Here is a 57,671-nt window from a genome sequence, read left to right on the forward strand (position 1 = left end):
GCCCTTTCCCCCTTACCCCTTCTTTCCCATGCCCCATGCCCAATTTTTTTATGCTGGTTTACTTTCGTCTTTTAATGCTAAACGAGCTAGTCCATAACAAAGTAGGGCATTGACAATTAGGAATAATCTGGCTAAGTTACCATTTCCTAAGCCCCAAACTTCTGGGTCATATACTGCACTTACTGCTAAACATGCTGCAATACCTAGGGTGGAACCAATTGCGAACCATTTCCAACGAGGATGACCTAAAAGTAATGCTACTAAAGCAATAGGAATCAAGACACTGGCAAATAGGGGATTAAAAGCATCAGTTCCCTGCAAAGTGTTGCCTAATTCGGGAATGGAACTACCCAAAACTCGGAAAGGCCACTGGGGAAGATCAAAGATATAAATTCCTTTGAGAAAGAATAACCCAGAACTACCAGCAATTAAGCCACTGGCTAAAGACCAACTCCAAGTGAAGGGGAAGTAAACCCGCAAAAACCAAGCTAGTAAGTAAGAACCCAATACCATTAAAACTTTGGGCAAGAGTGCCACGACACCGCCATCAATCCAAAAGCCGGGGTTAATATAACCGTTATCGCGTAACCAGCGGAAGAAATCTTGGAAGCTGATTTGTCCTGTGATGGCAAGTTTGACGGCTGCTTCAGCATTGAGGTGTCCAGCGCCGTAATAGTTTAAACCATCATCTTGAATAACTCGTGCTGACTGCTTGAGGACTTTTAAAATTTCATCTGGTTCTTTGACACCAGATGCTTTAATCAAAGCTGCCACACCTGCTACATGGGGTGCAGCCATGCTGGTACCCTGGAGTCCCAAAAATGCTGCTTGGCCGTTTTCGTCAATGGTTTCTTGCAGAATCGAACCGGCTTCACTGCCACCAGGGGCAGAGATATCCACACCAGCACCAAAGTTAGAATAGGGTGCTTTTTCTCCGTCTGGGCCGACTGCTGAAACGCCAATAACATAGGGGTAACGAGCAGGATAACTTGCACCATTAGCATTTTCGTTCCCAGCGGCAGCAATTATTGCAACGCCTTTTTTGTGGGCATACTCAATTGCTTGCTTCATCAACTGGCTTTCACCACCACCACCCAAGCTCATATTAATAACATCTGCGCCATTATCAGCAGCAAATTTAATTGCTTCGGCAATATCGGCAACGGTACCACCGCCATAAGAACTAAGTACCTTCAACGGCATGAGATTGGCTTCGTAAGCAATTCCCGCTACGCCATAGTTGTTATTAGTAGATTGGGCAATGGTACCGGCGACATGAGTACCGTGTCCGTTGTCATCGGTGGCTGTTTCACGGTCATTAACGAAATCATAGCCTTTAACAAATTTTGTCTCTTGCAAATCGCGCACTTTGGTAACACCAGTGTCAATGACAGCAACCGTTACGCCACTACCTTTGGTTTGACTCCATGCGCCTTCAACGCCGATTTTGTGGAGGTTCCACTGTTTGCTGTAATATTGGTCATTAGGGCCAATTAATGAGGGAGTTGGGTTATCTCTATTTGGAGATTGCAAAATTGTGCCCAGCCCTACAACTTCACTCTGTTGGGGAATAATCTTGTAGATGTAATTTGGTTCGATTAATTCTGTCGCTTGGGCAAATGGAGATTTTTTCAGTTCTTTGAGTCGCTGGCGATCGCCTTTGATAATATATACATTGTCCAACGCTGAAAATTTATTGTCTAATTGAGGTGTAACGTTGTATTGTTGAGCGATCGCTTGTAAATCCCGCTTCACTAACTCTGTAGGAATATCTTCCCAAAAATCAAGCAGAATTGTCTCAAAATCACCTTTAGCTGCTAGTCCCTGAAAATTCAAGAAGCCAAACACGGCAGCTATTAACCCGATGACAAACAAGCACAATAATATAAGTCTTCTCATATCAATTCATTACCGCTTTTTGCCAGTTTGCTCACTACCATAACTTATCTGTGTCTTTGGTTGATGGATTTTGCACTTTTAGTTACACAAGTTTCATACAGGATTCAGGACTTTTTAAACAATGGAACGTGGTCTTTTGTGGTTGCCCCTGTTAGCAGCGTTTTTCTGGTTGGCTTGGCAAGGCTCGAAAGAGTATCAAAAAGTTGAAGCTTACCGCACTTGGGCAGAACAATTTGAGAGAGCTAAATATGATATTTATGCTGTATTGGGTCAAAAAGATCACAATATCACTTGGGGTAAACCCACACCAAAAGGCCCAATTAAATTAGAAACCTTTTCTTTAATTGATATCCAACAAATCCGACTTTTGATAGATGGCAACCCAGTAGAAACAGAAACGCCTCCAGAAAAAGGTCGGACGATTGAGTTAGAATTTCTTTTTACTGAACCCCCGAACTCAGTACGTGTTCCATTTACAGAAATTCCATTAGCAGCCCAATGGGGTAAGTATTTGCAAAATGCCTTGCTAAACTTACACTCGGAACAAGATTAATAACTGATAGTCAATAATGTTAATGAACTAGATATTTTTTTCACGCAGAGGCGCGGAGAGAAATATTAAGAGTGTTGTCTAAATATATCAGGACTTATGCAAAATAACTCTTAAACTCTTATTACTCGGTGTTCTCTGTCTTGAAAAGTTTGTTACGGAGGGAAACCCTCCTGACAACTTTTCGCTGTGCCTCTGTGGTAGCCTGCGGCAAGCCCTTCGGTCTACGATTTTCTGTTATCTGTGCGTAAGTCCTATACATAAAAACTATTGTAGTAAAAAAAGTTAAGTCTCTTTTTTTAAGAGCATATTTGACTATGAAAAAAATTATTCCTATTTTCGGTATTGCTTTACTACTAAATGCTTGTGTCTCTAGCGTCAACACTGCTTCGCAGGTAAATAATGCTGTCAAGCCTCAAGTAGTCAATTGTCCAAAGGCTACAGTAGTCTCTTTACCTGTTCCCAACCAAAATGAAAGCTTTTATGACAGATTTAATTTCCACATCCTCAATATTGCAGCAGATGCCGATACAGTTAGGTTTCAAACTTTAAAACAGGATTTTGTTTTCTGTCGAAGTAATAATAACTGGACGGTACAATCAGGAAATCTACCCCAGGAGTTACAACCGCCAAATGACTATGCAGAGGTCGCACAAGAATTAGTAAACCCTAAATTCAAAAATATTGATTTACAGGGCAAAAATTATCAATATCGTGTTGTGAGAAAACCACAGTTTTCATTAGGAGAAAATAATAATATTTCCAGACCGAATGAGCCAGAACCAGCTAAGGATCAAATTGTGTTTGAGCTAATTACTCCTAATAGCAAAGAAACACAACAAAAAACATTATACAGTCTCAAAGACTTACAAACAGCAGCAGTAAAAGCTGGGTTTTCTGCAACCGGAAATCAACTAGGTTTTCCTCGCATCACATCTGCTATGGTTTATGGCGATTCTCTTTGGTGGTCAATTGCTTTTGAGCAAGGTGAAGGCAATACTGGCATTGCTACTATTGTCAGATATGACCTCCAAAATAACAAATTTACCCTAATTCAGCCGCCGGAACTGGGGTTTACACAAATTACTGATTTGGCCATAGCTGGAGATGTCAAAAACCCTACTTTTTGGATGGGTACTCAAATTAGTGGAGAAGGCAATCTTTATATTCCAGCCAAGGGATTAGTTGCTTATCGTCCCGATTCCCAAAATCCTAATTCTGGTTCTTTGACTACATACACTGTTCATAATAGTCCGCTGGTGGGGGCAATTCCTGACAAACTCAGGCTAGAAAACGATAAGCTGTGGATTAGTACAGCTAATGGCGTTTGTCAAGTTCAGTGGCAAAAAGCTGACAATCCTGATAGTTGGTCTTGTTGGCGATTCACAGCAATGGCTAAACGACCAGAGAAACTAACGCTTCACAGTGAATTAACTAACAAAACTCCTGCTGTATCTTTGTCTGGTGATAACAATGGGGAAACTGTAGAAGTGTTGTGGTGGAGTCCTATTGACTTCCAGACACGTAAAGGACGCTATGAAGTGAGATATCCTCAAGGCTTCACAGTGAAACTGGATGAAGGTGCAAGTATTTATGAACTTCAGCGTTTTTTACCGCCAGGAAAACCACCTGTAGATTGGCCTGGTTTTGAGTGGCATTGGAATGGAGAACGCTTTGTGCGAGGATTGGATGAAGTGTCTCTTAATTTAGTTGGCGGTGGGCCGCAAGGCATTGGTTCTGGTCAACTTTCTCCTAACATTCCCATCAATTGGAATACTATGCGTGGCGATTTAGAGTTACTCAACCTTTCTCCTAAATCAACCAGCGTTAAATATTACTCTGGTTGGGTTGATGAAGCTCAAATTCAACCTTATCTAACGGTTGTACCACAAGAAAAACCGCAGAACCCACAACCGAATCCTTTGGCAGTACTAGCCAAGCAACTACAATCTCGTTAGTAATCTTTTTATCTATGAACGCTGAAACAATATCCAGGGTGGCTGTTGCTTTAACTATTGCTGGGTCAGATAGTGGCGGTGGTGCAGGGATTCAAGCTGATTTACGCACCTTTGCTTTTCATTGTGTCCACGGTACTAGTGCCATAACCTGTGTTACGGCACAAAACACTCTGGGGGTAACGCGGGTTGATGCTATACCCCCAGAGGCAGTTGTGGCACAAATTCAAGCTGTAGTTGAAGATATCGGTGTACAAGCTGCCAAAACCGGAATGTTGCTCAACCAAGAAATTATCTCTGCTGTTGCTCAACAAGTGAAAGCTTTGCAAATCAGTAATTTAGTGGTTGATCCAGTGATGGTATCACGCACAGGAGCGCAATTAATAGATGATGACGCTGTGAAGACTCTCCGCGATGCCTTAATTCCCCAAGCGACTATCGTCACGCCTAATCGCTATGAAGCACAGATTTTAAGCGGTTTACCAATTAATTCTCTAGATGATATGGGTGCAGCAGCTCAAATTATTTACGAGACTTTAGGGGCAAAAGCTGTTTTAGTTAAGGGTGGGGGAATGCAGGGGAATTTACGTGGTGTTGATATTTGGTTTGATGGAGAAAAACTGGAAGTCTTGACAACAAAGTTAGTAGAGACAAAAAATACCCACGGTACTGGTTGTACACTATCATCTGCGATCGCTGCTAATCTGGCGATGGGAAAAGACTTGTGGCCAGCAGTACAACAGGCAAAGGAATATGTTACAAATGCACTCACCTGTTCAATAAATATTGGCAAAGGTCAAGGGCCTGTGGGGCATTTCTTCCCCTTGTTACATAATTAACAATAAAAAATCTTTGCTCTCTGAGCATTTTTCTATTATTCTTGGGCTAGTTTCCGGGATAACTATCTTTAATAGCATCTCTGAATGATTGCATACCTTAATTTTTGATACCAAGCCACCGATGCGAACAACCACAGGTTCTGTTCACCACAATCCATCAAAAACAAGCTCTCCAACCTACCCTCCCTCTGTACCCATTTCCGTATATCGGGAATTGGCAGCCGAATTGCAAGCAACACAAGCGAGGCTAGATGCACTTACGGGTAAAAATCAACAACTAGTGCAGGAAAATCAACTGCTCCGTGATGAAATCACTAAAGTTGTTCAGTCTTTTTTACACTTACAAAATTTGGTGGATTCCCCTGCAACATTTAGCTATCAGCAAACTCCCCGTTCTTCTCCTAACCATCAAGCAACTGAAACACGTCCACGTCAGCAGGTTTCTCGTTCGCGTCAACCTGTTGTTCCCGTACCCCTACGGGGAAGCAAGCTACGCGTAGCGTCTCCGACAGCAGAAGTAGCGAGCCACAAAAACCGTGCTTCAGATTTTTCTGTACCTGTAGTGGAAATAAATCCTCCAATGTCCGAAACAGTCTATATAGAAGAACAAGAAGTCAGTTATTACCCTCTCAAGCAGACAAAAACTAAAGAATTTAGTGGCTGGTGGTTAGCTATTACTATCTTGTTAATTATGCTTACTGCTTTTGGTGCTGGGTACTTGATTGTGCGTCCTCTATTTCAACACCAGAGTCGTTAGGGAACATTCCCAAGGTTGATTTGGGTTTCCAACTTCTGTGTAAATATCCAAAATTACTTTGTAAATATCGGACTAGATTTACTCAATAATAGAATTTGTCTATGATTTTGAGTCATGAAAACCACATACAAAAACGCTCGTTAGAAAATAACTGTCACACGTTACAACCTCAAGGATTAATCAATTAATCAATCCTTACCACTACTAACTAACGTCAAAACTGCTTATGTAGAGCGCATACAGTTTAAAAAAAGTTGTAATTTTTACATATCTTTTTGAAATAGTGCGAATGGTGAAACTGTCAGACAGCATATCTGGTTAGATAGATAAACGAACCTATTAGAAGTCAGGAGTCGAGAAGATGAAAAAAGTAGAAGCCATTATCCGTCCATTTAAGCTTGACGAAGTAAAAATTGCCTTGGTTAACGCTGGTATTGTCGGCATGACCGTTTCTGAAGTCCGGGGGTTTGGGCGGCAAAAAGGTCAAACTGAACGCTATCGCGGCTCTGAGTACACGGTTGAGTTTCTGCAAAAACTGAAGGTGGAAATTGTTGTAGAGGAAAGCCAGGTTGATATGGTGGTAGATAAAATTATCGCTGCTGCTCGTACAGGGGAAATCGGCGACGGTAAAATTTTCATCTCACCTGTTGAGCAAGTTGTGCGGATTCGCACAGGAGAAAAGAACACAGAGGCAGTTTAAGTACTAAGTACTATTAACGTAGCCCTTGCTCAGTGATGAGTTTGGCGTTGCTGAATAGGAGGATAAAGTATACCGAACATGCTAACGCTCAGGTAATTTTTCATCTTTGAAATCAGTAACGCCTTCCATTGAGTTACGAACTCAAAATAATATGCCAGTTGCGTAAGTCATGATTTGTATATTATTAACAACAACATACAGCAAACAACTGGGTGATTAGAGTTTTTCTTATCAAATACATCTATTGTTCTTTTGTATCTTTTCATATTATTAATGAATATAAAATAAGGTTTCTAGTTTGGATGTTCTACGTAAGAGCATGTTATATGTACCTTACAGGTTTTGAGAGCATTACATACTATGAAACCTAAAAAGAACCCTACTCCTGGTGTGGTGAGGGTATTGTATGTCTTTAAAACTAAGATTGTCCTATTAATCTGCGTTTTTATCATCAGCATTTTTGGAATCTTGTTATCAAATTGGTTGATGACAAGTCAGATGGCTTTTGCGAGGGTTAATTTTTTGCAACCTGCTCCTAGTCAACCACTAGGATATTACGACTATTTTGGCAAACTACTTAACCCTCAAGAAGCAGCAGCATTAGTTGAACAACGAGGATTTGACTCGAATGACCCTATTTCTTATCAAAGAATAGGAGCAGTTAAAATCACTCAAGAATTAATTACCAAAGGTCAAGATATATTTTTCAACCGCAAAATTGGCGACACATTTGGACTGCAAGGAGTATTTGGTTTTGGAATTGGTATTGCTACGATTTTACCAGAATTAAAAACAGCAATAGGTAAGTTGCAAGGTCAACCGACGACGAACTTACAAATTATTCTCGAAAAAGATATCACTTTAGGTAGTCGAACTTTTCCTCAAGGAACTGTCATCAATACAGGTTTAAAAATGGAAAAGGGAGGGACTTTTCCTATTGGATTGGGAGTCACGCCTAATCTTGACATTAGCTGTGCTGCTTGCCATGTATCTCTTTCAAAGCAAGGTGAACGTCTTGTGGGAGTACCAAATGGTGAAATTGCTACGCCCTTGTTAGTGGCTTTGGCACCCAATTCAGCTGCGGGATTTTCGCGGTTAAAGTTTAACCCCCTCAATCCAGAATACCGAGGTAAAGGCAAAATTATTCTGGACAGTAAAGGTAATAAAGTAGAATTACCTGATCCTGAAAAGTTTGAAAAGGCCTTCGATGATGCAGTATTAGATGTACCTTTTGGCAATTTTGAAAGTTCTTCAGATAGCATCAACAATACTACCCAAATTCCCAGCATCTTCACATTTAAAAATCATCCTTATTTCTTTGATGGACAATTTTCTGTAGGGCCGTTTGCGGGATTAAGCGCTAATAACAACGGCGTTCATTCTTCGGAAATTAATTTATTAGCAGCTGCTCAACTCAGTGCAGAAACGCTGAAGATTGACCCAGAAGTTTATATTGGTACGTTTTTGCAAAATGCAGCCAATCTACAGCTACGTTTACCTGAAGGAGTTATAGTCAAACCCTCAGAATGGTTGCGTCAAATTTTACCTAACCCTGTGACAGCAGAATTAGAAGATCAAGTTGCGGCTCCTGGTACGGGAACTTATCCTAATTTGCGGCCTAACTTGTTTACCTATAACGGTTTGATTTTCAGTCCCAATAGTGAAAACCCGAACGATATTGCTAGCGGCTCTTTTTTGTTTGCTAACAATGCCATGTCTGCTTTCCAAAATAGCTTAGTACCACCTGCTAACAAAACTTCGGAAAACTGGCAAGCATTAAGCAAAAATTCAGTTAAACGTGGGGCAAAAGTGTTTGAAAAAGCCAATTGTGCAACTTGTCATATTCCACCTTTCTTTACTGACAATCAAATTCATCCAATTGATGAAATTCAAACTAACCCAGCTCGTGCTGAGTCACGCCTAGCAATCAATAACTTGTTAGTGCCACCGAAGTTGTACACTTTTAATACTCCAGTTCCCATACCTGCAAATGCTGAAGTGCTAGATATACCAACGCGTGGTGTATCCGATAATTCCACAACCCTACCTAAAGGTATATTGCCAAAAGGAGGTTACAAAACTACTTCGTTACGTGGTCTTTATTTAAGCGCACCATATTTGCATGATGGTGGAGTAGCAGTCCGCGCTGGCAGTTTAAAAGTTAATTCCAATGGTAGTTTTGAGGTTATTGACAAAAGCGGTTTAGGGCTCACTGGTACTCTTAGCCAAAGTATACCTGCGGACGCTGCCAGCAGTTTACGTGCTTTAGTTGATCGTGAACTTCGTGCCTTAGTTGTCAAAGCCAACAAAGCAAATCCTAGTTTAGTGCGTAGTAACCTTGACGGCACAGGTCATCACTTTTATGTAGATAGACAAGCTGGGTTTAATTTCAATCAGCAGACAGACCTGATTAATTTCTTACTAGCACTCGATGATGATCCTAGTAGTTTCTAACTAAAGCTACCTTTATATGGCTTCTTCTGGGATACTATTGCTTGCTTTTGTTTTGTCCACCAACCAAAACCAAAAGCAAGCAATAAGCCACCTATCGTATAGGGTTCGGGAACAGAACGCGGAGTGACACTAAAGTTGCCGAAATCTACATCACTGGAAAACTCGGAATAACCTTCATTAAAACTACTGTAAAATACGTTAACGTTGCCCATTCCGTCTTCCCCATTTCCAGAAACCAGATAAGAAAAACCGTTTTTGGTTAATAGCGGTGGGTTTGCATTCAACAAATTATCATTAATACCGTATTCACCCGGTGAAAGTAGCCCGATGATTTTCTCTGTAATTCCTTGGGCTGTTCTTGTTCCATTGATATCAGTAATAGTGTAGTTATTATTGATAGGATCTAAATCAGTGGTGGTGAAAATACCGCTAGCTGAAATCGCTGTACCATTTTCTTCATAACTGGGAAAAGAGTACTGAAAATCAAATAACTGTATAGCTTGTGCCGTGGAAGATGCACCGACTATAGTTAAGCATACAACAGTACTAACAGTAGTAAAACCAAGCTTGTTAGCTAATTTCATTAGATAATTCTCCAAAAAAAGTTAATAAATTCTAGTATTATAATTATCTTTCAAACAAGCGATCGCTCATGAGTCTATTATGCATTATTAGGCAAAATATTTAATAAAACTTATAGTATTAATACTAAAAACTTAAGGTTTAAAAAAGTGCAATTATTTAAAGTAAATTGCTATGAGGATTAAATAGAATATTATTTATGGTAACTTCTCAAATAAGCGCTGGTAAAGCACCTAAAGGTGTGAAAAAAAGTTATCTGAAGGATCTATGACTCAAGCTTTGCCTAAACTAGTAACCTTTGAAGAATTTGCAAGTTGGAAACCAAATAATGGACGTTATGAATTACACAACGGGTTAATTGTTGAGATGTCACAACCATTAGGCGACCATGAAGAGATTGTTGGTTTTCTGGTTGAGAAATTAGTTACAGAATATACCCGTTTGAACTTGCCTTATCGAATACCCAAAACAGCTTTAGTCAAACCACCTGAAAGTGAAACAGGTTACTCACCAGATGTGTTACTGCTAAACCGTCCTAATTTAGCAAGAGAATCGAGATGGAAAAATCAATCAACAGTTAGTAATGGTGAATCAATTCCATTAGTTGTAGAAGTTGTCAGTACCAACTGGCGTGACGATTATCTTTATAAAGCTGGCGATTATGAAAAAATTGGTATTCTTGAATATTGGATTATCGATTATCTTGGCTTACGTGGAAGACGGTTTATTGGTAGCCCAAAACAACCAACTATTTCGATTTATCAACTAGTGGAAAGCGAATACCAAGTTAGCCTATTTATTTAGGAATGGAGAACGCATTGTGTCACCAACATTTCCGCAATTGAATTTAACTGCACAAGAAATTTTTGACGCTGGCTTACAAAGTTAGTTTTTCTCACTATTTAAAAGAAACGCATTACTCATTACTCAGCAACGTTTTTAGTTGAGGAATTAAAGCGTTTAAAGCCTGACCCCGATGACTAATTGACCCTTTCAACTCCCGCGCCATTTCCGCAAAGGTCAATTGCTTTTCTGGAACATAAAAAATTGGATCATAGCCGAAACCACCATCACCACGGGGTGCATGAAGAATTTCACCGCGACAAATACCTTCAGATTGTAAGATGATCGCACCATCAGGACGAGCGATCGCAACTGCACAGACAAATTGTGCCTGGCGATTGACTTCGTTACCTAATTCCTTCAGTAACCTAGCAATACGTTCTGAGTCATTGTTACCGTAGCGTGCAGAATATACTCCGGGTACACCATTTAAAGCAGCTACTTCTAAACCAGAATCATCGGCAATTGCCCATTGTCCTGTTGCTTGAGCAACTTGAGAGGCTTTGAGACAAGCATTAGCAGCAAAGGTGTCGCCTGTTTCTTCAACTTCTAATTCTTGAGGTTTGAGGGTCAATTCCCAATCGGAATTTGCTAGATAAGCCTGCATTTCCCGCAACTTACCTGGATTGCTTGTAGCTACTACGAGTAGTTTTGTCATGTGTCAGTTGTTAGTTGTCAGTTGTTAGTGGTTAGTTGTTAGTTGTCAGTTGTTAGTTGTCAGTTGTTAGTGGTTAGTTGTGAGCTATTTCTTAGGGGTTTCCCTCATAAGTAACTGGCATTAGCGCAGCGTAAAGCCTGCGGCATGGCAACTCTACGAGACGCTACGCCTAGCTTGCTTAAGCGCAGGGGTACGCTTAGAGCAAGGAACGAACGTTGCCACTAACCACTGACCACTGACCACTAACCACTGACCACTGACCACTGACCACTAACCACTAACCACTAACCACTGACCACTGACCACTGACCACTAACCACTGACTAATTCTACTCTGCCCAGTGTTTTGCCCAAGCAAGAGTTTTATGCACTTGCTCAATTGTGGGGGCTTCGCAGTATAGGCGTAAGACTGGTTCAGTTCCACTAAAGCGGATCATTAACCAGCTTTGATCGGCTAGACGGAATTTGTAACCATCAATTGTTTGACAATCAATTACTGCTAATCCGGCAATTTCTTTTAGTGGTTGAGTTTGCAGTTGTTGCAAAAGACGTGATCGCACTTCCATACTTGCTAAGGGCAAATCAATGCGATCGTATGCTGATGTAAAATTTGTTTTTTCTTGCAACTGGCGATAATAATCACCTAAATCTAGCCCCGAATCGACGATCGCTTCTAGCACGTACAATGCTGACAACAAAGCATCGCGTTCTGGAATATGGCTACCATAGCCGATTCCTCCTGACTCTTCGCCACCTAATAATACTTTTGCGGCTAACATTCTGTCAGCGATGTATTTATAACCAACTGGTGTTTCAAAAACTGATAGATTATGTAATGCTGCTACACGAGGCATTAAGTCAGAACCACTGACAGTTTTAACTATTTCACCGCTAAAGCCACGTCTTAAGGTCAAGTGGTCAATTAATATCGGGATTAATACTTGAGAACTTAAGAAATTGCCTTCGCCGTCAACTGCGGCAATGCGATCGCAGTCGCCATCAAACACCAACCCCACTGCTAAACCTAATTGATCTGCCTTGCGGTGAGTTTTGATGACTTCAAATAGACGCGATAGGTACTTAGGTAAAGGTTCAGGCGCGCCACCACCAAATAAAGGATCGCGATTGCTGTTGATTTCATTGACGCGATCGCCTAATAATTTCTCTAATCCACCAGCCGCCGCGCCATGCATTACATCAGCAAATACTGTCAGTTTGCCAGAGGCGATCGCTGAGCGAATTTTGGCAATATCAACTTTTTTTTCTAATGCTTCTGTATAACTAGGCCAGGGATTAAAGTTCTCTACCTTGCCAGGAGTGTTTGCTGGTGGTACTCCGTCTAGCAACAGCGTTTCGATCTCTTTTGTTACTTCTGGCGATACCGAGCCACCAAAATATCCCTTGACTTTTAATCCTAAATATGTTCCTGGATTATGACTAGCCGTAATTACTAGTGCCCCTAAAGCATTTAGTTGTTTGGCTGCCCAGCTAAAAGCGGGAGTGGGGGCATAAGTTTCACTAAGTAAAACATCAAATCCGACGGCGGTGACATTATCCGCGACAGCACGGGCAAAATCTTCTGCCATAAATCGGCGATCATAGCCAACAACAATTGTCCGGCTACCCACCGCGGAAAAATATGTATTATATAATACTTGTGCAGCGGCTGGCGCTACTAAGGCTAGGCGTTCAAAGGTGAACTCATCACCAATAACACCGCGCCAACCATCTGTACCAAATTTAATAGAGTTAGCTACAACTGGCATCGAGGTATCCTAACTGTCTACCAGAGGATTTTAGCATTCATGTATGGTGCAAGGTAAAAAAAGAATATGCTAAAAGTGTGTACAGCAATTACTAGGTTGTTTTTAGACTAAGGTTAATTAATTTATTAGTATAGGTGCGTAGATGCACGGTTACTGAACGCTAAATATTGCTTTGATAGCTTTTTTGGTAGTAAGCGATCGCTTATTCGGGAATATTACACTGATATTTTCAGTATAATTAAGCAATTAAACCGCAGTCTGCTTACTGTAGCTAGATTACGTATACCAAGGGTAAGTTTTAAGATGTCCAACAATCCAAGTGGTATTTCACAATCCAACACAGGTCAAATGGCTGGTGGAATGCAAGCAGCGATCGGTAATAATAATCAGCAGCTTATGCAAGCTCAGACTATACCTGCACAAAAAGCACTCACCCAAGAAGACGTACTCAGACTGCTAGGTGAAATTCAACAACTTCTTCAAAGGTCTACTTTACCTGAAGAGATTAAACAAAAAGCTAGTACTCGCTTGGAAGCCGCAGTTGACGAAGTTCAGCAGAAAGAGCCTGATAAAAAATTGGCCGCAGGGAATCTGAAACGGATGGCGGAAACCTTAGAAGATGCGAGTAAAACTCTTAGTGCTGGTAAAGGACTTGTAGAAAAAGTTCAACCTATTTTAGGTCAACTATTGGGTTGGTTAAATGTTGCAAAATCCTTCTTTGGACTTTAGCAGAGTGAAACTGTGAGCCAATTGCCATCACCTGACTCTAATAATTCATACAATTCGCCATCCAGCTCTGAGTCTAATATCCAGCAAAATGCCGAAGACTCAGCAATAAAAGGTGGAATGCAGGCTGCTATTGGTAATGATAACAATCAAAATCAAACAAATAGTAGTTCAACTGGTAATGTTGTCAATGTTAACGTTGGCTTTCATCCTCATACCCAAGCACCAAATACATCACCTCAAGAATTGCCTAATCTGCCTGTAGAAGTTGCACAAACTATTAGAAATAACAACGATATAAATAATAGAGGTGGCATATTTCCACCATTGCGAATGTCTCGCAGAGCTTTTATTCCTACAGTTTTAGGTACATCTTTAGTTACTGCATCTGGCGGTTGGTTGGCTGGTCAAAATCACCCACGTATCACTTGGAAAATGGTTAGTGTTTTGGGTGACAATACCAAAAACCTAATTCTTTATAAAGCTCCCCAAATGATCTGCGATCGCATTGCCCAAATGACAGATGGTTACTTTACTATTGAGCTAGATAGAACTGGGAACACAGAAGAAATATTGAAAAAGGTTAGCGATGGCAATATAGAGTGTGGCTACAGTGGAGTCTACTATAATAGTGAAAAATACAGAGTTCTCTTTTTTGGTTGTGCCATACCTTTTGGTCTAAATCCTCAAGAACAAAATGCTTGGCTTTATTACAAAAAAGATCCTAAGAATCAGTGGACATTCATGCAGGAAATCTATTCAAAATTAGACTTGAATGTGATTCCCTTTCCCGCAGGTGCAACAGGCGCACAAATGGGAGGTTGGTTTAATAAAGAAATTAAATCAATAGCGGACTTTGATGGTATAACCATGCGTATTCCTGGATTGGGAGCAGAGGTATTACAAAAATTCGGTGTCGTATCTGATAAACAGTTAGGCTTTCCAATTCCCATTGATCAAATTGCAGATAAAGTCAGAGACAGCACCCTGAATGCTGCTGAGTGGATTGGGCCTTATGATGATTTTCAATTGGGATTACATAATGTATTGCCATACTATTACTACCCTGGTTGGTGGGAACCCGGTACAACTTATGATGTACAGGTAAATACTGGTGTTTGGAAAAGTTTACCGGAAAAATATCAAGAAATATTTAAGGCTGTTTGTTTAGAAACTCACATTAAAATATTAGCTGAATACGATCAAAAAAACAGTGAAAAGCTGCAACAACTTATTGAATCGAGAAGTATTAAACTAAGACCTTTTAATGATGAAATTTTGCAGGAAGCTAAAAAACAAACAGATATTTTATTGAAATTATATGCAGATAAAAATAAATTATTTGGGGAAGTGTATACTGAATGGTCAAAGTTTAAATTTATGATTAAACAATGGTCGAAACTAAATAATATTTAATTTATTAATTCAGTCTTTAGGTCGATGATTGCAGGTATACACCGTGATTTATTTAGACAGCGATCGCGTTAAATTAGAAAATATAGATAGTTGATAAATCATCTGCGATTGTTAACCTTGAAATGTTAACTTAAAAGCAAAGTTATTTGCCCTAGTTTGAGGAAAATTCTATGACTACAACCCTCACAGAGGCTAATTCCATTGAGTCACTGTTAGGTAAAGAGACAGAATCCCTGCTTACCTATAAAGCCAAAATTTCTCAAGATTTACTACATTTACCAGGCCCAGATTTTGTAGATCGAGTTTGGTTGAATAGCGATCGCAATCCTCAAGTATTACGTAATCTCCAGCAACTTTATGCTACTGGACGTTTAGCGTATACTGGGTATCTCTCGATTTTACCAGTAGACCAAGGCATCGAACATTCAGCAGGTGCATCTTTTGCACCTAATCCGATTTACTTTGATCCAGAAAATATTATCAGATTGGCAATAGCAGCAGGATGCAATGCTGTAGCTACGACATTGGGGGTATTAGGCAGCGTTTCACGTAAATATGCTCATAAAATTCCCTTTATTGCCAAAATAAACCATAACGAACTACTGACTTTCCCCAATCAATATGACCAAGTATTGTTTGCTGATGTCGAGCAAGCTTGGAATTTGGGTGCAGCAGCGGTAGGTGCAACAATATATTTTGGCTCAGAGAATTCGACTCGGCAAATTCAAGAAATCAGCCACGCTTTTAAACGCGCCCATGAACTGGGGATGGTAACTATTCTCTGGTGTTATCTGCGTAATAACGCTTTTAAACAAGATAAAGACTACCATGTTGCCGCTGACCTGACTGGACAAGCAAATCATTTGGGTGTGACAATTGAAGCCGATATCATCAAACAAAAGTTACCTGAATGCAATAATGGTTACGGTGCAGTAGCCAAAGCCACTGGTAAGAGTTACGGTAAAACCGACGAGCGAGTTTATACAGAATTAACAACCGACCATCCAATTGATTTGACTCGTTACCAAGTGCTGAATTGCTACTGTGGACGTGCAGGACTTATTAATTCTGGTGGGGCGACTGGTAAAAATGATTTTGCTGAAGCAGTTCGCACAGCAGTAATTAACAAACGGGCTGGTGGTACAGGATTAATTTCTGGACGCAAGACTTTCCAGCGTCCGTTTGAGGAAGGAGTGAAACTGTTTCACGCAATTCAGGATGTTTACTTATCGCCAGACGTAACCATAGCTTAACCTCGAAAAAACAGTCGGGGCATCGACTGTTAGGTTAGGTGAAAAACATTCGCAATTCGCAATTAAAGACGAAAAATCACTTAATTGTTTAATTGTTAATTAACGGGTTTCAAGCCCCCACTGATTGTAACTGCGAATTGCGAATTGGTAATTGCGAATTGGTTGGGTGGGGGCTTTGACTCCAAGGTTAGGCAATTAATCAATTAACAATCCACAATTCTCATTTTCAATTGCGAATTGCGAATTGCGAATTGCGAATTGTTTGGTCAAAGAACTTCTTCTGCTAAGAGTTGACCTTGAATTCGTTCGTATTCATCCTCAAGCAACCATTCTTGCGCTGCTTGATAATTTGAGTGAGCAACCACAAGCTTGTAATCAGAAGCAGGGTTAAAAATACGACAAGTACCATCTTGATCGCCAACTAGCATTAGGATTTTAGGTGGAAAAAGGACTGGATCGATCCAAAGCTCCAGGAATTTCCAAGTCTTAGTTTGTTCGGCGAGGACTGGTTCATGGGATAACATGATACTTACCTGTGACTTTTACAATTTTAATTTCACCGTAGTAAAGAGGTGTTTGGCTTGCGTCTACTCTAATTATGTAACCGATTGCTTCTGGAAAGTAGAGTCCGTATCGTTCGTAATCATCCTCTTCATCGTCTATTCCGGTTCGCTCTCCGTTTGCGATGATCGCTTGCGTTACTCGTTCCAAGGTTTCACGATCATTAAACACATGTGCCCTACCTTCTTTTTGTAGTAATCTTTGGACTTGAGGAGTATTAGGTAAATGGCGATTAATTAGGCCAAGTCGAGGATCTGGAATAATTTCTCGGTCAATTCCGCTCATGAATTAGGAACTCGCACACTGTATCGAAGTCGCTATTTTAAGCGATTGTGCTTATTAGCAGTAAGCAATTAAGTCGTGTAGCGAATTGGGCAATTGCATCCCCTCAACAAATTTATGGCTGGTTGATTTAGGACTTACAGCAGGGCAGTTCAATCTTCAACGCTGACAGATTGTGCATCAACTCTTAAATTAGGCGCAACCAAAGTAAACACCGTAATTTCAGGACGGGCAAAAAAGCGCAGATGCAATCCGGTCATACCTAAACCTCGATTGGTGTATAAGAGCATCTGTTTTACCCGATAACGCCCTAAATAGTACTCTTTAGCCCAAGGCGGTAGAACCGGCGGCTTGAGAAAAGGTAAACGCACCTGTCCGCCGTGGGAATGCCCTGATAGTTGCAAGTCAAACCGCCCTATAGCAGCGCTAGTATTAGCAAAATCTGGTTCGTGGGCTAATAAAATTGCCGCACCTTCATTGGGTAATTGCTGCATGACTAAATCCAAACGGTCTTTACCCATGCCAACATCATCTACCCCAGCGATATGCAACGTCCCATTACCTCGCTGTAATGTATAAACACCATTACCAAGGTGCAAGATACCGCTTTGTTCTAGTACCTGTATGATTTTGCTGGTGTTGTTTTCGTGGTCATGATTGCCCAATACTGCTACAGTTTGATCTTTTGGTCTAAGTTGCTCTAAAGGTAGTTCAAGAGTAGAGATGAATTGCGGTAAATGACGAGTAACTAAATCACCTGTAATCGCGACTAGGTCTGGTTTTTGTTGATTAACCAACCGAACAATACGCTTTAAACGTCGCGGAGTCATCCACCTATCTCGATGAATATCGCTGATTTGCACAATGCGATAACCATTAAATTCTGATGAAAGGTGGGGTAGGGTCAGTTGTAAAGAATTAATCTCGATCCAATTCGGTTCAATTAACTTGGCGTATAGTAAAGTACAGCATCCTAGTACAACGCACCATATTAAACATCGCCAAGCTAAGCCACTGGCTTGTTTGAGCCACTTACGAATTTTCAAGGCACAATCTCCTTCGATGTGACTGCCAGATTTTCCGTTATGCTATTTCTTTAAATTTGGCGGTAAATCATCATGAAGGTTGAGGAATTAAATAAAGATTTAAAGTAGCTAAAATATAGAGACGTGATATACTAGCTCTCTTACTCACCCTGGTTTTATGGGACTGCCAATCGTTGCAATTATCGGTCGCCCAAATGTGGGCAAATCCACCCTGGTTAATCGTCTCGCCGGGGAGCAAACGGCGATTGTCCATGACGAACCGGGTGTGACACGCGATCGCACTTACATGCCAGCTTATTGGGGCGATCGCGAATTTTTAGTAGTGGATACTGGTGGCTTAGTATTTAACGATGACACCGAATTTCTGCCACTGATTCGCCAACAAGCATTAACAGCCCTTGCAGAAGCAAGTGCCGCTATTTTTGTTGTAGATGGTCAAACTGGCCCCAACTCGGCTGATGAAGAAATCGCCGCATGGTTGCGCCAACAACCAGTACCTGTATTATTGGCTGTAAATAAATGTGAATCTCCAGAGCAAGGCTTAATGCAAGCCACCGAATTTTGGCAATTGGGATTGGGCGAACCTTTCGCGATCTCCGCAATTCATGGTAACGGTACAGGAGAAATACTTGATGAGTTAATTACTCACATCCCCAGCGTTGATGAAATACCGGAAAACAACGAAATTAAAGTCGCAATCATCGGGCGACCTAATGTCGGTAAATCCAGTTTGTTGAATGCTTTTGTTGGAGAAGAAAGGGCGATCGTTAGCCCCATTTCTGGCACCACTCGCGATGCTATTGATACCGTCGTGGAACGGAATGGGCAAACCTACCGCTTAATTGATACTGCGGGTATTCGCAAAAAGAAACACATAGAATACGGCACAGAATTTTTTAGCATTAACCGTGCCTTTAAAGCAATTCGCCGTGCCGATGTGGTTTTATTGATCATAGATGCCCTTGATGGAGTCACCGAGCAAGACCAAAAATTAGCCGGGCGAATTATTGAAGAAGGTCGGGCTTGTATCATCGTCGTGAATAAATGGGATGCAGTCGAAAAAGACTCTTACACCATCTACGACTATGAAAAAACTATGCAATCCCGGCTAGATTTTACCGACTGGGCAGAAACTATCTTTGTGAGTGCCTTAACAGGCCAACGGGTAGAAAAGATTTTAGAATGTGTGAATATAGCAGCCGAGGCACATAAACGCCGTGTCAGTACATCAGTTATTAACGAAGTACTAGAAGATGCTGTTAGCTGGCATTCGCCACCAGCCTCACGCGGAGGCCGTCAAGGCAAAATTTATTATGGTACGCAAGTAACTACGCAACCACCAACAATCGCCCTATTTGTCAACGAAGCCAAACGCTTCAACGACAACTACCGCCGCTATATTGAAAGACAATTCCGAGAACAATTAGGGTTCAAAGGTACTCCCATTCGTTTATTATGGCGGAGTAAAAAAGTCCGGGATATGGAAGTTGGTAGCGTCAACAGAGCAACTCGCGTTAAATAAATAATGATTCAGATCCCCGACTTCTTAAAGAAGTCGGGGATCTTGGTATTTGGCTACAATTTACCGAAATCAGAGATGATGCTTAAGTAGTTATAGTTACTACTTAAAAAGTTGTAGCTGTTAACTATGCCTTTTACCTTCACTTTTGCCCTCAGCCAAAACCAAACCTTTGAACTGCGCTGCAATTACGGTACCCGCCGTCTTGATACTAATCAGTTAGGTAGTCTGATTAATCTGTGTGAGGAAAAATACTATTCTCAACAAAAGGATGACACCGCACAGTTACGGAATATCGGCTGTCAGTTGTATTCGTGGTTGGATGGTAAAGAAGGATGGTTACGCCAAGCTTTAAATGCAGAAAATCAAGGCACAATATATTTAGATTTAATTCAAACCAATGAAGCACAGGGTTTAAACCCCCAAACTCAAAAGGTGGCGTTAGGTTTAGCTCATTTGCCTTGGGAATTATTACACAACGGCACAGTATTTTTACATAAACTTTTACCAGTAAAAGCAGTTCAGCAACAAAATAACCCAGTTATTCCCCAACAAAATCGTCCGTTGCGACTGCTGTTTATGGCGACTTCACCAGAACACCCAGGAATTGCATCTCTACAATTTGAGCAGGAAGAGGCGAATATTCTCAAAGCCACACAAGAGCAGCCTTTGGCGTTGATTGTGGAGGAAAGCGGCTCGGTGGCTGAGTTGGGGAATTTAGTTCAGTCATATCCCGCAGATTATTTTGATGTATTCCATTTGACTGGGCATGGTGTTATTTATACAGTTAGTAAGTTTGGACGTTATCTGCCGCCAGGTAGGAAAATTGAAGATTATACTCCCTGCTTTATTAGTGAAGATGAGGTGGGAGGTGTACAATTTACTACCGTTGATGATTTAGCCAGAGCCTTTCGGGGACGCTTTCCCCGTGTGGTGTTTCTCTCTGGCTGTCACACTGGGCAACTTGCTAATAATGGTACTGTTCCCTCAATGGCGCAGGCTTTGGTAAAAGCGGGTGTGGGTGTGGTTTTAGGCTGGGCGCGTCCGGTGTTTGACACAACAGGTATTATTGCTGCACAAGCGCTTTATCAAGCTTTGGCGACGGGGGCGACAGTGGAAGATGCGTTAAAAACGGCACAGCAAGAAATGATTACGCAGGAATGTTCCGACTGGCATTTATTGCGGATTTATCGAGATACTCGCCAGATTCAGGAGTTAGTTACACCTCTGCTAACCAGAAAGCGCGAAAAGCTGAAATTTACACCACCTGAAAGCGAATTTCTCGATGAAAACAATATTGTCAAAGTTGCCAGTCGGGGGGAATTTGTCGGACGCAGAAAAGCCTTGCAGCGTGGGATGTTGGCTTTGCGGGCAACTAGCGACCATATCGGCGTGTTTTTGGCGGGAATGGGGGGTTTGGGTAAAAGTTCTCTAGCGGCGCGGTTGTGTACGCGGGTGCAGTCGCAACGCCCCAATTTTCAGCGTGTGGTGTTGATTGGGCCTGTGAACGAGGTGGGTTTAATTACCAAGCTGGCGAGTAAGTATGAACGGTTTGAGGGTGTGCCGGCTTTGTTAAATCAGCCGGGAATTTCTTTTAAAGGGCGATTGCAAAACTTTTTTGAGGCCATAGAAGAGACACAGGATCAGCCTTTGTTGTTGGTTTTGGATGACTTTGAGCAGAATATCCCCGAAGGGAATATAGCAGATGGTAGTCTGCGGATGACTGCGGAAGCTTACGAGGTGTTAGCAGCTTTGTGTGCAGCTTTGGCTGAGAATCAAGCGGAAAGTCGGTTAATTGTTACCTGTCGATATTTAAAGGAAGATACTCTTCCACCCCATCGCTTACATTTGGAAAGTTTGCAGGGGATGGGTGAGGCGGATATTAATAAAATATATTGGCAATTGGATCAGGATGTGAGGTTGCAAGTGAGAAAGCAGCGCCTCCTGACAATTGCTGATGGAAATCCGCGCTTGTTGAAGTGGCTGGTGGAAATTGTGCAGTTACCAGATTTGGCTACAGATGAGTTGCTGACAAAGTTGGAGAGTGTGCAACTCAAGTTTCGGGAAAATATTTTAGCGGAAGTTTTGTTAAATGCTTTGGAGGATGAGGAAAAAAAGTTTCTGGCTAGGATGAGTGTGTTTCGTCTCCCGGTGACAATTGATATTCTTAATTCTCTTGCTTCCTCTTCTTCACTCCCCAAATTAATTAGCCTCAGTTTAGTGCAGTCAGCGACAACTTACGCCCAGCAAATTGCTGAATATCGGGTGACGACGATTTTAGAACCGTTGTTGCAACCAATATTAACTGAAGAGGAATGGCAAACTACGCGCCAAGGTGCGACACGTAAAATTTATCAAACTTGGTGGGAGGAAACGGATAAGCGCAACGAAAAACAAGGGCGAGAAATTGTCAGGTTGGCGGTGTTGGGACAGGAAAAAGAAATTGCCGTTAGCGTGGGCTATAACATTGCAAAAAATTGGGTGAGTAATAGCCGATATGTGGAAGCGTGGGAGATATGCCGAGAAATTTTGCAATTGGGTGCAGATTACCGAATTTTGGGAACCATTGCTGGGGCGGAACACACTTTGGGTTTTGTTGTAGAAGCGTTGGCGCATTTTGAACAAGCCTTACAACACTGTCCAAAAGAGGATTTAAAAGAAAAAGCCACCACCCTACACGAAATGGCTCGATTAAAAGCCCAACAGGGAGACATCGCCGGAGCAATCGCTCTTTTCCAGCAATCTTTGGAGATCAAAGAAAGCATCAACGATGTCCGAGGTAAAGCCGCCACCCTACACCAAATGGCTTATTTAAAAGCCCAACAGGGAGACATAGCTGGGGCGATCGCACTTTACCAGCAATCTTTGGAGATCACAGACAGCATCAACGATGTCCGAGGTAAAGCCGCCACCCTAAACCAAATGGCTTATTTAAAAGCCCAACAGGGAGACATAGTCGGGGCAATCGCACTTTACCAGCAATCTTTGGAGATCACAGACAGCATCAACGATGTCCAAGTGAAAGCCGCCACCCTACACGAAATGGCTCGATTAAAAGCCCAACAGAGAGACATCGCTGGGGCGATTGCACTTTTTCAGCAATCTTTGCAAATAAATGAAAGCATCAACGATGTCCGAGTGAAAGCCGCCACCCTACACGAAATGGCTCGATTAAAAGCCCAACAGGAAGACATAGCCGGGGCGATCATACTTTTCCAGCAATCTTTGCAAATAAATGAAAGCATCAACGATGTCCGATTGAAAGCCGCTACCCTACACAACATGGCGGGATTAAAAGCCCAACAGGGAGACATAGTCGGGGCGATCGCACTTTTCCAGCAATCTTTGCAAATAAATGAAAGCATCAACGATGTCCAAGGTAAAGCCACTACGCTGGCAAGTATGGCTTATTGGGAAGGAGAAAGGGGAAATAAAACCAAACCAAGGAGTTAGAACTAAACCTGCAAGCCGCCCAATTACTCGGAGAAGTCCGCGCTTATATAGATTTATGCATAACTTTAAATAACTTAGGCGTTGCTAATGAGACTAGGGGTATTATCTATCTTGCTCAAGCAGTGTGGCTGTGTATGCGAGTTGAAATCCCTTTAATTAATATATTAGACACTCTTCAACTTATGTACAATTACGCAGCTAAGGGGGATGAAATGAAAGCTTTACTGGGTGCAGTGGCTGTGTCTTTATGCCACATTCGCGGCGCTGGACATCCCAAGTTAGAGGATTTACAACAGCGCAGTTTGAATATTTTATCCGGTGCGGCGGCTACCCAAGGAATTGAAACCCAGGAAGTATTTGTTACTTGGTTTGTGCAGCAACGGTTGAATGACCCTGAATATTTTATACCGCAACTCAATCAACGGTTAGAGGCGATCATTGGGGATGAGTGGCTATTTGAGCGATTTTAAGATCCTCCAGATCCCCGACTTCTTAAAGAAGTCGGGGATCTGGAGGATCTATATTATTCATCCAGCACTAGTCTTGTGAAATCAGCACTATCAGGTAGGTTATAATCATTTAAAAATTGCTGATAAGTTGATTCTCCCTCAATCTGCATCTTGATATATTCTGTCTTGGGTAGTGTTCCTGCTCTTAACCCTGCATATTCCAAATAACTGGAAAACTCCCATTCTTCAGGTTGCTTTACCAGTCTCGCTTGCACTGGATTAAGATGAATATAACGACAGAGATTGATGAGATAATCAGTCCGTGAAACGTGGATACTTTGGAACCTACCTTGAAACAAGACTCCAGAACGATTAAAACGTTTATTAATAGCTTTTGTATAGGCGAGTGACAGAGATTTCATGGCATCAGAGAGGGTTTCATCTCTGAGATAAACTAAAAAATGATAATGATTGGGCATTAAACAATAAGCAACGATATCTACTGCTTTACTAATAAGATGTTCTTTAACCAATTTGAGAAAATAAATATAATTCTCTCGCTCAAAGAAAATCCTTTGCCTGTTATTCCCTCGATTGTAGACATGATAAAAGTTTCCAGTTTGCAAGGGGGTTTGTCGTCGCGGCATAGGTGAGAATATGAGGTGTCGCCTTTAGTATTCCCTGGAAAAGCAATCAATCAGATCCCCGACTTCTTTAAGAAGTCGGGGATCTACCCCTTTCCCAAAGCACTCAAACATGGACTTATTGCGATCGCTACCACTTGGACTTTACCTAGAACAACCGCAAACTTGGTTGCATAAACTCGATCCACGAATCAAAATTTTTTGGTTGATGAGCTTTTTAACAAGCTACAGTTTTGCCAATAACCAATGGCGCATACTACTGGTAGCATTGCTAATTATTTTTACCTTAGTTGCCAAAATTCCTCGAAGAGTGTGGCAGCAGCAGATGGGTTGGCTATTGACACTTTCGTTTTTAGTCTTAATTATTGCAGCTGTTAGTCCAGATGGACTAGGTATAGATTATCAACAGCGTCTGCCAGCTAATGAACAAGTTTTGCTCCAGCAACCAAATACAAATAATGCCAAAGTTGCTACAGAGCAAGTTAGTAACAACAAACAGTACAGCTATGTCTTATTTCATAAAGGGCCAGTCAAAGTTACTCGTCGTTCTTTAGATTTAGCAGTACGCCTCAGCACAATTTTATTTACCGTAATTTACAGCACTAACCTGTATCTGCTCACAACCGCACCAGAAGAAATCACCACTGCCATAGAAACTTTAATGCAGCCTCTAAGACGGTTCAAAATACCTGTAACTGAAATTACTCTGACTTTAACTTTGTCTTTGCGATTTATTCCCCTAGTCCTAGAAGAAGTACAAAATTTAGCTCGTTCTGTAATGACAAGGGCAATTAATTGGAAAAAGCTGGGATTGAAAGGAGCATTTAAAGTTTGGATGATAGTCGCAGAGAGACTGTTAGAAAATTTGTTACTCCGGGCAGAACAAATGGCTAGTGCGATGATGGTGCGCGGTTTTACCAGTCCAAATGAACACCGCGTCAAATGGCATGAATTACGGCTCAAAGCGCGAGACTGGCTAGCTATTGGAATGTTGACATTGTTTTGGGGAGTGCGGGTAGTTTTAGGGAATCAATTTTGAAAAGGGGCATTCCTTTGGGAATTAAAAATTAAAAATTAAAAATTAAAAATGAAATCAATTCAATTCTTAATTGAGCGAAGCATGGGGCATGGGAGAGTAACTAATGATATTGACTATTGATAAATTATGACCAAACCTTGGTATTGGCGATCGCTTCCTTTAGAAAATCGTACTGGTTCTGAAGTTTTTGCTGCTCTGTTTCGCTCTCATAATGCATCTGGAATTGCTACTCTTCTCGAAAGTCCCTACCCAACGCCAACCAACCAACCCCAATTAAGTCGATATTCTATCTGTGCAGGCGCTCCTCGGATAATAAATCAAATTCCGCAGATGTGGACACCAACACTAGGAACAGTTCTCCCATTCCTGGAAAACTTGCTGCAAAGTATGAGTTTTCCCCCTGCTCCCTGCTCCCTGCTCCCTGCCTCCCCTACTCCACCTCCCCACCTCCCTTTCACAGGTGGGTGGCTAGGATGGCTAGGCTATGACATTGCTGGGGAAATTGAACAGCTACCTGATGGGAAATCTGATAATCTTCCATTTCCAGTGGCCTTTTGGTACGAACCAGATGCTTTTGCCATTTTGGATCACGCCCAACAAATTTTATGGTTAGCAGCTAGTGAAATTGGTGATATCGATGGCTTAGAAGCTCGGTTAGCAAGAAAAGATGACGAAAATTCCTCTAATCCTCTCACCTTTGCACCTGAGTTTTTGACATCTCAACCAGATTATGAATCAGCCGTCAACCGTGCCAAAAAATATATCCAGGCTGGAGAAATATTTCAGGCAAATCTTTCTTTAAGATTTGCTGCCGCAACATCGGCTTCTGGCTGGTCAATTTATCAAGCTTTGCAAAAAATTAATCCTTCTCCCTTTGCCAGCTATTGGCAAACCCCTTGGGGAGAAGTCATGAGCTGTTCACCAGAACGTCTGGTACTATTACAGAATCGGCAAGCGCAAACCAGACCCATCGCCGGGACGCGATCGCGTGGTGCAACCCCAGAACAAGATAATCAACTGGCACAAGAATTACTCAGCAACACGAAAGAACGTGCAGAACACATCATGCTGGTAGATTTAGAACGCAACGATTTAGGGCGAGTTTGCAAATATGGAACAGTAAATGTCGATGAGTTGCTGACAATTGAGCGATATAGCCATGTTATGCACCTTGTCAGCAACATCCAAGGTATTTTAAGATGCGATCGCACTGCCATTGATTTGATTCGCGCCTTGTTTCCCGGTGGCACAATCACAGGGTGTCCCAAAGTTCGCTGCATGGAAATCATCGAAGAACTAGAACCCATACGACGCAGTTTATTTTACGGTTCCTGTGGCTATTTAGATTGGCGAGGCAACTTAGACTTAAATATCTTAATTCGCACCCTGTTACTAACTTCCTCATCTACTCACTTCCCACTCAACGTTGTTTGGGGACAAGTGGGAGCAGGAATTGTCGCAGACAGCGATCCAGAAAGAGAATGGTATGAATCTCTGCACAAAGCCCAAGCACAACTAGCAGCCCTTAAAATGCTCAATTCCTAAAACTCTCAAGAGAAAACTCCACCCACAAGAGGATAGGTTTTGTCAATTTTCAGTGGTTGGTAGTCAGTAGTAGAGATGTTTTAAGATCACTGACAACTGACAACTGACAACTATAATTCCCTATCTATTTTGCGCCACAAAGCAATAATTATGGCAACATTGAAAGAAGCTAGAGCAAACAGAAGTATCTAGATGCTTCTGCGGCAGCTAAAAGCAGGGTGGGTTGGCTTTTGCCCTTGGGCGCTTAAAGGGGTGTATCCTATTGCCACAGGGAAAATCAAGCAAAATGGTCAAGACTTTTCTGGTTTAGCAATTTCAGCTGAGTATGATTTGTCAAGGCAAAACTGCGATCTCTTTGCGGGTTCAGTTACGCAACTAATCTAAAAGGCTCGACAATACCAGAACTATCGCCTCTGTTGTACTGTTCTGCTTCCCTATGGTTAACTTCGTCCGCCCATGAGGAACTAGATTAAAGTTTTCATAACCGTTGTTCAACGACACAAATTGCTGAGTTTAGCGTAACTCTGCCCAAATATTCTGACGAAAGAGAGTTATTATCGTCTGGATGTTTGTACTTACCTGCGAAAAGAGACATACTCCTACCTTGACTACTAAATGAATCCAGAAAACTCAGAAACTTACATAAATCATCCAACTTGGGGTTTGCTTTATCGGATCTGCATGGTTGACGAGAACCAAGATCTGTTCACTACACTTTATGCCCAACGGTTGTTTTTTTTAGTCGCAAATGACGTTAAAGGTATTAAATTTCAGCCTATAGGGCGTACAGAGGCTAGGATGTTATTGGAAAATCGCTTGCGTACTTTGCGTCGCAATGGTCAATCTCAGGAGTACGATCAGCTTCAGAGTGTTTTCCAACGCACCTTCCAATGACCAGTTCGATTAGCGAACGTATTACCACAATTCGCGCCTCACTTCCACCTTCAGTACGATTGATTGCTATCAGCAAGCAAGTTCCGACTGAGGTCATTAGATCTGCATATAACGCCGGAATCCGTGATTTCGGCGAAAATCGTATCCAAGAAGCTGCCAGGAAACAAGCCGAATTACAAGACTTATCGGATATTACCTGGCACTTTATTGGACATTTGCAAAGCAATAAAGCCAAGAAAGCGATTGAACTATTTCCTTGGATTCATTCTGTAGATAATTTGAAGTTGGCACAGCGCTTAAATCAATTAGCACAAGAGTTAGGAGTTAATCCTCAGATTTGCTTGCAAGTCAAGATTCTTCTCGATCCCAATAAGTCGGGTTGGAGTGTGCCAGAACTATTAGCTGATTTACCCGCACTTAATCAGTGTAAATTTTTACAAATTCAAGGTTTGATGACAATTCCGCCTCTAGGATTAAATGATGCGGAGGTACTTAGTGTATTTAATAGCACCAAACAGTTAGCTAAAAAAATCCAAGAACAAAATTGGTCTGACATTAAAATGGAGCATTTGTCGATGGGGATGTCAGGCGACTATCAACTGGCAGTGCAAGCTGGAGCAACGATGGTAAGATTAGGAACTATATTGTTTGGCGATCGCACTTAGCGTCTGGGTTCTTCTGTCTTGGGTTCAGTATCAATAGCACTAGGGATAGCATACAGAGGCTATTTAAAAAATACTGGTGCGGGATAGTACACAAAAATAAGTTTTAGAAAACGTGACTACTAGCAAAAAAGGAGCTAGACTCAGTTTTATTTCGGACAATCATTAAGATATAATCTTGACTCATTATTGTATCTAGGTTAATCTACAGGCGTTGCCAACAGCGTCAGTTCATCACCTATAGCTGTGATAGAGGCTACAAGCGGCGATAAAATTATGAGGCTGTCCATTTTTTGTAGCGATCAAAGCTGGCTACATTAATTCATAGCCACATAAAATTAAGGGTAATTTTTACCAGGAGCGAGACAATGAACAATATATTTTCCAAACTCCGAGACTTTGTAGGTCTCAACGAACAGGTGGAATACGAATATTACGAAGAAGAGGCAGATACAGATAATTACCAAAACCTGTATCAGCAAGAAAATCCCCAGCCAGCACCAGCAGAAGCCACCGCACAAAATCGACGTTGGCGAGAACCCATGACTACAATGGGTGATGATGTAGCAGCAGGATCAAAGTCTACAATGGGGAATGTGATCGGTATGCCAGGAGCAATTAACGGAATTTCAGAAGTATTAGTGCTTGAACCTCGTACATTTGAAGAAATGCCTCAGGCAATTCAAGCTTTAAGAGAGCGCAAGTCAGTAGTATTAAACTTGACGATCATGGACCCGGATCAAGCACAACGGGCAGTAGATTTTGTTGCAGGTGGAACTTACGCACTAGATGGACATCAAGAGCGCATTGGAGAAAGCATCTTTTTGTTTACACCTAGCTGTGTGCAAGTTAGCACTCAAGGTGGAGTTATTCATGAAGTACCACAACCGCCAGCCCGCCCCGCACGTCCTGCCGCAACTAACGCAACTCCAGCCTGGGGCAACGAAACCAATCGGATGGCACAGTAAAGTTAAATTTGTCAATAGTCTAGAGTCAAAAGTTTTTGATTCTTGTGCGGGCGAGTTTAACTGTATATAGTGTTTTACCATATATTGATGGATTAAGTTCGCCCATACCTAACTATTAACTAATGACTATTGACTATTAAATAATGACTATTAAATTTGGTTTAATTGGTGGCGGGGTAATGGGAGAAGCGCTATTATCCCGCCTTATTGCGCGCGGAATTTATCAACCTTCGGAAGTTATAGTTAGCGAACCCTTATCGGCACGCCAAGGTTTTTTGCAGCAGAAATATGATGTAAATGTAACTACAGATAATGGTTTGGTGTTTACCGAAGCAACCGAAGTAGTATTTTTGGCAGTAAAGCCGCAAGTATTCAGCGCGATCGCCCAAGAATTAGCAGATATCATCACTATAGAAATCTCACCCCTAGTAATTTCTATTTTGGCAGGGGTGTCTTTAAATCAGTTAGAAGCTGCGTTTCCGCAACTACCTGTGATTAGAGCCATGCCCAATACACCAGCAACAGTAGGGGCAGGAATTACCGCTATCTGTTTAGGTGCATACACCAGCGCCAAACACCAGCAAATAGCACAGCAAGTTTTTTCGGCAGTGGGAGAAGTTGTAGAAGTTTCAGAAACATTGATGGATGCAGTTACAGGATTATCTGGTAGTGGCCCTGCTTACGTAGCCTTGATGACGGAAGCACTGGCTGACGGAGGAGTAGCAGCAGGTTTACCCAGAGGCATTGCCAATCAACTAGCCTTGCAAACTGTACTGGGAACAGCGAAACTATTACAAGAAAGCAAAATGCACCCAGCAGAACTTAAAGACCGCGTTACCAGTCCCGGCGGTACTACCATTGCTGGCATTGCCCAGCTAGAACGCTCAGGTTTTCGCTCAGCTTTAATTGAAGCAGTGAAAGTGGCTGCACAACGCTCTCAAGAATTGGGGAAATAGTTAGTGGTTAGTCGTTCACAACTGACCACTAACAACTGACAACTTACATCCGACGAAGTTGACAAAATAGCCGCTAATATAGTAAACAGTCTGGTTGCAAATGTGATTGAGTGAATTATCCCGCGCCGTTTCCAGAACTTGACCTAGGGTTGATATTTCCCTTTGATCTGGATCAATTCCAGAAAGATGCGATCGCGTCCCTGAATGCTGATCGTTCTGTAGTCGTATGTGCGCCCACCGGTTCGGGCAAAACATTAGTAGGGGAATACGCCATTTATCGCGCCCTATCACGAGGGAAACGTGTATTTTATACCACTCCCCTCAAAGCGTTGTCGAATCAAAAATTACGTGACTTCCGAGAGAAATTTGGCTTTGACCAAGTAGGACTGTTAACTGGAGATGCTTCTATTAACAGAGATGCACCGATTTTGGTGATGACCACGGAAATTTTCCGCAACATGCTTTATGGCACACCCATTGGACAAATCGGCATTTCATTAGTAGACGTTGAAGCGGTAGTGCTAGATGAATGCCACTACATGAACGATCGCCAACGAGGGACAGTTTGGGAAGAATCAATCATCTATTGTCCTCGTGAAGTTCAACTAGCAGCCCTATCAGCCACAGTTGCCAACAGCGATCAACTCACCGATTGGCTGAATCGGGTTCATGGCCCAACTGACCTGATTTACTCCGATTTTCGCCCAGTACCCTTGGAATTTCATTATTGCAATCCCAAAGGCTTATTTCCCCTGCTGAATGATAGCAAAACCAAAATTAACCCCCGCTTGGCAAATAGGGGTAAAAGAAAACAAGGAGGAGATAGGGGCAAAGGTGGAAGACCAGAAGCACCTGGGATTATTTATACCCTCAGCCAGCTACAGCAACGAGATATGTTGCCAGCAATATACTTTATCTTCAGTCGCCGGGGATGTGATAAAGCGGTGGCTGAAGTAGGCGATTTATGGCTGGTAAATAATGACGAGTCGCAAATATTGCGACGACAAATTGATGATTTTTTAACTCGCAACCCCGAAGCTGGGCGTTCTGGACAAATTGCTCCCCTTTACCGAGGAATTGCTGCCCACCACGCCGGAATTTTACCTGCTTGGAAAGTGTTGGTAGAAGAACTGTTTCAACAAGGACTGATTAAAGTAGTATTCGCTACCGAAACACTAGCCGCAGGTATTAATATGCCTGCCCGAACAACAGTTATTTCCACCCTTTCTAAGCGCACCGACAGCGGACATCGCCTGTTGAACGCTTCCGAATTTCTGCAAATGGCAGGGCGGGCTGGTCGTCGAGGCATGGATAAACAAGGTCATGTGGTGACAGTACAAACTCCCTTTGAAGGATCGAAAGAAGCAGCATATTTAGCTACATCTAAACCAGATCCTTTGGTCAGCCAGTTTACCCCCAGCTACGGCATGGTGCTGAACTTACTGCAAACTCACACCCTAGATCAAACCAGAGAACTGATAGAACGCAGTTTTGGGCAGTACATGGCGACCTTGCATCTACGACCAGATTATGATGAAATTGCCGACATTCAAACACAATTAGCCCAACTGCAAGAGCAAATTGACGCTGTTGATGAAAATGAATTAGCGGTTTATGAGAAATTGCGCCAACGTTTGAAAGTAGAACGCCAGTTGTTAAAAACTCTGCAAGAACAAGTACAACAAGACCGACAAGAACAATTAGGAATGATGTTGAGCTTTGCAGTATCAGGAACTCTGTTAAGTCTCAAGGGTAAACACATCACAGTACCTTCACCCATAACAGCAGTGTTAGTCGGTAAAACGCCTGATTCTGTGGAACTTCCTTATTTAGTGTGTTTGGGATGCGATAACCGTTGGTATGTGGCAACAACCGAAGATGTAGTTGATTTGTATGCCGAATTACCACGAGTTGAAGTACCACCAGAAGTCTTACCACCATCAGAAATGTCCTTTCAACCAGGGCAATCACGCCGGGGCAACGAATTAACATTGGCGATCGCCCAACGCATTCCCGATCCCGGAGAGTCTCTGTACATGCCACCAGAAGTTGCAGAACAACTCAGTCGGGTAACTGCTGTCCAAGAACAATTAGAGAATCACCCCATACATCAATCAGGCAACGCAGGCACAATTTACAAACGCCGGGCCCGCTATGTTGAACTTGAAGCAGAACTTGAAGAATTGCAAACTCAGGTAGAGCAACAGTCGCAACGTCATTGGGAAGAATTTCTCAACTTAATCACAATTCTGCAACAGTTTGGCTGTTTGGATAACTTAGTACCCACACCATTAGGAGAAGTTGCGGCTGCAATTCGAGGAGAAAATGAATTGTGGCTGGGTTTAGCACTTGCCAGTGGTGAATTAGACCAAATAGACCCGCACCATTTAGCAGCAGTCGCCGCCGCTTTGGTGACAGAGACCCCGCGTCCGGACACTAAAGTTAACTTTGAACTTTCCCCAGAAGCAGATAATGCTTGGTCTAGATTACAACCAATCCGCCGTTCGGTTTTAAAGATCCAATACCGACATGGTGTAGCCCTGCCTGTAGGTTTAGAGCATCGGTTTCTTAACTTAATTGCCATTGTGGAACAATGGGCACTAGGAAAAGAATGGACAGAACTCTGTGATAATACCACCTTAGATGAAGGTGATGTAGTGAGAATTTTACGCCGGACTTTGGATTTATTATCCCAGATTCCCCACGTTCCCAACTTACCAGAACCTCTGCGGCGCAATGCCCATCGAGCTATGCAATTAATTGATCGATTCCCAGTCAATGAGGTTGTAGAGTGATATTAATAGAAATGATTTAAATTGGCGATTAAAAATTGCTAAAAAATAACATTAAGCTCGTCCTCCATACTGAACTATGGAGGAATTTTTGTGTATATATAATATTGCAAATGACATTGGTTGTTTTCCCATCATGCCACTTGTTTTAAAATTAAGCAGTACAAATATATAGTTAAAGTAAATTCACTTTCCAAATTCTTTATCTAGATTATAAGTATTCTTCCGGTGGTGAATTATTCATGCAATTGTTAACTGTTTAAGCTATATACATCAAGATAATATTAGTTAAATTAACAGTTACAAATTAATTTTTTACTTGTTATAAATGATCTGATGCTGAAATCTTGCACCAAGCTCAAATTCACTAAGGAATAATTTTTTTGCTGAACTATTAAGTAAGTTTTAGCTTAATATGCAATGTTTTTAGTCTATTAACATAGACTAAAAATTCGGCTGTAATCTAAGTTTACGGTGAGGTGCAAGATGTAAAATTATCAAAATCAAGGACTCCTTTTATGGAAAAAAGAAGAGAACACAGACGAGTAATTTCAAAGGTTATATCGTTTCTACTACATCGTGTAACCTTAATTTCACTTACAGCTATTCTTATGTTGTTGCTTGGAGGTAGATTTGAGTTAGCAAGTGCTATTCAACCTAACTTTGAGCCAGCAAGCGTAACCCAACCTAACGCGGAATTAGAAATTCAAAAACTAACAACCTGTTATGCGCTTGGAACTGATGCCATTGGTAGAGGAAACCTCCAAGAAGGGAAAAATATTTATCGGGATTGTTTTACTCAAGATGCACGTATCACTGCTATTTTCCCTGATGGTGCAAGTGAAGTACGGATTGGTACAGATGCTTGGGCGGATTTTGTTTATTCTGTATTCCAAGGAAATGGATATCAGGCTACTCAACATCTAATAGGTACGATCAATATCTCAGTTCAAGCTAACCGTGCAAAGATGTCCTCTTATCTCCATGCAACTCACAAACGTTCCGAAACCAGCATTGATGTTGCTAATGGTACTTATGAAGATGAGGTCATTCTCAACAGAAATGGGCGCTGGAAAATTAGTAATCGAACCTTGACACTCATCGATTTCTTAAACCTGAGTTCCCCAACTACCCCAACCGCCAGAACTACTCCAGTAGAACTACGTTTACCACACATGCAGCAGTAATTGCTCAGCAGTACGGGCTTAAAAAGAGCTACTCTCATAGGGTGCGTTAGTTTGTCGCTAACGCACCCTAAAAAATTTGACTACAAAGCGATCGCAGTCAAATTCTACGATAGCAGACAGTAAGTTAATATACTGGATGATATTGATAACAAGAGAATGGGCAAAATAATGCCAGAGATTTACACCACAATACTTTCTCAGCAGCCCAGAACTTAAAATCATGAAGCATGGTGCCAATAATTCCCAAAAGATGCCCTTGCGCCTTATTCTCATCGTTCCCTTTGTCATCCAAATCTTCGCCGCAGTCGGACTGGTAGGTTATCTCTCTTTTCTAAATGGGCAAAAGGCAGTTAACGGCCTTGCTCAACAACTGATGAATAAGGTCAACATACTCGTTGATCAGCACCTTGATACTTATCTAGCAATTCCTCATCAAATTAATCAAATCAATGTAGATGCTAGAGAACTAAGAATGCTGAATTTACAAGATTTTCAGCAAACTGGGCGTTACTTTTGGAAACAAATGCGGGTATTTAATATTGGCTACAATAGCTTTGCCAATCCTCAAGGAGAATTTATTGGAGTTGAACGCTTAGATAATGGCAACCTTTTGATTAACGAAGTTTCTACACCCAAAGGCATCGGTAAACTTTATGTTTATACTACAGACAACCAAGGAAATCGCCACGAGTTAGCAACAGTTAAAAATTATGATCCTCGCTTGGAAGCTTGGTATACAGATGCAATCAAGGCAGGGAAACCTGTGTGGAGTCAAATTTATCAATGGGAAGATAAACCAGAAATATTTTCCATATCTTCCAGCTATCCTATTTACAACGATATTAATAACAAGCTGGCCGGTGTCATTAGTGTCGATTTGATCTTGTCACAAATTAGTAATTTTTTAGCAAGTTTGAAACTTGGTCGCTCAGGTCAAGTATTTATCTTAGAGCGTTCTGGGCTAATAGTAGCTTCTTCAACTAACGAATTGCCATACAAGGTGATTGCTGGTAAAGCCCAACGATTATCAGCATTAAATAGCAAAGATGTTTTAATTCAAGGTACAGCACAATATTTACAGCAGAAATTTGGCAACTTTCAAGAAATTAAGAGTAGCCAACAAGTTGCATTAAAACTTCACGGCGAACGTCAATTTATACAAGTAACGCCTTGGCATGATGAATTTGGCTTGGATTGGCTAGTGATTGTCATTGTTCCTGAAACCGACTTTATGGCTCAAATCAATGCTAATAACCAGACTACTATCTGGCTTTGTCTAGGGGCACTTCTGTTAGCCACAGTTTTAGGAATATATACATCTCGTTGGATTTCTCAGCCTATTTTACGCTTAACCAAAGCTAGTAGTGCGATCGCATCTGGTAATCTTGGCCAAACAGTAGAAGTTTCTGGTATTAGAGAACTCAGTATTCTTGCCCAAGCTTTTAATCAAATGGCAGGACAATTACGAGAATCTTTTACAGCTTTAGAAAAGCGAGTTGAAGAACGAACTATAGAACTAAAAACAGCAAAAGAAGCAGCCGATGCTGCCAATCAAGCAAAAAGCGAATTTCTTGCCAATATGAGTCATGAACTTCGCACTCCCCTTAATGGTATTCTTGGCTACGCCCAAATTTTACAACGCGATCAAAATCCTAGTTCTCAACAAAAAAATGCTATCAGTATTATTTATAAATGCGGCTCTCATCTTTTGACACTAATTAATGATATCTTAGATCTTTCAAAAATCGAAGCTAGAAAATTAGAACTTTATCCAGAAAATTTTAATTTAAAAAACTTTTTTATAGGAGTTGGTGATATTTGCCGCGTGAAAGCGGAACAAAAAGCAATTACTTTTAATTATCAGATATATAACCATATACCAAATTTTATTTATGCTGATGAAAAACGCCTACGACAAGTATTGATTAATCTTGTGGGGAATGCTATTAAATTTACAGATTATGGGACAGTAACATTTACGGTAGGAGTAGTTAATCAAAGAAGATCATCCGAAGACATTAGCCCAAACCAACAATTACCAATTACTACAATCAGATTTCAAGTTGAAGATACAGGATTTGGCATGACTCCAGAGCAATTGGAGAAAATATTTCTGCCTTTTGAGCAGGTTGGAGAAATTTCTTTCAAGACTGAAGGCACAGGTTTAGGGCTAGCCATAAGTCGCCAAATTGTGGAAATGATGGGTGGTGAAATTCAAGTTGAAAGTATTTATGGTCAAGGTAGCAAATTTTGGTTTGATTTAGATTTACCAGCAGTTACAAATTACATATCTCTAGAAGTATCACCATTAGATAAAAATTCTCTGAATATCATTAAATATGAAGGTAAAGAAATAACTATCTTAGTTGTTGACGACCTTGGGGAAAATCGTGCTGTTATTGTCAAGTTACTGGAACCATTAGGGTTTAAATTGATCGAAGCTGTTAATGGTCAAGATGGTTTAGACAAAGCAAAAGCATGCCAACCAAATTTAATTATTACTGATTTGGCAATGCCTGTAATGGATGGCTTTAGAATGACACAACTTTTGCGTTCTCAACCAGAATTTAAAGAAACAGTAATCATTGCTTCTTCCGCTAGTGTATTTACCTTTAACCGCCAACAAAGCCAAGAAGCAGGTTGTAATGATTTTTTGCCTAAACCTGTGCAAGTTGATGAATTGCTTGAAAAATTACAAAATTACTTGCAATTAGTTTGGATTTATCAGTCAAATCAATCTTTTGCAACTTTGGATGTTGATTTTCAAGAAATAATATTTCCACCATCGACGGAGCTAACTGATTTATATCAAGCGGCTAAAGCGGGTTATGTTTGGGAAATTCAAGAAGAAGCAAATCGTCTTCAAAGGTTAAATGCTGAGTACACACCCTTTACTAATAAAATTTTAGAGCTACTTGAGGAGTTTGAAGATGAAGCTATTGTTGAGTTTATTAAACCAAAATTATCGTAATTATAATTTTTTTAACATTAAATCACAAAAATTTTAGTCTAGTAATATACTTGAGAATGCTTGTTATGAAAAATATCCCCAATAATTCAATTTTAATCGTTGATGATATACCAACTAATATTAAAGTTTTATTTGAAATACTAAATCAAGCTGGCTTTAGAGTTTCTGTTGCTAAAAATGGTAAAAGTGCTTTAGAAAAAGTGCAAGAAACTTTACCAAATTTAATTTTATTGGATGTAATGATGCCAGGAATTGATGGGTTTGAAACATGCCGTCGCCTCAAACATAATCCCAAAACTAAGGATATTCCAGTAATTTTTATGACGGCTCTTTCCGAAACAGTTGATAAGGTAAAGGGACTACAAATAGGAGCAGTAGACTATATTACTAAACCTATTGAGCATGAAGAGGTATTAGCCCGAATCAATGTCCACCTAGAATTGCGTAGAACTCAATTGAAATTAGTGCAGGAAGAAAAGATGTCTTCTTTAGGGCAATTAGTTGCAGGAATTGCTCATGAAATCAATAATCCGGTAAATTTCATTTCCGGTAACTTAATTCATGCTCAAAAATATATCGAAGACTTGTTGAAATTGTTACATTTATATGAAATTTATACACCTCATCCTATTCCTGAGATTCAAGCTTACTCAACTAAAATTGAACTAGAATTTCTCAAGCAAGACCTACCGCAGCTTTTATCCTCAATGACGATGGGAACTGAACGGGTGGAAAACATTGCGCGATCGCTGCGATTATTCTCGCGGTTAGATGAAACAGCACTACAGTTAGTGCAATTGCATGATGGTATTGACAGTACTTTGATAATTTTGGGTAGTCGTATCAAAGCTACGTCGCTACGACCAAATATCAACGTGGTGAAAGAGTACGGTGATTTACCTTTAGTAGAGTGCTATGCCGGAAAACTCAACCAAGTTTTTATGAATCTCTTATCTAATGCTATTGATGCTATTGATGAATTAATCGACCAGGTCGAAACAACTACTAATGAGCAATCTCCGACAATTTGGATTCGCACAGCAGTTATGAATGATGAAAAGTCTATATTGATTGAGATTGCTGACAATGGTGTAGGAATGCCCGAAGAAGTGCAACAAAGAGTGTTTGACCAGTTTTTTACTACCAAACCTCTTGGTAAGGGAACTGGTTTAGGGTTAGCGATCGCCTATGAAATTATTGTAGAAAAACATGGCGGAACTTTAGAAGTAAATTCCTCTCCAGGAGAAGGCGCTCAATTTGCAATTACTATTCCTATTCAACAAGCGCTCAATTACACGCCTATTGAACACTAAATTACAATACCTCGCGCCCTAAATAAGGCTGTAACATTTCTGGTATCTTCACAGTTCCATCTGGTTGTTGATAATTCTCCAAAATTGCTGCCATTGTGCGTCCTACTGCTAAACCAGAACCATTCAGAGTATGCACAAATTGAGTGCCTTTCTTCCCTACTTCTTTAAAACGAATATCAGCCCGTCGTGCTTGGAAATCTATAAAATTGGAACAGCTAGAAATTTCCCGATATTTGCCAGAAGAAGGCAACCAGACTTCCAAATCATAGGTTTTAGTGGAAGAAAATCCTAAATCTCCACTACATAAATTTATGACTCGATAAGGTAGTTGCAGTGCTTGTAAAATCGCTTCTGCATTCCCCACCAACTTTTCCAATTCGTCAAAGGAAGTGCTGGGATGGACAAATTTAACCAGTTCCACCTTATTGAATTGATGCAGACGAATTAATCCTCGCATGTCGCGCCCATAACTACCAGCTTCGCGGCGAAAACAAGGAGTGTAAGCACAGTGATAGATAGGCAAGTCTTCAGCAGTGAGAATTTCACCACGGTAGAGGTTAGTAACTGGAACTTCCGCCGTAGGAATTAGCCACAAGTCATCATCAGCGCATTTAAAGCTTTCTTCAGCAAATTTGGGTAATTGACCAGTCGCTGTCAAAGATGCAGTATTAACTAAAAGTGGCGGACTGACTTCTAAATACCCAGCTTGAGTTTGAAGATCAAGCATAAATTGAATTAATGCCCTTTCCAACGCTGCACCAGCGCCTATAAGGGTAATGAAGCGACTTTGAGCAACTTTCACAGCTCGCTCAACATTTAGAATACCCAACTTTTCGCCAATTTCCCAGTGGGGGAGAATATCCGGACTCTGGGCAATATACTCATCACCCCAGCGGCGTACTTCTACGTTATTTTCTTCACTCTTACCAACAGGTGTAGAGTCGCTGGGCAAGTTGGGGAGTGCTAGTATTAATTGCTCAATTTCAGTTTTGAGATTTTTCTCTTGGGGTTCTAGTTCACTCAACGTAGCTTTAATGGAGTTACCTTCGTCCCGCAAGGATTGAATTTCTGGATCTTGAGGAGTAATGCCAGATTTAATCTTCTGCCCAACAATTTTACCGATTTCGTTACTACGAGCTTGGATTTGACTACGTGTCACTTCCAATTCCCGTTGTTGCCGATCTAAATGTAATATCGGGTCGATATCGTACTTACCACTACGACTGTTCAACCGTTCTTGAATTAGTTGTGGATTTTCCCGTATTTGCTTAATATCCAGCACAGATTTTTCTCAGTCTTTCGCCTGCCAAAACTTCAGCATATACTGATTTTGACTTGCTGTGACAGGAAAAGCAAATTAAAAGTCAACAGGGAAATCCCCATAACTAAAATTAGGGAGCCAGTCATGTGGGCGGGTTCCCAAGGCACTCCGTTGGGGAGACACTGCCTTGCGGTGAGGGGGTCGCAGTCTTGGCGGTTCCCGTCGTTAGCGCAGCGTTAGCGACGAAGGAGCGTCTTGCGAACCCCCGAACCTGAAAGGGGGTTCCCACGCCACTTGCTCTACTTGGGGAAACCCCAAGACCGCAGTGGCTCCCCGTTGTAGCAAGTGTCGTCGGCTATGCCGACTTGTACCGCTAAAGCGGAACCCGCAGGGTAGGAAGTGCCACCGACTTGAGTGAACTGGCGTGGATTTGAACAAAGACAAATTTTTATTTCTTGTGATCAAAATTCTGCCCTGCCAATTTTGTCAGTGCTAGAAAATTGCACTACTTTGGCTTTTAAGGTCGGTTGACGCGATTGAGTAGCCAAAGCGACGCTATAAGTCCAGCAAAGTGCGCTGATACAGTGTTGGTATTTGCCTGTACTACAAGCATGTCTAAACCGCTAATAATCCTGGTGGGATCAAAAAATTGGGTAGTTATAGCTTGGGGAGATATAGACCTTGCTACCAGCGTACCAACGATCGCCTGTGCCCCCAAAAGCGTCACCAGTGTTCCTCCTAAATTCACCCACAGTCCCAAGCGTAATACTTGCACAGTTTCACTCTTACGAGGACGGTTGCTGGGGTTGGAAGATTGCAGTCGATTGCCAATTCTGGTGTAACGATAAGCTAAATAAATGCCTCCGCCCAAAATAACTAATCCACAAACTGCTAAAAAGACACCAAAGCCAGTTCCAGGATTATTACTGGGGCTGCCAGCTCTTTGACTAAATATGGCGAACAGCAGCACAATTATGCCAGAAACTACGCCTAGTACTAACTGAATCCAGAAGCTAATCCAACCTATTAGGCGAAAGGTTTGGGCTATTGCCCTAAGATTAGACGAAGACGATGGAGTGTCCGGAGTTTGCGACATACTGAATCACCAATGTGCTAGGCATTTGCTAAATTTACTATCACACTTACCAGATACGAGATGAATATCTCAAGTTTAGACAATCAGTACTAAATGCTTGCTTTATTTGTGTTTATACGCATAATAGTCTGAACTTGGCTTAATTTTTGAGGCTCTACACCGGGATAATCACTATCAAACAAAGTGTTTATTAACTTTTGCAGACAAAAAGGCATTTTACCTGTAAAATTTCTTCGATGGCATTTTATGCTTAAGCAGTTCTAACCAGCTCGGCATCACTTAACACCAAGACAATGGCTGTACCATTGCCTTAATTGCTCCTCACCACACCGCCTAGAGCTTAAATAGGGGCGTAGATCTTGCGCCCCTAAAATTTCTCACCATCCTCCCGTGAGTTTAGCGACGTGAGTCGCTGTCTAATGTTTACGTTTTGGAAGTTCTGCCTCAGTAGCACTATCATAATGCTTCCTCGTTTAGAGTAGCGTTATATACTTACTACAAGGATTATAGATTCTACCCTAGGGCATTTTTTTAGCCATTCACTAACCATGAAACTTGAGGATATATATCAATTCTTTGAGAATCCTCCGCCAACTTACCTCTGTCAGGAACTAGCAGTTTGTTATATTTTGTATATTTTGCTACGAGGTGAATCCTACGGAACCGAGTTGATCCAACAATTGGAAACTGAATATCCAACCTATCGGCTTTCTGATACCGTACTTTATAGTGCGATCAAATTTCTTGAAGACCAAAGGGCAATCACTGGGTATTGGAAGAAACTCGAAGGTCGGGGACGACCCAGGCGGATGTACCAAGTTTCTCCAGAATGGCAAGTTCAAGCACAGGATTTAGCCCAGCTTTGGTACGAGTACATCAATCGGAGGACAAATTAACGAATAATTGATATTGATAATGAATAAATCTCCTCCAGTCAAAAACTAACAATTAGTTATGGATACTGCTATTCTGCCATCCACGTTGCTGCTAACTTTGTTGTTAGCGGTTGGGCTCATTTTCTTTATTCGTGCCTCGACCAAAGACCGTACAGAAGTAGTGCAACTGGTATCGGAGCAAGACGAAGCTACCTTAATGCCGCAATTACAGGAGTATTTTCGCTCTCGATCTTATCGAGTGGCAGCGGTAGATCGGGAAAAAAACCAAGTAACTTTTGAAGGGTTTGTGAAACCAAGCTGGTTTTTAGCCGTATTTTTAACACTGCTGGCATCAGCTGGACTTGCTTGTCTAGCATTGGTTCTGTCTATGGTGATTCCTAGCATTGGTACTCTTTTTCTAGGAATCGTACTACTTTCGCCTTTAAGTGGTATTTTTTATTGGAAAAAAGCTGGAAGACTTGAGAAAGTGTCACTAAAACTGGAAACAAATCCAAGTCAGCAACACTTCTCAAGTAAGCTGACTGTAATTGCCCATCGAGATGAACTCAGTGAGTTACAAAAGACACTACAGTTTAAGCTAAGTGAGTAAATTTGGTTTTCTGTACCGTCGCTTTTAATGTGAAATGCAGACTTCTGGACAATTCTTGAGGAAATGGACATTAGGGAGGAGGAAAGACGATTGGTGGGATGTAGGCTTTCCCTACGACGAAATGCCGTAGGGAAAAAGCTGTAGTTTGTTGACAGAGCTTTCTTCCTGGGCAATCCCTTAGATGAGAGCGCAACTCAACTCTCGCTTTTGGATGCATTTCGCTCTATCCTGACTCCCTTCTGCATCATTAGACTTCAAAATCACTACTATACAAACCAAAATGGCTTGATCAGAGTTGATTGTCCAATTACTTGGACATAAGGTCTACTGGCAAATCAGCTACAAACTTAAAAAAAGCCAAAATCTTGTATAAACTGAGCAACTTTGCCAGTTAAATGATTGCCAGAAGACACATTCAACACATTAAAATAACCATTTATGGTTAGCGACTAGCTACAGCCACAGCCAAAGGTTCAATACCTACAGGAGCTTCTAATGTCCGTAGACTGGGAAACAAGAAATGGTTTTCTTCTACGTATTGAGCGCCAAACAGTCCCTTTTCTGCCCAGAAATAACGGTCTGTAGTGTGTTCATTTCGCTTTACGAGTAGCAAAGCAGGTGGCGCGATCCTCTCAGCTTGAATAAATTTTCTCGCTGCTGTCACAGGTTTTTCTTCGCCGCTTTCGATGCTATATTGAGGCACGTGTTCTAGAATTCGTCGTCCTTCTTGGCGACGACGACTTTTGCGTTTCCGTCTCCTTGCCAACCTATTGTCCTCCTCTTTCAAGCTGATAGATTGTAGTTATAGCTACAAAATCCGTCGCAATTATATAAGTTCTAGTTCAAAAAATCAATAGTTTTTTAACTTTTGATACGGGAAAAATAATATTTTTGCATATATATAAATCAATAGTGGTCGAAGATATAATCCCCAGGAGCAAGCTATTACTGAGAAGTTTTAGTTAAGCTTTATTAAATGAATGAGGGAAAACTAAGTGTCTTCTTTAATCTTCCCTCAAATTCCGTGATCCTGAGCAAGAGCTGAAAAATGTTAATGTCTGCCAGTTCAGATTTTGTTGCTCTATGTCGAGAGCAAATAGCACTACTAACCCAAGGGCTGGGAGCAACTTTAAGTGTTGTTTACCTAACACAAGAATTGGTAGAGGCTCCAACAGGCGAGGCAAAACTGATTCCTGTGGTAGTTTATCCAGAGACAGCAGTATTGCAGCCAGGGCAAGAAATTAATGAAGCAACGGCACGCAAGCAACTCCAAATAGGCAATGTTTTGCTACTACCCCAGCAACAGGGAAAATTATTGACAGCAGGATCGGAATCTCCTAGTTCTTCACGGGAGACAGAAATACCAAATACTGAGCAACCTTATTTAAAAGATGAATATTTGTTCAGTCAAAACCAAATCGTGTTGCCTTTGATCCATGAGGGCGTAATGATGGGTTTATTGGTGACAAGTAGGGAAGATCGACCTTGGAACGAACAGGAACAAAGCGAAATTCAAAGGATAGTTCAAACGCTGGCGATCGCTTGTATTTTGGATCAACGTCGAGCATGGTTGCAACATCAGCTGCATCAACAACAAATTTTGCAAGAACAGCAACGAGATTTGTTAGATAACCTCTTGCACCAGTTTCGCAACCCATTAACAGCATTACGAACCTTTGGCAAACTGCTATTAAAGCGACTGCGAACAGGTGATCCTAACCGAGAAGTGGGAGCCAATATTGTCCGAGAAAGCGATCGCCTACAAGAATTACTTCAAGAGTTTGATAAAGTTATTGACTGGACAGAGTTAGATTTAATACCACGATCACTGCCCGAAAACGAAGTATTTGTAGAAGCCACTGTCCAACAAGAATCCAAACCAGCATTATTATTGCCGGGAACGGGAGATCAAGCGACTAATTGCTATTTAAAAGATTTATTAACGCCATTGTTAGTTTCAACTCAAGCCATAGCACAAGAGCGCCATCTGCAACTACAAACACAAATCCCTGGCAATTTACCCCTAGTAAAAGTTAACGTTAAAGCATTACGAGAAGTATTGAGCAATATTATTGATAATGCACTTAAATATACGCCTACTGGTGGCAAGATTTCCATCCAGGCAGGGCAAAAAAAAGCTAAGTTCCAAGGAATTGCTATTAGTGATACTGGCCCTGGCATTCCCCCACAAGATTTAGCACATCTTGGAGAACGGCACTATCGGGGTGTGCAAGCTCAAACTCAAATTCCTGGTACGGGTTTGGGGCTAGCGATCGCTCAACAATTAATCGAACAAATGCAGGGCGAAATTGAAGTTTTCAGCCCTGCAATTAATTCAGATATTAGTTCACTCAATACTCCGGGAACCACGTTTATTATTTGGTTGCCGGAAGTGGAGAATTCGTAATTCGTAATTCGTAATTCGTAATTAAATATGTTGGCTAGTAACTATTTAAGTGAAACCAACAAATTTTGATTGATTGTCATTTGCAAATCGGTATCTGGGTTGATAGCGATTAAGTCAACACTGTTTTTACCAAAGAATAGCCCTATTAATGCACCGATACCAGCACCACCTAAGACTTCTTCTGTGGCGATAGCGCGATCGCCTGTGACGGCAGATACTGCGGCGGCGGCTCCTGCACCTAAAACTGTATTTTTGAGGATTGTAGTAGTACTAGTACCCTTGTTTACAGTTTCTTTTTTGGTAATGACTTCAGAAGTAGCGTTAATCTGATACTCCTGACCTGTGGTCAAAACTAGTCTCTCAGCAACAAATTGAGAACCGCCCGTAGCAGGTTTTAATTGACCAATAACTTGACTACCAGCAGGAATCACCACAGCTCCTTCTTGCGTAACTACGCTCTGCGATACTGTTAATGTCAAAGGTGCTGTTTCATCTTTACTCACAAGAATCTTTTCTGCCTTGTCATACTTGACTGGGATAGCAGTCCCTTGGGGAATGGTTACAGCTACGGGTGTTGGCGTAGTTTGTCCCACAGCCACAATATAAGGTGAGTTAATTGCTGAGGCTTGATTAGAACTAACTAGCGCTTGGTAGATAAAAGCTGCTACTTGGGCGCGTGTAGCGGTTGTAGTGGGATTTAAGAACTTAACGTTAGGATAGTTCACTACAATTTGCTTTTCAGTTGCTGCTGCAATCGGACTACGGGCATAGTCAGCAATGTTATAGGCATCATTAAAGTATTGCAGAGTGCTGTTAACGTTACCACTGGGAGTATATCCCAGACCATTGGCGAGGGAAACCAAAACCTGTTGGCGGGGAATAGCCTGATTAGGTTCAAAGCGATTGCCAGGGTATCCCGATAAGAAACCAATAGTATAAGCTTGCTGAATGGCATTTGATGCCCAATAATTGCTTGGCACATCCACAAATCCAATTGGCTGACGCTGCTGGGCTTTTTGGAAAGCTTTGTTGACCATTGCAGCAAATTGAGCGCGTGTCACAGGTTCTTCTGGGCGGAAGCTACCATCAGGAAACCCAGCAATTACACCTCGTTGTGATAATTGTTGAATAAATTGTGATGCCCAATAATTAGATGAAACATCAGAAAAGGTAGTTTGAGCTAAAGATGGTGCTGCTGTAATTAAGGGAGCTATAGTGCCTACTGTGAGGCTCAAAGCCATAAAAGCAGATGTTCTAGATTGCCAACGATTTAAAGTAGACATTATTTTTACTCCAGTAAAATTATTTTTTCTTCTGTTAATTACTTAGACATTTCTATAAATAGAAAGTTCCTTTTTTGGGAGTTTTTATGTAACTGGTTTTACTTCAAATATAGGTTTGCTTAAAAAACTTTATATCCTAAAAAAAAGGTATTAGATAATAGTAAAATTACCTAATACCTAAAGCATATTACTTGCTATCAGACCAATATGGATATTAGCTGAGACTATATTAGAGGCAGAATAGTTGCTCAAAAAAAAAGATATTTTTTACTATTAAAAATGAAGCGATCGCCCACTATAGCTAAAGTGGCGATCGCTAATCGGGAATGATTAAGTTCACGACTGAAAATGAGTTAAGCTTAATAGCGATACAGTGTCAAATTAGAATTTAGTGTAAGTCTTAAATCCTGTTCAGGTCTAAGGACAAAGGCTTCGGTTTCTTGTTTCCGCAATAGTACACTTGCTCCCGCACCCGCAGCCGCGCCAATAACAGGTTTTAAATCATCGATTCTACGATTCCCTGTAACTAGGGAACCTAAAAGACCAGCACCTGCACCAATAGCTGCATCAGTTAAAACCTGACCAGTATTCGGGCCTTGGGAAACTTTTTCAGTTGTAGTAAAGGTCTGAGAAGTAGCATTGATCTGCTGACGCTGACCGTTGGAGAATACTAACTCTTGAGCTACGAACCGCACACCTTGTCTACTATTTCTATCTCTCGAATAAGTATCTAGATTTACAGGTTCTAGCTGTCCAACGATTTCAGTATTTCTGGGAATCAATACATTTCTTCTGTTGTCGATAATATCATTGGCGATTCTCAGTCTTAGAGATTTAGTTTCCCCAGGTTTAACAGTAATTTTTTCACTTTCTGCTCTCACAGGAAAACTGACTCCCGAAGGAATGGTTATGTTTCTAGATTGCCCAATGTTGTATTGTGCATGAGCAGGAGCTAATGTAATCAATGGAGTAATAGCAACTGTAGTAATTGCCATTGTCATTAGTGCGGCAGTTCCAAATTTCCAACGATCAAGGCGTGTCATAGTGGGGCTTCCATTTATCTCTCTAATGTATGTAATGACGCGGCTTTACTGAGTTTGTTTCTGGCTATTTTTAAACGTGACTATAGTCATATTCTACAGGACAGGGTTCTCATGACATGGGTCGTATGTGCAGTTCTGAATTTTTCTCTATCCCATAGAGATGAAACTTAACCTGTTAACAGTTACAAATAATTAGTTAACTTATAAGAAACGAGCGCGGAAGGATTTGAACCCCCGACCGACAGAACCGAAATCTGGTTAAGAACAATATAACTAGGGCATGTCATCACTATAGCTGGCGATTGTCGTCAAACGTGATGTTTCGTTTTGGGTTGATACGTCAAAAATCAAGATTGACGATTTGCGTCAGTTTAAAAGTCTGTATCAGAGTTTTGAAGAGTTTTTAAACATATTAGTATTTGGGACATTTGTATAAAAAATAACCATTTTTTTGCCAATTAAGTTATACATATTCCTTTAGATATAAATCTGAACAAGGCAAACTAAAAGTACTATTTTTAGCAGCATAATAACAATACTGTTGCAAACAACAGTAATTCTGTGCATACACTTTAACCCATTACCGTTGCTATGTGTTGCTAGGAGTGATTTTGAAGCGATTAACTAATTACTATGTTTGAACACAGTAATCCTGATTAAGCAAGATACTAAGCTTTTAACGAACAACCCCGAATGCCAAATGTAAAAAAGGTAATTAGCACTTATCAAAAATTTTGCTAATGCTCAACTTTAGTGTTGGTAACGTTCTGGCATTTATTCAAAAATTATTAGCACCAATTTTTGGGTGAGTTATAACGAATAGCATCTTTATTTTTTCTGTTAGCAGCTTATAAAGTACAAAAGCAAGTAGTACACCTAATTAATGAAGTATGAGTAAAAAAAATACCGACAAACAAATTAACGTTGACTTAGCATTAGACGAAGCTAAAACACTTGAAAAGTACTGTAAAGAGACAGGCAAAGAAGAAAAGGAGGTAATTAAAGAGCTTGTTCGTAAGCTACCAGATTAACTAGCTTTGTTATAAATGAATAGGACTTACGCACACTCTACGAATTCTTGGCGTTCTTGGCGACTTGGCGGTTCGATAAATTAAGCTTTTTGGCAAGTTTTGCGTAAGTCCTGGAATATACTCTCATTTCACTACTTATTAATCAAATATTCTTAACTACTTTAGTAATAAATTGGATTTGAGAAATTTTCAATTACTTATTTCCTCTACCTCAAGAGAGCGGATCAGTTCCCGAATAACGTCGGTTGCTGGTCTTCCTGTCATTGCACAGTATTGTTTTATTATTTCTGCCTCGCTTGTAGTAAGATTTATTGTCAGTCGTTTTACAGCCCATTTTTTATTATTCATAATTTACTTGGAAAATTGTGTTAAAAAGCTGCATAAATTGGAATTATTAGTTACCTTAATCAAAGGTTCTCTCTTTAACTTAGTTTGAATGATCAGCAAAATTTTTCTATCTAATTTGATATACAAATAGCGTAATATGTGTCTTCATTCTGAATTTCATAACTATTAGTTTTTACTGTCATGCGAGTTCTTTGATTACCTGTCTTTTTTAAGCTAATAACCCTTTAAATTGCATCTGGTATATCTTGCCTTCTTTACATCCACATGTCTTTCTAAGGCTAAGAATTATGCAACTTAAAAGCGGATTAGCTTAGTAGATACTTAATATATTGCAGAATCAAGAAGAAAATTTAAGGAGAAGCTATTAAAAACAACACAGCTTTTTAATTTGCCTAGAATTTAGATGTTTACTTAACAAATGTTAGCAAGCAAATATTAGCGTAGCAAGAGATATGAAACAACGTTTATTGTTTATGCTTACTCATTTATTGCACCAACCGTAGTCATCCGTACAGGCCAGATTAAGTCAGTGTTCAACTGTAACAACAATTGAGGTTAGAGAAAATGACCTCTTTATTTTGTGGTTAATCGATAAAAGGTAACGAGCGCGGAGGGATTTGAACCCCCGACCCACAGAACCGGAATCTGTTGCTCTATCCACTGAGCTACGCGCCCTTAAGTCTTATATATTATAGCACGCTTGTGATTAAATTTGCCGCCAAATCAACGATGCCTGCGGCAATCCTTGTGAAAAACGCCTACACAAGTAAATTTTGGAGCTAAAGATAATTAGCAGGGTTTACGGGTGTACCATTGCTGCGGACTTCAAAGTGGAGGTGAGGGCCAGTAGATAAGCCTGTAGAACCTACAGCCGCGATCGCTTGTCCTCGTTGTACTGTTTGCCCCTCAGAAACATACAATTCACTGCTATGTCCGTAGAGTGTGGTGATACCTTTGCCGTGGTCAATAATTATAGCTCTGCCATAACCACCGTACCATCCAGCAAAAATCACTGTTCCCGAATCGGCTGCGCGAATCGTACTGCCATAGCTAGCGGCAAAATCGAGACCTGCATGAAACCGCCGATATCGCAAAACTGGATGCATCCGCCAACCAAAGGGACTGCTAGTAGGAGCATCACTAGGATAGGTAAACATCCCAGTTCCGTGAATGATGATGCTGGTACGGCTATTTGTCTTAGTCTGCGCTGACTCTCTGGCTCTTGCTGCTGCTACTTTCTGTTGAATTAAAACTTCTAGATTTTTAGAATCTTGGTCTAGCTGATTTTTTGCTGCTTCCAAAGCTAGGCGATCATTATTTAAGCGTTGGATTAATTCGGACTGTGACTGGGCTTGAGTTTGATAATCGGCTTTTTGTGCCAGTAATTGCCCACGAATCAAGGCCATTTCGTTTTTCTGCTGTTCTACTGCTATTTTTTGTTTGTTAATCAGGTTTGCTTGGGCGTTGAGTTTGACCAAAATTTGTTGATCTGCCCGGTAGACTAGCTTTAATTGATAGCGACGGCTAATAAAGTCGCTGATATTTTGACTTTGAAGCAAAACTGCCCATCCTTGAGAGGCTGGCGATCGCTGGAGATAACGCAACCTTGCTACTGTGGCTATTTGGCGCTCTTCATAAGAACGTTGTGCCACAGCTAAATCAGCTTCTAATTGCTGGAGGCGTTGGGTAGCAAGTTGTAATCGCAACTCACTATCTTGAATGTAGCTGGTTGTAGTTTTGAGGTTTTGGTTGATACCAGTCAGGCGATTTTGTGCTGCTTGTTGCAAATTAGTCAAGCGATCGCGCTCCTGAACCATATTTTGGCGTTCTTGATTAATTTGTTGCTGCTGCTGTCGTAAGGTGTCGATTGAATTTGTGGTAGTTGCATATACTGGCAAGGCTGAAATAAATAACCAGTAGAGCCACCAAACACAGCAAAATAAGAGATTTAACCAAGATAAAGTTTTTTTATTAACCAAAAATAACACTCTCATGGCGTGAGCTTGACTAAAACGATAGTCTCAAAACCATGAGTATTATTCCCAAAATTCGGCTCACATTCTACAAGGTGCTATTTTTCTGGAACAACAAGATCCCCGACTTCTTTAAGAAGTCGGGGATCTAATTTCTCAAAAAATTCTTGACTCTCTGCCAAATAGAAGATCTCTTACTGCTTACACCTGAACCATTCAAATCTGACAAAGTGGGAAATGAGGCAGGTTTAGCATAAAGATTATTCCGCAATACTTTAGCTAGGGCATTATTATTCTTTCGCAAACCTTCGTAAAAAAAGAATACTTCACCATTAATGCCGCGATCGCGGTTATATTCTATTGCTTGTACCAAATATTCGGGACTAATACAATAAGATCCTAACTTCATCAAAATTCCCGGTGCTAACTTTGGCAATGTTAGATCTGTAAACTGTTGATTTACTAGTTTATCTGCAATCGCTTTGTAGCTTTGAAAGTCGCGGCGATAAATCTGGGGGTGGATAATATCGACTAGTCCTTGTTGCAACCATCTGGGTGAATCTTGCAAGTATTCTTGGAATGCCCAATCATGAATATTAGGAGCTATCGACACTAATAAATTAGGATTAACGGCTTTGACCTCTGTGTAAAGACGTGCCAAAAAATCTGTGAGAATGTTTGCACGCCATTGCAGCCATTGCCTATCCTTGGGGTTTTGTGGCGGATTGTGGTGAAATTGTTGGTGATAACGGGCAATAGTTACTTGATCGTAGCCACCTTCGCAGGGTAATGCGGGAAAGCGATCGTCTCCCTGAATGCCATCCACATCATAATTACTCGCAACTTCCAACACCAAGTTCAACAAAAATTCCTGCACTTGGGGGTCAAGAGCATTTAACCACTCAAAACCATTTTTTTTCAATAAATTGCCGTTACAGTCATAGGCTGCCCATTGCGGCTTTCTCTGCAAAAGTACACCACCGTTCAAATTATAAGAACTGGCAAACCCGTATTCAAACCAAGGAATAACCTTTAATCCAACCCGTCGCGCTTCCACAACTACCTCTTGTAAAGGATCACGGCCTTGACATAGAGGATCAATTTCCATCCCAAAAGTTTGCTGCATTGTGGAACTAGGATACAGCGTAACAGCTTTGTTCCAAACCACAGGAAACACCACATTAAATCCTGTCTCGGCAAGGAAATCCATAGCTTCGGCAATGCGTTGCTGAGAAAGCAACACCTTACTATCAGTAGTGGTCAGCCAAATGCCCCGCGTTTCTATTGTTGCCATTTCCAGAAACTAAAATTATCTGGGCTATATTTTTTAATTTATGGCTAACTGCCGATATCGTGCCTGTACAATTTCATAAATTCCATAAGCAACTAAGCCGAACGCCATAATACCCAAAAGCCAAGTTCCGTAAGGTTGTTGGGCTAATGTTTGTAACACTTGATCTAAACCTCCGGCGGCGCTAGCATCTGACTGCCTAGCTGCTTGAATTAAAAACCAACCAATAATACCGAATGCTACACCTCTTGCGGCTAAACCAAAGCGGCAAATCCCGATTACCCATTGGCTTTCTGTGTTGCTCAACTCGCTTAAATTGAGTTCTCTACGGAATTTGGTACTGAAAGCTTTATAAAATTGATAGAAACCTAAAGCAACTATCAGTACTCCTCCAGTTGCAACTAACCATCTACCAAAAGGTTGGGAAAGCAAACGTGCTGTCCAATCTTCAGTAGAATTACTATTCCCGCCACCACCTGAACCCATGACAATTTGCATGGCACTAAAGGCTAAGCCTGCATAAGCAAAACCATTAATTGCATAACCAATTCGCTTCATTAAACCTTTGGCATCATGACCTTTATGTTCAGGGTCTTGAATTGCCTGTATAAAACGCCAAACTACGTATCCAATCAAGCCAATTGCAACTAATGCTAATAAAAACTTACCAAAGGGCTGATTGACAATTGTCTGGAGAGCGCCCTTAGTGTCTGTGGTTCTACCACCTGTACCAAAAGCCACTTGTACTGCTAGCAGCCCAACGATCGCGTAAACTATTCCTTTAGAAATATAGCCAAACCGCGCCAGTCGCTCAACCCATTGTGAACGATGGTGCGTTAGATTTTGTGTCATGGTAGTTGAAGATAATTATACTTATGTTTTTAGCAATATCTATCTATAATTCGCATCTATCAAAGGTCAAATTTATTAATTTTTCTCGTAGAATACTACCTTCATAATGTCTTTGATCAAAGACATTATTGAAAACAGAATAATGTCTAAAATAAAAACATGTAATACTTGTAAATAATCTCTGACAATAATCAATTTTTGTTACTTATGTCTGAAATAAAAAGTTCTTGGAAACACGAATATATCAATACCAACGGCATTAAATTGCATTATGTCACCCAAGGAACAGGCCCCTTGATGTTAATGCTGCATGGTTTCCCTGAATTTTGGTATTCGTGGCGACACCAAATTCCAGAATTTGCTCAATATTTTAAAGTTGTTGCTCTTGATTTACGTGGCTATAACGATAGCGAGAAGCCAAAAGATCAATCAGCTTATGTGATGGATGAATTTGTCAAAGATGTAGAAGGAGTAATTAAAGGATTAGGATACGATAAGTGTATTTTAGTTGGACATGATTGGGGAGGTGCGATCGCTTGGTCTTTTGCATACGCTCATCCTGAGATGGTAGAACGCTTAATTATACTTAATTTACCTCATCCGGCTAAGTTTACTCAAAGTTTATATACTCCTCAACAATTACTTCGTAGCTGGTATATTTTCTTATTTCAACTACCTTGGCTTCCAGAATTGTTATTAGAATTTTCAGATTGCCAAGCCATTGTAACGATTATTCAAGGCACAGCAGTTAATAAAAATGCTTTTACTGAATCAGACATAAGAGCTTATAAAGATGCTGCTGCAAAACCTGGCGCTACGACGGCAATGTTGAACTATTATAGAAACATTTTTCAGACATTTGTATCCAATAAAAATTGGAGTATTTTAAATGTCCAAACACTGATGATATGGGCAGAAAATGATACTGCACTAGGTAAAGAACTCACCTATGGTACGTCAGCCTATGTCAAAGACTTACAAGTTAAGTATATTCACTCTTGTGGACATTGGGTACAGCAAGAACAACCAGAATTAGTTAAACAGTATATGCGGGATTTTTTGGTAATATAAGCTACAAAACACCCATTCAATCAAGTATTATTTATTAACCGGAAAATAATGGTCAAAGTTTAATGACAAATCATGATGATAGTGGCATAACTTCTTAACAAGATTTAACACTAATTTAATAGTCATATTTGTACAAATTTTCTTGATCAGTAATGGCTAAAAACTAGAACCAATAGTATTTCTAGCGTCATCACTAAAGTCATGACCGATTGAGAGTACCTGATGAGTTAAATCAATATAGTCAAGCAATTTAATGAGATAATAGAAGTGTGAGGTAAAGAACGGACGCAACTTAATCACAAAGGGGAAAATTTATGAAACTCCAGGCATTAGCGGCTTTAGCCTTAGCAACTCCCCTATTTTTCATTGGCTCAGTCAACGCTGGGAATTCACAGGATTTGCAAAGACTAATTTCTACCGGGGAATGTACTGGGTGCAATCTATCAAGAGTAGATCTCAGTGGCGCTCATTTAATTGGTGCTGATTTACGAGGAGCAAATCTCCAAGGAGCGAACCTTTCTGGAGCCAACCTCGAAGGTGCTGATTTCACCAATGCCAATTTAAAAGGGGCTAACTTAACTTCAGCTATGGTCACTAACGTTAATTTCAAGAAAGCTAATCTCAACAGGGTGAATTTTACTCGCGCTCAAATTTACGACTCTAATGTGTATGGTGCATCAATGGAAGATCTAAACATTACTGATGCGGAAATATTTCACACTGGAATCGGTGTTGGCGGAGAAGAAGGTGCAGAAATTCCCGATTGGGACTAGGCTGAACTAAATAGTTTAGTTTAAAACAACATAATAGGGGCTGGTTGAAGGATAAAGAAGTGGGTTGTTAGCAAACATTATCCTTCAACTTACCCCAACAATTAAGGAATTTTCCAATAAAAAATAACCAATCGCTGTGTCAGCAGGAAGGAGTAAGAAAAAAATTCTGAATGAATGGGAGAATTTATTTTTTACAGTTGTTTCCTAATATTAAACTTCTGAAGTATTAAGCTAATAAGCATTGAAGTTGCATAGAACTAGGACTGGAGTCCCTTACTATAAGCGAATTATCCTGGAAAAAAGAATGACGATTAGCTTAGACTAGTTTGATGCAAGTATCATAAAATAGTCATTTTGTATAGTATAGATGATTACATAAAAACTTTTATTACGCATTAATATCAAGAACCAATACGTTAATTGACGAACGCGGCTTAAGATAGCTTTAATATCAAATAAAATTGGCGTTTATGCTTATATAAATGAGAGGTGGTCTGATCTTTGCATGATTTGTACTTTTAATGAGTACAATAATCCGCAACTAACACGGTGTAGGATAATCACAACCTGAGAATTTCAGTTGATTTACAAAAACTGAACTCAGAAAGCTGATTTTCATATATTCTGCCGCCTTCTGACTTCTATCCTTCCTCCTACTGGCTGTCTACCTTGTAGTTGATGCAGTAGAGGTTACAGGGCAATTATGGTTATAGGGAACTAAACCCTATTCCTAAACAAAGTTGTGCTGATGCACGAGTGCATTGCCTAATCAGCAGCCTTGCGCTTGCAATTGTCCGGATTAGAGAAACTCAACTGTCAAATTTATAGGAGTAAAAATGCAAGAACCGGAATTCACAGAAACTAAGTCCACAGAGGCAACAGTGTCAGACATCAACACCCAAACAGGAACTATTACCAAACTTCAGCCTCCAACACAGTCTCAGGATCAGTGGCTAAAATATGGAGAACAAATTTCTGGCTTTCTAGCAACTCTGCCCGAATATGTGAGCAGTTTCTTCAATCAATACAAGCAGCCTCTGGTAAGCGTTGGTTTAATTGTAGGAGCAATTGTCACAGTTAAGGTACTCTTGGCAATATTAGATTCTTTGAACGATATTCCTTTAGTAGCACCTACTTTTGAGTTGATTGGTATTGGTTACTCTGCTTGGTTTGTTTACCGCTATTTACTCAAAGCATCAACTAGAAAAGAGTTAACTACCGAAATTACAACACTTAAATCACAAGTTGTTGGTAAAAACGCTCCATAAGTTTAATATCTGACTAGCGCTACCCTTTAGGAAGACGCTTTCAAGGAGTTTACGCTCCTATTGAAAATCATCGAAGTCGAAGCGGACGGATACTTAACATAACGGCAGTTTGTCAAAGTGTCCTCTGGAAGCCGCCGCTTCGACTTCTCTCAAAATTCCCACTTAAAAATCTTTTTGGAATTTAGAGTTTGACTGTAAGGAGTTGATATTCTCAGTTTTAAATACTGGTCAGGTTACTGGGAAGACTGCACAAGGTATGGAGATGTAATTTTCTCTACTCTCCTGGTTTTGACTAAAGCTTGATAAACCATTGCCGCTACCTCAGCGCGGGTGGTTTCTTTATTGGGAGCAAGAGTTTCGGAATCGGGATAGTTAATCACAAGGCCATTGGCTGTAGCAGCTGCAATTTTACCAGTGGCATATTGAGGAATATCTTTAGCATCTTTGTAGATACTTAAAACTTGATCTGGGGCTACTGGTTCTTTGAGATTCAATCCACTAACAAGGGCAACTAACACTTGCACACGGGGAATTTTTTGTTCTGGTTTGAAGGTTTTGTTAGGGTAGCCTTTTAAGAATCCAGTGCTAAGAGCTTGGTTAATTGCTGGTGTCGCCCAGGATGTTGTTGGTACGTCTGTAAAAGATAAGGTGGAATTGGTACCCTCTTTGTCAAAGGTTTGTTGGAGTATGGCAGCAAATTCGGCACGGTTAACAGGCTGATTGGGTCGAAAAGAATAATCTGGAAAGCCTTTGATCATTCCACGAGAAGAAAGAACATCAATAAAACGACTTGCCCAAAAGTCAGTAGGCACATCATTAAATGCGATTGGTGGGGGAATAATTGACTTTTTTTTAGCAGGAGAAACTAAAGGCTGGGGTGATGATTTAATTGACGATTCAAAGCCTATTGGGAAAGGCAGAAGTTTTTGCCTCGGTGTTGAGTTGATGGGAGGAGCTATATTAGCAGGTGGAAATACAGGAGGAGAAATCACCCCATCACCTGAATCTGGAGTATCAATAGGTGCAGTGACATCTGTATCTGGAAGCGATCGCCTGGTGTCTAAATTCACATCTGGAGTTGGTTCTAAGGTCGGAGCCGGGGATGGCGATACGGGACTGGGTTTAACCCTAGGCATTATCCAGTTAAAATTCCCAGGATCTTGGCGGGAAAGTGACCAAAACAAAATCCCTCCAATTGCGCTAAAGGCAACCAAAATGCCTATAAAATCATCAAAGCCGAGGGCAGTTGTTTGAGATGACTGTGGATCGTCAGGAGGTCTATTTGTCATCGTAATTACCCTGGTAACAATAAAGTTGAGTACTTAAAACAATTAACCCACATAATGAAAGATGAAGTATGAAATTTTCATCCTTTATCCTTCATATTTCATAGTTCTTAAAGTACCCTCAGCAAGCTGGGAATACTATCAATTGCTGGCAAATCCTTAATTTCTGCCAAGGCTTGTCTAAAATCGCCTTCTCGAACATCATGGGTAACAACCACAATCTCTGCTAGTTTTTCCTGAAAGCCTGTTTGCACAACTGACTCTAAGCTCACGCCATAGTTGCCAAAGCAAGTACCCAATTTACCGATGACTCCGGGTTGGTCTTTGGTGAGGAACCTAGCATAAAACCGAGTCACGAGTTCGGCAATCGGGGCAATTTCACAGTAATCATCATGCCCACAGGTAAACAAGGGATTTGGGTTAGTTGTACTGGTTTTAAGGGTAGCAGCTAGATTTAAAATATCTGATGATACAGCGCTGGCAGTTGCACCAGCACCAGCACCTGGGCCGAAAAACATTACCTG

Annotated in this window: 49 protein-coding genes, 1 tRNA gene and 1 pseudogene (1 of these 51 running past the window's edge); 31 read left to right on the forward strand and 20 right to left on the reverse strand. The window is 40.9% G+C overall.

Annotation, left to right across the window (positions count from 1 at the left end):
- Nucleotides 1-48: 48 nt before the first annotated feature.
- Nucleotides 49-1,899 (reverse strand): S8 family peptidase, encoded by a 1,851-nt coding sequence (locus I8751_RS24640; RefSeq protein ID WP_214441723.1) that lies wholly within the window; start codon nucleotides 1,897-1,899, stop codon nucleotides 49-51.
- Nucleotides 1,900-2,020: 121 nt separating this feature from the next.
- On the opposite strand from I8751_RS24640, the gene I8751_RS24645 reads away from it, so the two are divergent.
- The 6 genes from I8751_RS24645 to I8751_RS24670 all read left to right on the forward strand — a co-directional run bounded on the left by I8751_RS24645 (nucleotide 2,021) and on the right by I8751_RS24670 (nucleotide 9,154).
- Nucleotides 2,021-2,452, forward strand: a complete 432-nt coding sequence (locus I8751_RS24645; RefSeq protein ID WP_214441724.1) for a hypothetical protein — start codon at nucleotides 2,021-2,023, stop codon at nucleotides 2,450-2,452.
- Between the two features lie 314 nt (nucleotides 2,453-2,766).
- Nucleotides 2,767-4,407 carry a hypothetical protein gene (locus I8751_RS24650; protein ID WP_214441725.1) on the forward strand — a complete coding sequence of 547 codons (1,641 nt, stop codon included), beginning with the start codon at nucleotides 2,767-2,769 and terminating at the stop codon, nucleotides 4,405-4,407.
- Between the two features lie 14 nt (nucleotides 4,408-4,421).
- On the forward strand, nucleotides 4,422-5,243 hold the full coding sequence (gene thiD / locus I8751_RS24655) for a bifunctional hydroxymethylpyrimidine kinase/phosphomethylpyrimidine kinase (RefSeq protein ID WP_214441726.1): 822 nt from the start codon (nucleotides 4,422-4,424) through the stop codon (nucleotides 5,241-5,243).
- A gap of 121 nt (nucleotides 5,244-5,364) precedes the next feature.
- On the forward strand, nucleotides 5,365-6,000 hold the full coding sequence (locus I8751_RS24660; protein WP_214441727.1) for a hypothetical protein: 636 nt from the start codon (nucleotides 5,365-5,367) through the stop codon (nucleotides 5,998-6,000).
- Nucleotides 6,001-6,361: 361 nt separating this feature from the next.
- Nucleotides 6,362-6,700 carry a P-II family nitrogen regulator gene (locus I8751_RS24665; RefSeq protein ID WP_214441728.1) on the forward strand — a complete coding sequence of 113 codons (339 nt, stop codon included), beginning with the start codon at nucleotides 6,362-6,364 and terminating at the stop codon, nucleotides 6,698-6,700.
- Between the two features lie 360 nt (nucleotides 6,701-7,060).
- Complete coding sequence (locus I8751_RS24670; protein WP_214441729.1) at nucleotides 7,061-9,154, forward strand: di-heme oxidoredictase family protein; 2,094 nt, start codon at nucleotides 7,061-7,063, stop codon at nucleotides 9,152-9,154.
- On the opposite strand, the gene I8751_RS24675 is transcribed toward I8751_RS24670, so the two are convergent.
- Entirely contained in the window at nucleotides 9,151-9,738 is a 588-nt protein-coding gene (locus I8751_RS24675; protein WP_214441730.1) for a PEP-CTERM sorting domain-containing protein, read from the reverse strand. The genes I8751_RS24670 and I8751_RS24675 overlap by 4 nt on opposite strands.
- Before the next feature lie 265 nt (nucleotides 9,739-10,003).
- Here I8751_RS24675 and I8751_RS24680 point away from each other — a divergent pair.
- Nucleotides 10,004-10,625, forward strand: a pseudogene (locus I8751_RS24680) (Uma2 family endonuclease).
- Nucleotides 10,626-10,652: 27 nt separating this feature from the next.
- Here I8751_RS24680 and rdgB read toward each other — a convergent pair.
- Both rdgB and I8751_RS24690 read right to left on the reverse strand, forming a co-directional pair.
- Nucleotides 10,653-11,237, reverse strand: coding sequence for an RdgB/HAM1 family non-canonical purine NTP pyrophosphatase (gene rdgB / locus I8751_RS24685; protein ID WP_214441731.1), 585 nt, complete (start codon nucleotides 11,235-11,237; stop codon nucleotides 10,653-10,655).
- 329 nt (nucleotides 11,238-11,566) lie between these two features.
- A complete protein-coding gene (locus I8751_RS24690) occupies nucleotides 11,567-13,003 on the reverse strand; it encodes a phosphoglucomutase/phosphomannomutase family protein (protein ID WP_214441732.1) in 1,437 nt (478 codons plus the stop codon).
- A 303-nt stretch (nucleotides 13,004-13,306) separates the two neighbouring features.
- On the opposite strand from I8751_RS24690, the gene I8751_RS24695 reads away from it, so the two are divergent.
- The 3 genes from I8751_RS24695 (at nucleotide 13,307) to I8751_RS24705 (ending at nucleotide 16,398) form a co-directional block, all read left to right on the forward strand.
- Complete coding sequence (locus I8751_RS24695; protein WP_214441733.1) at nucleotides 13,307-13,732, forward strand: hypothetical protein; 426 nt, start codon at nucleotides 13,307-13,309, stop codon at nucleotides 13,730-13,732.
- 12 nt (nucleotides 13,733-13,744) lie between these two features.
- Nucleotides 13,745-15,145, forward strand: coding sequence for a TRAP transporter substrate-binding protein (locus I8751_RS24700; protein ID WP_214441734.1), 1,401 nt, complete (start codon nucleotides 13,745-13,747; stop codon nucleotides 15,143-15,145).
- 170 nt (nucleotides 15,146-15,315) lie between these two features.
- A complete protein-coding gene (locus I8751_RS24705; RefSeq protein ID WP_214441735.1) occupies nucleotides 15,316-16,398 on the forward strand; it encodes a class I fructose-bisphosphate aldolase in 1,083 nt (360 codons plus the stop codon).
- Between the two features lie 266 nt (nucleotides 16,399-16,664).
- Here I8751_RS24705 and I8751_RS24710 read toward each other — a convergent pair whose 3' ends face one another.
- The 3 genes from I8751_RS24710 to I8751_RS24720 form a co-directional block, all read right to left on the reverse strand.
- Nucleotides 16,665-16,922 carry a hypothetical protein gene (locus I8751_RS24710; RefSeq protein ID WP_214441736.1) on the reverse strand — a complete coding sequence of 86 codons (258 nt, stop codon included), beginning with the start codon at nucleotides 16,920-16,922 and terminating at the stop codon, nucleotides 16,665-16,667.
- Complete coding sequence (locus tag I8751_RS24715; protein ID WP_214441737.1) at nucleotides 16,909-17,244, reverse strand: DUF6972 family protein; 336 nt, start codon at nucleotides 17,242-17,244, stop codon at nucleotides 16,909-16,911. The genes I8751_RS24710 and I8751_RS24715 overlap by 14 nt, the downstream gene beginning before the upstream one ends.
- Nucleotides 17,245-17,393: 149 nt before the next feature.
- On the reverse strand, nucleotides 17,394-18,287 hold the full coding sequence (locus tag I8751_RS24720) for a metallophosphoesterase (RefSeq protein ID WP_214441738.1): 894 nt from the start codon (nucleotides 18,285-18,287) through the stop codon (nucleotides 17,394-17,396).
- Between the two features lie 157 nt (nucleotides 18,288-18,444).
- Here I8751_RS24720 and der point away from each other — a divergent pair, with 157 nt between their 5' ends.
- The 3 genes from der (at nucleotide 18,445) to I8751_RS29870 (ending at nucleotide 23,729) form a co-directional block, all read left to right on the forward strand.
- Nucleotides 18,445-19,809, forward strand: a complete 1,365-nt coding sequence (gene der, locus I8751_RS24725; RefSeq protein WP_214441739.1) for a ribosome biogenesis GTPase Der — start codon at nucleotides 18,445-18,447, stop codon at nucleotides 19,807-19,809.
- 126 nt (nucleotides 19,810-19,935) lie between these two features.
- The gene (locus tag I8751_RS24730) at nucleotides 19,936-23,259 is read left to right on the forward strand and encodes a tetratricopeptide repeat protein (protein ID WP_225894391.1); all 3,324 of its coding nucleotides are present in this window, start codon (nucleotides 19,936-19,938) and stop codon (nucleotides 23,257-23,259) included.
- A gap of 212 nt (nucleotides 23,260-23,471) precedes the next feature.
- Nucleotides 23,472-23,729 (forward strand): hypothetical protein, encoded by a 258-nt coding sequence (locus I8751_RS29870; RefSeq protein ID WP_225894392.1) that lies wholly within the window; start codon nucleotides 23,472-23,474, stop codon nucleotides 23,727-23,729.
- Nucleotides 23,730-23,782: 53 nt separating this feature from the next.
- Here I8751_RS29870 and I8751_RS24735 read toward each other — a convergent pair whose 3' ends face one another.
- Entirely contained in the window at nucleotides 23,783-24,355 is a 573-nt protein-coding gene (locus I8751_RS24735) for a transposase (RefSeq protein WP_214441740.1), read from the reverse strand.
- Between the two features lie 109 nt (nucleotides 24,356-24,464).
- On the opposite strand from I8751_RS24735, the gene I8751_RS24740 reads away from it, so the two are divergent.
- From I8751_RS24740 to I8751_RS24790, 11 genes are all read left to right on the forward strand, one after another.
- On the forward strand, nucleotides 24,465-25,391 hold the full coding sequence (locus I8751_RS24740; protein WP_214441741.1) for an energy-coupling factor transporter transmembrane component T family protein: 927 nt from the start codon (nucleotides 24,465-24,467) through the stop codon (nucleotides 25,389-25,391).
- Between the two features lie 126 nt (nucleotides 25,392-25,517).
- Entirely contained in the window at nucleotides 25,518-26,936 is a 1,419-nt protein-coding gene (locus I8751_RS24745; RefSeq protein ID WP_214441742.1) for an anthranilate synthase component I, read from the forward strand.
- Nucleotides 26,937-27,128: 192 nt separating this feature from the next.
- Nucleotides 27,129-27,320 carry a hypothetical protein gene (locus I8751_RS24750; RefSeq protein WP_214441743.1) on the forward strand — a complete coding sequence of 64 codons (192 nt, stop codon included), beginning with the start codon at nucleotides 27,129-27,131 and terminating at the stop codon, nucleotides 27,318-27,320.
- Nucleotides 27,321-27,551: 231 nt separating this feature from the next.
- Complete coding sequence (gene pipX / locus I8751_RS24755; protein WP_214441744.1) at nucleotides 27,552-27,830, forward strand: transcriptional coactivator PipX; 279 nt, start codon at nucleotides 27,552-27,554, stop codon at nucleotides 27,828-27,830.
- Nucleotides 27,827-28,495 carry a YggS family pyridoxal phosphate-dependent enzyme gene (locus I8751_RS24760; protein ID WP_214441745.1) on the forward strand — a complete coding sequence of 223 codons (669 nt, stop codon included), beginning with the start codon at nucleotides 27,827-27,829 and terminating at the stop codon, nucleotides 28,493-28,495. The genes pipX and I8751_RS24760 overlap by 4 nt, the downstream gene beginning before the upstream one ends.
- Nucleotides 28,496-28,860: 365 nt before the next feature.
- Nucleotides 28,861-29,460 carry a cell division protein SepF gene (locus I8751_RS24765; protein ID WP_214441746.1) on the forward strand — a complete coding sequence of 200 codons (600 nt, stop codon included), beginning with the start codon at nucleotides 28,861-28,863 and terminating at the stop codon, nucleotides 29,458-29,460.
- Nucleotides 29,461-29,603: 143 nt separating this feature from the next.
- The gene (proC, locus tag I8751_RS24770; protein ID WP_214441747.1) at nucleotides 29,604-30,416 is read left to right on the forward strand and encodes a pyrroline-5-carboxylate reductase; all 813 of its coding nucleotides are present in this window, start codon (nucleotides 29,604-29,606) and stop codon (nucleotides 30,414-30,416) included.
- 110 nt (nucleotides 30,417-30,526) lie between these two features.
- Nucleotides 30,527-33,211 (forward strand): DEAD/DEAH box helicase, encoded by a 2,685-nt coding sequence (locus I8751_RS24775; RefSeq protein WP_214441748.1) that lies wholly within the window; start codon nucleotides 30,527-30,529, stop codon nucleotides 33,209-33,211.
- A 608-nt stretch (nucleotides 33,212-33,819) separates the two neighbouring features.
- Nucleotides 33,820-34,395 carry a nuclear transport factor 2 family protein gene (locus tag I8751_RS24780; RefSeq protein ID WP_225894393.1) on the forward strand — a complete coding sequence of 192 codons (576 nt, stop codon included), beginning with the start codon at nucleotides 33,820-33,822 and terminating at the stop codon, nucleotides 34,393-34,395.
- Between the two features lie 220 nt (nucleotides 34,396-34,615).
- Complete coding sequence (locus tag I8751_RS24785) at nucleotides 34,616-37,366, forward strand: ATP-binding protein (RefSeq protein WP_214441750.1); 2,751 nt, start codon at nucleotides 34,616-34,618, stop codon at nucleotides 37,364-37,366.
- Between the two features lie 65 nt (nucleotides 37,367-37,431).
- Entirely contained in the window at nucleotides 37,432-38,679 is a 1,248-nt protein-coding gene (locus I8751_RS24790; RefSeq protein WP_214441751.1) for a hybrid sensor histidine kinase/response regulator, read from the forward strand.
- Between the two features lies 1 nt (nucleotide 38,680).
- Here I8751_RS24790 and serS read toward each other — a convergent pair whose 3' ends face one another.
- On the reverse strand, nucleotides 38,681-39,961 hold the full coding sequence (gene serS / locus I8751_RS24795; protein WP_214441752.1) for a serine--tRNA ligase: 1,281 nt from the start codon (nucleotides 39,959-39,961) through the stop codon (nucleotides 38,681-38,683).
- Between the two features lie 496 nt (nucleotides 39,962-40,457).
- Nucleotides 40,458-41,036 (reverse strand): DUF3611 family protein, encoded by a 579-nt coding sequence (locus tag I8751_RS24800; protein ID WP_214441753.1) that lies wholly within the window; start codon nucleotides 41,034-41,036, stop codon nucleotides 40,458-40,460.
- 548 nt (nucleotides 41,037-41,584) lie between these two features.
- Between I8751_RS24800 and I8751_RS24805 the strand changes: the two genes are divergently transcribed.
- Both I8751_RS24805 and I8751_RS24810 read left to right on the forward strand, forming a co-directional pair.
- The gene (locus I8751_RS24805) at nucleotides 41,585-41,932 is read left to right on the forward strand and encodes a PadR family transcriptional regulator (protein WP_214441754.1); all 348 of its coding nucleotides are present in this window, start codon (nucleotides 41,585-41,587) and stop codon (nucleotides 41,930-41,932) included.
- A gap of 58 nt (nucleotides 41,933-41,990) precedes the next feature.
- A complete protein-coding gene (locus I8751_RS24810; RefSeq protein ID WP_214441755.1) occupies nucleotides 41,991-42,521 on the forward strand; it encodes a cofactor assembly of complex C subunit B in 531 nt (176 codons plus the stop codon).
- Nucleotides 42,522-42,963: 442 nt separating this feature from the next.
- Here I8751_RS24810 and I8751_RS24815 read toward each other — a convergent pair whose 3' ends face one another.
- On the reverse strand, nucleotides 42,964-43,287 hold the full coding sequence (locus I8751_RS24815) for a DUF3155 domain-containing protein (RefSeq protein ID WP_214441756.1): 324 nt from the start codon (nucleotides 43,285-43,287) through the stop codon (nucleotides 42,964-42,966).
- Between the two features lie 282 nt (nucleotides 43,288-43,569).
- Between I8751_RS24815 and I8751_RS24820 the strand changes: the two genes are divergently transcribed.
- Nucleotides 43,570-44,928: a sensor histidine kinase gene (locus I8751_RS24820; RefSeq protein ID WP_214441757.1), complete on the forward strand. Its 1,359-nt coding sequence runs from the start codon at nucleotides 43,570-43,572 to the stop codon at nucleotides 44,926-44,928.
- A 41-nt stretch (nucleotides 44,929-44,969) separates the two neighbouring features.
- On the opposite strand, the gene I8751_RS24825 is transcribed toward I8751_RS24820, so the two are convergent.
- Together I8751_RS24825 and I8751_RS24830 are read right to left on the reverse strand one after the other, a co-directional pair.
- Nucleotides 44,970-46,211: an S-layer homology domain-containing protein gene (locus tag I8751_RS24825; RefSeq protein WP_214441758.1), complete on the reverse strand. Its 1,242-nt coding sequence runs from the start codon at nucleotides 46,209-46,211 to the stop codon at nucleotides 44,970-44,972.
- A 359-nt stretch (nucleotides 46,212-46,570) separates the two neighbouring features.
- Nucleotides 46,571-47,254, reverse strand: coding sequence for a conjugal transfer protein TrbI (locus I8751_RS24830; RefSeq protein WP_214441759.1), 684 nt, complete (start codon nucleotides 47,252-47,254; stop codon nucleotides 46,571-46,573).
- A gap of 890 nt (nucleotides 47,255-48,144) precedes the next feature.
- Here I8751_RS24830 and I8751_RS24835 point away from each other — a divergent pair.
- Nucleotides 48,145-48,285, forward strand: coding sequence for a RepB family protein (locus I8751_RS24835; protein ID WP_214441760.1), 141 nt, complete (start codon nucleotides 48,145-48,147; stop codon nucleotides 48,283-48,285).
- 189 nt (nucleotides 48,286-48,474) lie between these two features.
- On the opposite strand, the gene I8751_RS29875 is transcribed toward I8751_RS24835, so the two are convergent.
- From I8751_RS29875 to I8751_RS24855, 5 genes are all read right to left on the reverse strand, one after another.
- A complete protein-coding gene (locus tag I8751_RS29875; protein ID WP_225894394.1) occupies nucleotides 48,475-48,633 on the reverse strand; it encodes a ribbon-helix-helix protein, CopG family in 159 nt (52 codons plus the stop codon).
- A 602-nt stretch (nucleotides 48,634-49,235) separates the two neighbouring features.
- Nucleotides 49,236-49,308 (reverse strand) — tRNA-Arg (locus I8751_RS24840).
- Between the two features lie 104 nt (nucleotides 49,309-49,412).
- Nucleotides 49,413-50,627 (reverse strand): murein hydrolase activator EnvC family protein, encoded by a 1,215-nt coding sequence (locus I8751_RS24845; RefSeq protein ID WP_214441761.1) that lies wholly within the window; start codon nucleotides 50,625-50,627, stop codon nucleotides 49,413-49,415.
- Between the two features lie 127 nt (nucleotides 50,628-50,754).
- Nucleotides 50,755-51,900 carry a glycoside hydrolase family 10 protein gene (locus I8751_RS24850; protein WP_214441762.1) on the reverse strand — a complete coding sequence of 382 codons (1,146 nt, stop codon included), beginning with the start codon at nucleotides 51,898-51,900 and terminating at the stop codon, nucleotides 50,755-50,757.
- A gap of 33 nt (nucleotides 51,901-51,933) precedes the next feature.
- Nucleotides 51,934-52,749, reverse strand: a complete 816-nt coding sequence (locus I8751_RS24855; RefSeq protein ID WP_214441763.1) for a DUF1206 domain-containing protein — start codon at nucleotides 52,747-52,749, stop codon at nucleotides 51,934-51,936.
- A 207-nt stretch (nucleotides 52,750-52,956) separates the two neighbouring features.
- On the opposite strand from I8751_RS24855, the gene I8751_RS24860 reads away from it, so the two are divergent.
- The 3 genes from I8751_RS24860 (at nucleotide 52,957) to I8751_RS24870 (ending at nucleotide 55,861) form a co-directional block, all read left to right on the forward strand.
- A complete protein-coding gene (locus tag I8751_RS24860; RefSeq protein WP_214441764.1) occupies nucleotides 52,957-53,820 on the forward strand; it encodes an alpha/beta fold hydrolase in 864 nt (287 codons plus the stop codon).
- Between the two features lie 314 nt (nucleotides 53,821-54,134).
- A complete protein-coding gene (locus I8751_RS24865) occupies nucleotides 54,135-54,593 on the forward strand; it encodes a pentapeptide repeat-containing protein (protein ID WP_214441765.1) in 459 nt (152 codons plus the stop codon).
- An 836-nt stretch (nucleotides 54,594-55,429) separates the two neighbouring features.
- Entirely contained in the window at nucleotides 55,430-55,861 is a 432-nt protein-coding gene (locus I8751_RS24870; RefSeq protein WP_214441766.1) for a CAAD domain-containing protein, read from the forward strand.
- A gap of 233 nt (nucleotides 55,862-56,094) precedes the next feature.
- Here the strand turns inward: I8751_RS24870 and I8751_RS24875 are convergent, their stop codons facing one another.
- Nucleotides 56,095-57,150: an S-layer homology domain-containing protein gene (locus tag I8751_RS24875; protein WP_214441767.1), complete on the reverse strand. Its 1,056-nt coding sequence runs from the start codon at nucleotides 57,148-57,150 to the stop codon at nucleotides 56,095-56,097.
- Nucleotides 57,151-57,257: 107 nt separating this feature from the next.
- Nucleotides 57,258-57,671, reverse strand: the 3' portion of a protein-coding gene (locus I8751_RS24880) for a homoserine dehydrogenase (protein WP_214441867.1). Its footprint extends 876 nt past the window's final position; 414 of the gene's 1,290 nt are visible here — the last part of the coding sequence; its start codon lies off the right edge, out of view; its stop codon occupies nucleotides 57,258-57,260.

This window comes from Atlanticothrix silvestris CENA357 (assembly GCF_016056295.1).
In the GTDB taxonomy this organism is placed as follows: Bacteria; Cyanobacteriota; Cyanobacteriia; order Cyanobacteriales; family Nostocaceae; genus Atlanticothrix; species Atlanticothrix silvestris.

What these genes read in the sequence shown, in the direction of transcription:
- I8751_RS24650 (WP_214441725.1), top strand. Translation starts at nt 2,767, where the DNA reads ATGAAAAAAATTATTCCTATTTTCGGTATTGCTTTACTACTAAATGCT.
- I8751_RS24845 (WP_214441761.1), bottom strand. Translation starts at nt 50,627, where the DNA reads ATGAGAGTGTTATTTTTGGTTAATAAAAAAACTTTATCTTGGTTAAAT.
- I8751_RS24710 (WP_214441736.1), bottom strand. Translation starts at nt 16,922, where the DNA reads ATGTTATCCCATGAACCAGTCCTCGCCGAACAAACTAAGACTTGGAAA.
- I8751_RS24740 (WP_214441741.1), top strand. Translation starts at nt 24,465, where the DNA reads ATGGACTTATTGCGATCGCTACCACTTGGACTTTACCTAGAACAACCG.
- I8751_RS24695 (WP_214441733.1), top strand. Translation starts at nt 13,307, where the DNA reads ATGTCCAACAATCCAAGTGGTATTTCACAATCCAACACAGGTCAAATG.
- I8751_RS29870 (WP_225894392.1), top strand. Translation starts at nt 23,472, where the DNA reads ATGAAAGCTTTACTGGGTGCAGTGGCTGTGTCTTTATGCCACATTCGC.
- I8751_RS24870 (WP_214441766.1), top strand. Translation starts at nt 55,430, where the DNA reads ATGCAAGAACCGGAATTCACAGAAACTAAGTCCACAGAGGCAACAGTG.
- I8751_RS24735 (WP_214441740.1), bottom strand. Translation starts at nt 24,355, where the DNA reads ATGCCGCGACGACAAACCCCCTTGCAAACTGGAAACTTTTATCATGTC.
- pipX (WP_214441744.1), top strand. Translation starts at nt 27,552, where the DNA reads ATGAATCCAGAAAACTCAGAAACTTACATAAATCATCCAACTTGGGGT.
- thiD (WP_214441726.1), top strand. Translation starts at nt 4,422, where the DNA reads ATGAACGCTGAAACAATATCCAGGGTGGCTGTTGCTTTAACTATTGCT.
- I8751_RS24745 (WP_214441742.1), top strand. Translation starts at nt 25,518, where the DNA reads ATGACCAAACCTTGGTATTGGCGATCGCTTCCTTTAGAAAATCGTACT.
- I8751_RS24810 (WP_214441755.1), top strand. Translation starts at nt 41,991, where the DNA reads ATGGATACTGCTATTCTGCCATCCACGTTGCTGCTAACTTTGTTGTTA.
- I8751_RS24830 (WP_214441759.1), bottom strand. Translation starts at nt 47,254, where the DNA reads ATGACACGCCTTGATCGTTGGAAATTTGGAACTGCCGCACTAATGACA.
- I8751_RS24825 (WP_214441758.1), bottom strand. Translation starts at nt 46,211, where the DNA reads ATGTCTACTTTAAATCGTTGGCAATCTAGAACATCTGCTTTTATGGCT.
- I8751_RS24730 (WP_225894391.1), top strand. Translation starts at nt 19,936, where the DNA reads ATGCCTTTTACCTTCACTTTTGCCCTCAGCCAAAACCAAACCTTTGAA.
- I8751_RS24860 (WP_214441764.1), top strand. Translation starts at nt 52,957, where the DNA reads ATGTCTGAAATAAAAAGTTCTTGGAAACACGAATATATCAATACCAAC.
- I8751_RS24800 (WP_214441753.1), bottom strand. Translation starts at nt 41,036, where the DNA reads ATGTCGCAAACTCCGGACACTCCATCGTCTTCGTCTAATCTTAGGGCA.
- I8751_RS24690 (WP_214441732.1), bottom strand. Translation starts at nt 13,003, where the DNA reads ATGCCAGTTGTAGCTAACTCTATTAAATTTGGTACAGATGGTTGGCGC.
- rdgB (WP_214441731.1), bottom strand. Translation starts at nt 11,237, where the DNA reads ATGACAAAACTACTCGTAGTAGCTACAAGCAATCCAGGTAAGTTGCGG.
- proC (WP_214441747.1), top strand. Translation starts at nt 29,604, where the DNA reads ATGACTATTAAATTTGGTTTAATTGGTGGCGGGGTAATGGGAGAAGCG.
- I8751_RS24645 (WP_214441724.1), top strand. Translation starts at nt 2,021, where the DNA reads ATGGAACGTGGTCTTTTGTGGTTGCCCCTGTTAGCAGCGTTTTTCTGG.
- I8751_RS24640 (WP_214441723.1), bottom strand. Translation starts at nt 1,899, where the DNA reads ATGAGAAGACTTATATTATTGTGCTTGTTTGTCATCGGGTTAATAGCT.
- I8751_RS24715 (WP_214441737.1), bottom strand. Translation starts at nt 17,244, where the DNA reads ATGAGCGGAATTGACCGAGAAATTATTCCAGATCCTCGACTTGGCCTA.
- I8751_RS24765 (WP_214441746.1), top strand. Translation starts at nt 28,861, where the DNA reads ATGAACAATATATTTTCCAAACTCCGAGACTTTGTAGGTCTCAACGAA.
- I8751_RS24820 (WP_214441757.1), top strand. Translation starts at nt 43,570, where the DNA reads ATGTTAATGTCTGCCAGTTCAGATTTTGTTGCTCTATGTCGAGAGCAA.
- I8751_RS24660 (WP_214441727.1), top strand. Translation starts at nt 5,365, where the DNA reads ATGCGAACAACCACAGGTTCTGTTCACCACAATCCATCAAAAACAAGC.
- I8751_RS24835 (WP_214441760.1), top strand. Translation starts at nt 48,145, where the DNA reads ATGAGTAAAAAAAATACCGACAAACAAATTAACGTTGACTTAGCATTA.
- I8751_RS24750 (WP_214441743.1), top strand. Translation starts at nt 27,129, where the DNA reads ATGCTTCTGCGGCAGCTAAAAGCAGGGTGGGTTGGCTTTTGCCCTTGG.
- der (WP_214441739.1), top strand. Translation starts at nt 18,445, where the DNA reads ATGGGACTGCCAATCGTTGCAATTATCGGTCGCCCAAATGTGGGCAAA.
- I8751_RS24675 (WP_214441730.1), bottom strand. Translation starts at nt 9,738, where the DNA reads ATGAAATTAGCTAACAAGCTTGGTTTTACTACTGTTAGTACTGTTGTA.
- I8751_RS24780 (WP_225894393.1), top strand. Translation starts at nt 33,820, where the DNA reads ATGTTGTTGCTTGGAGGTAGATTTGAGTTAGCAAGTGCTATTCAACCT.
- I8751_RS24855 (WP_214441763.1), bottom strand. Translation starts at nt 52,749, where the DNA reads ATGACACAAAATCTAACGCACCATCGTTCACAATGGGTTGAGCGACTG.
- I8751_RS24790 (WP_214441751.1), top strand. Translation starts at nt 37,432, where the DNA reads ATGAAAAATATCCCCAATAATTCAATTTTAATCGTTGATGATATACCA.
- I8751_RS24875 (WP_214441767.1), bottom strand. Translation starts at nt 57,150, where the DNA reads ATGACAAATAGACCTCCTGACGATCCACAGTCATCTCAAACAACTGCC.
- I8751_RS24865 (WP_214441765.1), top strand. Translation starts at nt 54,135, where the DNA reads ATGAAACTCCAGGCATTAGCGGCTTTAGCCTTAGCAACTCCCCTATTT.
- I8751_RS24705 (WP_214441735.1), top strand. Translation starts at nt 15,316, where the DNA reads ATGACTACAACCCTCACAGAGGCTAATTCCATTGAGTCACTGTTAGGT.
- I8751_RS24850 (WP_214441762.1), bottom strand. Translation starts at nt 51,900, where the DNA reads ATGGCAACAATAGAAACGCGGGGCATTTGGCTGACCACTACTGATAGT.
- I8751_RS29875 (WP_225894394.1), bottom strand. Translation starts at nt 48,633, where the DNA reads ATGAATAATAAAAAATGGGCTGTAAAACGACTGACAATAAATCTTACT.
- I8751_RS24785 (WP_214441750.1), top strand. Translation starts at nt 34,616, where the DNA reads ATGAAGCATGGTGCCAATAATTCCCAAAAGATGCCCTTGCGCCTTATT.
- I8751_RS24665 (WP_214441728.1), top strand. Translation starts at nt 6,362, where the DNA reads ATGAAAAAAGTAGAAGCCATTATCCGTCCATTTAAGCTTGACGAAGTA.
- I8751_RS24805 (WP_214441754.1), top strand. Translation starts at nt 41,585, where the DNA reads ATGAAACTTGAGGATATATATCAATTCTTTGAGAATCCTCCGCCAACT.
- I8751_RS24760 (WP_214441745.1), top strand. Translation starts at nt 27,827, where the DNA reads ATGACCAGTTCGATTAGCGAACGTATTACCACAATTCGCGCCTCACTT.
- I8751_RS24670 (WP_214441729.1), top strand. Translation starts at nt 7,061, where the DNA reads ATGAAACCTAAAAAGAACCCTACTCCTGGTGTGGTGAGGGTATTGTAT.